Consider the following 53,938-nt stretch of genomic DNA (forward strand, 5'->3'; position numbering starts at 1 on the left):
CACTTTGTCGGCAGGCACCCAAGGCAGCGCGTACTCGATGTTGTGGACTTTCATCTCACGCTTGCCTTGCAGCTGCTCCATCATCAGCTTGAACGCGAGACCGGCTGCCGCCGGTGGCGAACCGGACGACACGCCGCGCAGCCCTTTGGCCTGATAGTCGGGATTGGCCAGGCCCAGGCGGAAGCCGTTGGAGTTTTCACCGGTCATCGGCACCAGCTTGTGGTTGGCCGCGAGCAGCGCTTTGAGCGCGCCGTTCTCGCCCGCCTGCGCCCAGATGCCTTCGACGTCCGGGTGCGCGGCGAGGGCCTTGGCGGTTTCCTGTTGAGTGGTGCGGTCGTCCCAATAGCCGTAATACTCGGCGACGATCTGAATGCCGGGGTATTTCTTGAACACGCTCATCGCGCCGTCGTAGTGACGCTTGTCCACCGAGTTGCCGGGCACGCCACGGCTCAGGAAAATCTTGCCTTTGCCATGCAGTTCGTTGACCAGTGCCTGAGCGGTGTTTTCGCCGAAACCGGCGGTGATGTAGCTGACGTTGTACGCGCACGGCTCGGTGACCGTGGCGTCATACATGTAGAAGAGGGTGCCTTTTTCACAGCCGCGTTTGACCGTTCGGTTCAACGCGGTGGGGGAGACCGGAAAGCTCACCACGCCATCGGCGCCCGCCGCGATCATGCTCTCGTAGGCCGAGATTTGCGCCTGCACGTCGGTGCCCGAAATCACCTCGCGCAGTTCGACCATTTTGTCGTACGGCGGGGTCTTGGCCAGCGCCTTCACCAGATTCGCCGCTTCGGATTGCCAGGCGTTGCCGCTGTAGCTGAGGCTCAGGTAAATAATGTAATGATCCTTCACCGCCGCGTTCGCCGTCAGCGGCATCGCCCCGAGCATCAACGGAGCGATCACCCCGGCTAGCAGCGCCGTCATTTTGCCGCGCAGCCGGGACACCTTGAATTCACGTGCTCTCTTCATTTTCATCCGCCTTTTGGTTGTTGTTAGCCGTTATGAAATTCGGTGAAGGTCGTTCAGGTCTTGCGTTTGGAGTGCCTCAGCGAGCGCAGCCAGTCCATTGCACCTTCGTGCTGGAGCAGAATGGCCAAGAGGATGATTGCCCCGGAAATGACCGTCCTCCAGCCTTGGGAAAAGCCGAGGCTGGAGATGATCATGTCCAGGATGGTGAGCAGCAGGGCACCGGCCAGGGTACCGATGAAACTGCCGCGACCGCCGCTGATGGACGATCCGCCGATCACCACGGCCGCCACGGAGGGCAATAGATACGGGTCACCCATGCGCAACGTCGCGCCGTTGGAGTACCCCACCAGCAGCATGCCGGTGATGCCTGCGAGCACGGCGCACAACGCGTACGTCATGACCGTGAGGCGCAAGGTGTGCAGCCCGGCGAAACGTGCGGCGGTCGGGTTGGAGCCAAGCGCGTAAAGCCGGGTGCCAAAGCGGGTGCGCGATTGCACGATGAAAGCGATCACGGCGCCGACGACCGTGAACAGTACGATCACCGGAATCCCCGCCACACGACCGCTCATGAGCCAGATGAACGCCTTGGGCGATACACCGTTGGGCGAGCCGCCCGTGGCGCCGAGGCAGAGGCTGTAAACGATGATGCCCATCGCCAGGGTCATGATGAACGCCGGGACCTTGAACACGCCGATGCCCAGCCCGTTGACGACCCCGACCACCGCACAGACGCCCAGCACCGCGCAGGTTTTGAGTACACCGCCGTCAGCACCGACCCACACCGCCGTTAGAATGCCGCCCAAGGTGATGACCGAAGGAATGGACAAATCGAGCCCGCCAATCAGCACCACCAGGCCTTGTCCAAAGGCAACCACCACCAGAAACGAGCACAGGATCAGGATCGTCTCCAGTTGCTGATAACCCCCTGCGTTGGGGTTGATCCATTTCGCCGCCAGCAGTGCCAGCACGCACAGCATGAAAACGCCGACGATGTTCAGGGTTTCACGGGAGACCCGCGAGGACTTGCGATGGTCGGTGGCGACGTCGTTCACGGGGGCTGCCTGTCGGGTATCAGTCGATTCGATTCGTGCGCTCGTCATGTCAGGCCCTCCGTTGGTTGAACCATTCGCCGGCGTTCATCAGGCTGACCGCGACGATCATGACGATGCCCTGCAGCAGGCCGATGTAGAACGATTGCACACCGATGGAGAACAGCAGTTTCTGCAACAACATCAAGCTCGCTGCGCCGATGATGCTGCCGGTGAGCCCGCCCATGCCGCCGCGAAACGACGTGCCGCCCAACGCGATGGCGGCGAAGGTCAGGAGCAACAGCGTGTTGCCTGCATTCGGGTTGCCGGTGGCGGTTTGTGCAGACAGCATGTAGCCGCTCAGGCCGTAGAGGGCACCTGCAATCACGAAGGCCAGACAGCGCGTACGTTGCACCTGAATGCCGGACAACGCGGCGGCGTGTTCATCCTGGCCGACCGCGTACAGTGCGACGCCGAAATTGGTCTTGCGTAACAGGGCCCACAGTGCGACGACGGCCAGCAGCACCAGCCCGGACACCGGAATGCCGCCCACGGTGTCGGTCAGCGTTTCGCTCAGCCATTCCGCGACCGAGCCGCCCGGCGCATCCAGAATCACCAGCGCCAGACCGCCGGTCATGATCATCGTCGCCAACGTCACGGCGATGGACTGAAAGCGGCCGTAGGCGACCAGCACACCGTTCACTAAACCGACCAGCGCACCGATGCCAAGGGCGATTCCGAGGCTGACCAACGCGCCCGTCGCGTCTTCCAGCGGGTAGCTCGCCAGAATCACATTGACCAGCGAGATCACCCCCGCGACCGACAGATCGAACCCCTTCAGCAGCACGATCAGCGTGCCCCCCGCGGCGGCAATCGCAAGCGGCGAGGCGTTGTTCACCAGATCGCTGAACGCGGACACACTCAATGCGCTGCGCTCCACGCTGGCGTAGGCCACGAACAGCACGACATACAGCAGCGCCGCCGTGCCAGCGCCGCTTTTGGAAAAACGTTTGAGGCGGGAAGACAGTGTGCTCATGCCGCTTCTCCTTCGCCGTGTCGGCGGTGCCCTGTCGCGGCGGCGACCAGACGGGTCTCCTCAATGGCCTCGCCTTCGAGTTCGGCCGCGATCCGGCCCTCGTAGATCACCAGACAGCGATCACTCAAGCGCACCAGCTCGGCCAGTTCGGAAGAGTAAAGAAGCACCGCGCCGCCTTTGCGCGCGAAATCTTCGATGGCCAGATAAAGGGCCTGTTTGGTGCCGACATCGACGCCCCTTGTCGGGTCGAACAGCAGCAGCGTGTTGGCCCCGGTCAGCAGCACCCGTCCCAGCAGGGCTTTCTGCTGATTGCCACCGGACAGCTCGTTGATGCGGAAATCCAGATAGCGCTCTTGAAGATCGACCTGACTGGCCACGCGAGTCGCCAGTTGACGTTCGCTTTTGCGCGACACCAGCCCCATCCAACCGATGCGATCCAGCGCCGACACCGCCATGTTGGAGCGCACGGCCAAGTCGGCAAAGATGCCTTGGGTCTTGCGCTCTTCGGGCAACAGCGCGACCTGGATGCCCGCCGCGAGGGCGGCGGATGGGGAATTAATCGACGCGGGCTTGCCGTCGACCTTGATCTCTCCTGCGCGCTTGGGAATCAACCCGTACAGGGCGTGAAACAGATCGCATTGGCCTTGGCCGTCGAGACCGGCCACGCCGACGATTTGACCGGGGTAAAGCTTGAGATTGAGGTGCTTGACCATCCCGGCATCCAGCCCGGCGACCTCAAGCCTCGGCCTCTGCCGTGAAGCTTCTGACGCGCTCAGGCTGGCGTTCCTGGCCGTGGCGGCCATGCGCTGGCCAACCATCATTTCGAATATCTTCGCGTCGTCGGTGTGTTGAAGGTCGGTGGTGCCAATGCTGCACCCGCTGCGCAACACCGTGGCCCGGCTGCACAACTGGCGAATTTCGTTGAGGCGGTGCGAGATATACAAGACGGCGGTGCCCTTGGCGGTTTCCTTGCGGATCAGGTCGAACAGCCAGTCGGTGGAGGGCAGCACCGCGGTCGGTTCGTCGAGGATCAGCAGGGAAGGGCGGTGACTCAGGGCTCTGACGATCTCCAGCCGCTGTCGATCGGCCAGGGACAATTCGCTGACCAGCAGGGTCGGGTCCAGCTCGCCAAGCCCGAACGCGGTCAATGTGTCGAGGGCCGCCTGGGTGTTTCGTGACCTGGAGTTCAAACCCGCCCAACCTTTGCTCTGCTTGGGCAAGGCGAGGTTTTCTGCGACGGTCAGGTTGGAGAGCAGGCTGAGTTCCTGAAAGGCCGTGGTCACGCCGTTGGCGCGGGCCTGCAGAATGGAGCGGGGCGCGTAGGGGCGGGCGTCGAACTGCATCGTCCCCTGGTTCGGCGTCACGACGCCGGTGAGTATCTTCACCAGCGTGGACTTGCCCGCGCCGTTTTCGCCGAGCAGCGCGTGCACCTCGCCCGGATAGATCTGAAAACTGACGCCGCCAAGGGCGTGGGTCGGTCCGTAAGACTTGCACAGGCCTTCGACCTGCAATATCGGATTCTGAGGGTGTTCGGACGCCTGCATCGCCATCACCTGCTGTTTTTTTTATTGTTCTATCCGGACAGCGCCCGACCGCTGAAGTCAGCGGGTTTGCGCTGTGGTGGTCTGCGTCGCAATCCGGATTGCAAGGGGTTTGCATACGCATGCATCGGAGTCTAGGAGCAACCTCTCGAAGTGGTCAAGAATATTCGGACGCATTGGCGGTCGATCAGCGTTCAGGGTTCCTGACAAGGGTTTCACTGGGCAACTGCCATCGTGCTGCGCCATCATTTGGTCATCGTTCAAGCGACAAAATGTCGCAATTGCGTCGAGACGAGTAAGATAGGCACCCTGATTTTTCATCTCCCCCCATTTTTTCGGACGGAACCTGCGTCGAGCGTCGTGAAAAACCGACCTCCGGGGTTTCCTTTCGAGCCCGTATTGACAGAGCAAATAGAGAAAAGGCGATTACTGATGACCAAGACCTCGCGACCTTTGTATATCTCCTACGCTGGCCCGTCGTTGCTGGAGATGCCACTCCTCAACAAGGGCAGCGCGTTCACGCCGCAAGAACGTGTGGATTTCAACCTCATCGGCCTGCTGCCGCAAAACGTTGAAACCATCGAAGAACAGTCGACCCGCGCCTACAGCCAATACCAGCAGTGCGCGAGCGATCTCGACAAGCACATCTACCTGCGGTCGATCCAGGACAACAACGAAACCCTGTTCTTCCGGCTGCTGGACTCGCATCTGGAAGAGATGCTGCCAATCATCTACACCCCGACCGTGGGTCAGGCGTGTCAGGAATTCTCCAAGATTTACCGCACTCACCGCGGTCTGTTCATTTCCTACCCGGATCGCGACCGCATCGACGACATCCTGCGCAGCGCGACGAAAGACCGCATCAAGATCATCGTGGTCACCGACAGCGAGCGCATTCTCGGCCTGGGCGACCAGGGCATCGGCGGCATGGGCATCCCGATTGGCAAGCTTTCGCTTTACACCGCGTGTGGCGGCGTCAGCCCGGCGTACACCCTGCCGATCGTGCTGGACGTGGGCACCAACAATCAGGAACTGCTGGACGACCCGATGTACATGGGCTGGCGCAACAAGCGCGTGACCGGCAAAGAATACGAAGACTTCATCGCGCTGTTCATCGAAGCCGTCCAGCGTCGCTGGCCTGACGTGCTGTTGCAGTTCGAAGACTTCGCCCAGACCAACGCCATGCCGTTGCTGGAGAAATACCGCGACGAGCTGTGCTGCTTCAACGACGACATTCAGGGCACCGCCTCCGTCGCCGTGGGTACGCTGCTCGCGGCGTGCAAGGCCAAGAGCGAAACCCTGGGCCAACAGCGCGTGGTGTTCCTGGGCGCTGGTTCCGCGGGTTGCGGCATCGCCGAGCACATCATCGCGGCCATGGTCATCGAAGGCCTGAGCGAAGCCGAAGCGCGCAAGCGCGTGATGATGGTTGACCGTTTCGGCTTGCTGACTGACAGCATGGACAACCTGCTGGACTTCCAGAAAAACCTCGCGCAAAAAGCAGGTGATGTGACGGGCTGGTCGAGTGGTTCGGGCTACCCAGAGCTGCTGGACGTGGTCACCAACGGCAAGCCGACCGTGCTGATCGGCGTGTCGGGCCAGCGCGGCCTGTTCACCGAGCAGATCATCCGCGAAATGCACAAACACTGCGCCAAGCCGCTGGTGATGCCGCTGTCGAACCCGACCTCGAAAGTGGAAGTCACACCGCAGGAAGTCCTGACCTGGACCAACGGCGACGCGCTGGTCGCAACCGGCAGTCCGTTTGCGCCTGTGACTGTAGGCGATCGCACGTTCCACATCGCGCAGTGCAACAACTCCTACATCTTCCCGGGCATCGGCCTGGGCGTCATCGCGGCCAAAGCCACGCGCATCACCGACAAAATGCTCATGGCCGCGTCGAATGCACTGGCTGAATGCTCGCCGATAGTCACCGGCAAAGGCGACGCGGTCCTGCCGCCGTTGAAGGAAATCCAGTCCGTCAGCAAGAAAATCGCCCTGGCCGTGGCCAAACAGGCACAAGCCGAAAACGTCGCGCTGGAAACCACCGAAGAGATGCTGGTGGACGCCATCGAACGTAACTTCTGGATGCCGAACTACCGTAGCTATCGTCGTAGCGCGGTGTAAGCGAGGCATGCCTCGCTGGAGAACGTGACTGTCGACGCCGCCTTGGCGGCTTCTGCACGTGATTAGCGGTGGACCTGAAACCGCCCCACGGCAACGTAGGGCGGTTTTTTTGTTCACACCGCGTTGAGGCGATCAACCATGTCCGGGAATTTATCGACCAGCCTGATCAGCAGCGCCGCCTGGGCGTTAGGCCTGGACTTCTCTTGCTCCCAGTTACGCAGTGTGCTGGCGCTGGTGCGAATGCGTCTGGCGAATACGTTCTGCGACATATGCAAACGCTCCCGCAGAGCGATGATTTCCTGAGCCGAAACGTCTGGCGCTGGTTTTTCCAGGAACGTATCGCTACGCAGGGTAATTTTTCCTTGTCGATGCGCGGCCATTTCCTCGACACCTTGCATCATCTCTGCGAATAGATCGCGTTTTTTGCTCATTGCGTGCCTCGTTTCTTCAGTTCCGAGAGGATGACTTCCTTCAATTGGCGTTCTTGATCGGAAGACAGTTTCTCAAGCTCGTCCTTGTCGTAGATGGAGAACATCCAGAATTGCCCGTCACTGAGCAACCAGTAATAGATCATTCTCAGCCCACCCCGTTTGCCTTTTCCTCTTCGCGAGTCCGGCCAGCGCAGCTTCCGGAATCCTCCGGTTCTCGGCATCAGATCCCCCATGGTAGGGTTTGCCATTAACGCTAGCGGAAGTGTGCGATAAGCCTCTTCGTCCAGATAGTCGGGACGGAGGCAGCTGAAAGCCGACGTTTCAAAAAATACAGCATCCATAGAAATATACGCAAATCGATTATGGTTGTGAGTGAGTGCCGCTACCTTACCCCCAAGCCAACGCTCTCTCATTCAGATTTTTGCCACGATCTGTTGCGCAGATTCTTGCTGCAAAAAAGCCGTCAAACCCCACCTTTTGTTCTCATCCTTTTCACAAAAAATTGATGGCCCTCTGCCTAAAGTTTGCGATGTCGAAGAAGCGTTTTCGTTTTTGATCGGCATTCTCTTTTCAGGCACGCAGATCCCTCCATGCTGAACGTAAAAGCAGTTCGTCCCGAGCTCGTGACCGTGCTCGCCAGTGTTTTTTTGCTGGTCGGGTTTAACCTGACGCTGTGGCAGCACCTGTTTACCATTACCGACTTCAACGGTAAGGGGCTGTTATTGCGTGGCGCGTTTGCCGTGATGGTTTTTTGTGCCTTTAATATTTTTCTGACGTTGTTTGCCTTCAAGAAGGTATTAAAGCCGGTGTTGATCGCTTTATTCATGATCAGCGCGGGTGTCGCGTATTACATGGGCGAATACGGGGTCATGATCGATTCAGGGATGTTTCGCAACTTCGCGGAGACCAACATCACCGAAGTTCAAGGGTTGCTGTCGTTAAAACTGTTTATTTATCTGTTTGCACTGGGCGTCGTGCCGTCCGTGGTGCTGTGGAAGGTGCCGGTCAACTACCGTCGCTGGCCGCGCGAAGTGTTGAGCAAAGTGGTCGTGAGTGCCGTCTGCTCGTGCGTGATCGGTGGCGTGGCGCTGATGAACTATCAAGGGCTGGCGTCGCTGTTTCGCAACCATCACGAACTGCGCCTGATAGTGGTGCCAAGCAATTACATCGGTGCGTCGGTGGGTTACGTGAGCGAGCAGATCAAATCCGCGCAGAAGCCGTTCGTCAGCATCGGCCAGGACGCGCAACTGGCCAGCGACTGGCAGCAACACCCGCGTAAGTCCCTCACCGTACTGGTGGTCGGCGAGAGTGCCCGGGCCGAGAACTTCGGCATTCTGGGCTACAGCCGCGACACCACGCCGCAATTGAAGAAAGAGCCCGGTCTGCTGACCTTTACCGATGTTCACTCCTGTGGCACCGAAACCGCTGTGTCGGTGCCGTGCATGTTCTCCAACATGGGGCGCAAGGATTACGACGCGAGCACCGCGAAGAACGAGGAGGGCATGCTCGACGTGCTCAAGCGCGCCGGTCTCGACGTGATCTGGCGCGATAACCAGTCGGGCTGCAAAGGCACCTGCGACCGTGTCACCCTGCAAGATGTCAGTAACCTCAAGGACCCGTCGTTGTGCGCCAATAACGAGTGCCGCGACGAGATCCTGCTGCAGGGCTTGCAGCACTTTATCGACACGCTGGACAAGGACACCGTGTTGGTCCTGCACCAAATGGGCAGCCATGGCCCTGAGTACTTCAAGCGTTATCCAAAAGAATTCGAGAAATTCACACCGGTGTGTGAAAGCAATGCCCTGAATAATTGCTCGCGGGAAAGTATCGTCAACGGATACGACAATACTTTGCTGTACACCGACCATGTATTGGCGACGCTCATCGATATTCTGCGCAGCAACCAGAATAAAGTGGACACCGCGATGCTGTATCTGTCCGATCACGGCGAGTCGCTGGGGGAATACAACTTGTTCCTGCATGGCACGCCTTACATGTTGGCGCCGGATCAGCAAAAACACGTACCGATGATTGCCTGGTTCTCCGACAACTATCAGCAGTCGTTTGCGGTAAACACTCATTGTTTGCAAAAAGAACGCAACGCACCGTTGAGCCAGGACAATCTGTTCCATTCGATGCTGGGCCTGCTGAAAGTGCACACCCAAGTCTATAACCCGGCGCTGGACATGTTTGCCGGCTGCCGGGGGATTTATACGGATGGGGTACTGGCGAATGAGTGAACACACCACCGACCAGCACCCGGCGCAGCAGTACGTGCAGCGCCATGAGCAGGGATTGGCCAGACGCTTGAGCCTTTGGCGCGACGCCCAACTGGCCCGTCAGGCGCTGCGCGATGCGGGCGAACCGGGGCTGGTGCTCGACGTGCCCTCTGGGTCCGGGCGTTTCTGGCCAATTCTGGCCGAGCACTCGAATCGGGTGATTCTGGCGGCGGACCCCTCCACCGACATGCTTGAAATCGCTGAAGCGCAGTCGAGTGCCGAGGTGCGCAAGCGGATTCGCACGTTCCAGAGTTCGGCGTTTTCAATCGGGCTGTCGGAGAACGCGGTCGATTGCATCTTTTGCATGCGGCTGTTCCATCACGTGGCGGATCGGGAAAAACGCCAGGCCATCCTTGAGGAGTTCTATCGCGTCACCCGCGACACGGCCATTGTTGCGCTGTGGGTGGACGGCAACATCAAGGCGTGGCGACGCAAGCGTCAAGAATGCCAAAGGCTCGCTTCGGGCAATTCGACTGCCGTGCGCAATCGCTTCGTGGTGTGCCGCGCCGACATTGAGTCAGAGTTTGCCGAGGCCGGGTTCAGGATCATCGGTCACCACGATTTTCTTCCCGGCTACGCCATGTGGCGGGTGTACGTATTGAGCAAAAACGGCTGAACGATCCGATGGACGGTCGCGGTTCACCCTCCCGTCGCCAAACACGGAAGATGAAGTTGTTCGAGACTTGTAGGACGGATGCCCGGTAAACGCTCATAGCGATATATACTGCGCGCCATTCTTCAAGGGAGAGCCGTGTGGCCATCGATATTCACTGGATTCGCGACGACGACAGCCTCGCCCGACACTGCGCAGAGTGGCAGACGCTGCCATTCGTTGCCCTCGACACCGAATTCATGCGGGTCGATACCTTCTATCCCATCGCCGCGCTCTTGCAGATCGGCGACGGGTCGCGCGCCTACCTGATCGACCCGTTGCTGATCAACGCGTGGAAACCCCTGGCCGCCCTGCTGGAAAACCCTGACGTCATTAAAGTTGTTCATGCCTGCAGCGAAGACCTTGAAGTCCTGTTGCGCCTCACGGGCAGCCTGCCCGCGCCGCTGTTCGACACCCAGCTCGCCGCCGCCTATCTGAACCTCGGATTCTCGATGGGCTACTCGCGCTTGGTGCAGGAAGTCCTGAACATCGAGCTGCCCAAAGGCGAAACCCGCTCGGACTGGCTGCAACGTCCGCTTTCGGACACGCAAATCAGCTACGCCGCCGAAGACGCCGTGCACCTGGCCGAGGTCTACAGCCTGCTGCGCCCGCGCTTGTCCGATAAAAAATACGCCTGGGTGTTGGAAGACGGCGCCGAACTGGTCGCCAACCTGCGGCGGGAAACCGATCCCTACGAGGTCTATCGCGACGCCAAGCTGGCGTGGAAACTGTCCCGTGCCCAGTTGAGCGTGCTGCGCGAACTCTGCGCCTGGCGCGAGCAGCAGGCCCGCCTGCGCAATCAGCCGCGCAATCGGGTGCTGCGTGAGCATTCGTTGTGGCCGCTGGCAAAGACCCAGCCCGATAACCTCGGGGCGTTGGCGAAAATTGAAGACATGCACCCCAAGACCGTGCGTCAGGATGGCGAGTTTCTGCTGGACCTGATCAAAAAAGCTGGCAGTGTCACCCCCGATCTGTGGCCGCCAGCCTTGCCTGAGCCGTTGCCGATTGAAGCGTCGAACGTACTGAAGAGCCTGCGCGCCATTGGCCAGCAGCAAGCCGAGCACCTCGACATGGCGCCGGAGCTGATGCTGCGCAAGAAGACGCTCGAAGCCCTGCTCAAGACCGGTTACCCAGACGGTCCCTATAAACTGCCCGATTCGTTGCGTGGCTGGCGCCGCGAATTGATGGGCCAGATGCTGCTCGACAGCCTGGCCAACGCCGGAGAACAGCCTTGAAACGTATTTGCTCCATTTATCGCAGCCCACGCAGAAATGAAATGTACCTCTATGTGCTCAAGAGCGATGCGCTTGAGCGCGTGCCGGTCGAACTGCTGAGCGCATTCGGCAAGCCGCACCACGCGTTCGATCTGGTCCTCTCCCCGGAGCGCGCGCTGGCCCGTGAAGACATTCACGCAGTGCTGGCGAATCTGGAAAAGCAGGGCTATCACCTGCAAATGCCGCCGGCCGAAGATGAGTACATCGAGCACCTGCCTGAAGAGTTGCTGCGCCGCAACGACCCGGTCTGATTCACTTTCGACCCTGCAAGTCATCGCAGGGGTTTACCGGACCGCCGAGCGTTTCTGGCCTGTTTTTTTTGAGCGAGCGTCAAGGGCCAGACGCCATGCGGTCGCCTGTCCGTTTTTGTGAGTTTTGAATCCATGCGCGTTCTGATCGCCGAACACGATTACCCCGTTTATACCGAACTCCTCCGCAACGCTGCTCCTGACCTTGAAGTGCTGAGCAGCGGCGACTCCGCCGAGCTGTCAAAAATGGCGGCTGATACGCCGATCTGGCTGGGCCAGCCTGACTTGCTCGCCAACCTGCTGCGTCAGGGTCATAAGCCGCAGTGGCTGCAATCGACTTGGGCCGGGGTCACCCCCTTGCTCGCGCCTGGCCTCAACCGCGACTACCGATTGACCCGTGCCGTGGGCATCTTCGGTCAAGTGATGGCCGAATTCGTCCTGACTTACATGCTGGTGCATGAGCGCGAAGTGCTGGCGCGGCTGGTCAGCCAGGTCGAGCGCAAGTGGGACGACCGTATGGGTCACAGCCTGGCGGGGCGCAAGGCGCTGATCGTCGGCACCGGCGACATTGGCGTCAGCGTTGCGCAGTTCCTGCTGCCGTTTGGCGTGCAGGTGTCGGGCGTTGCATCGACTGCCCGTGACCAGGCGCCGTTCGTGGAAGTTGGCTCGATGGACGATTTGCCACGTCTGGTGGGCGAAGCGGATTTCGTGATCAACCTGCTGCCAAACACGGCACAGACCCACGATATCTACGACGCGAAGCTGTTCGCCCAATTCAAGCCGTCGTCGTTGTTCATCAACGTTGGACGCGGCGTAGCGGTAGTGGATGCCGACCTGGTCAATGCCTTGAAGGAAGGGCACCTGGCGGGCGCGGTGATCGACGTGTGCCGTCAGGAGCCGCTGCCGCAACGTCACCCGTTCTGGACCGCGTGGGGCCTGCTGCTGACCGGCCACAGCTCCGCGCCGACCTCGCCACCGGCCATGACCCAATTGTTCGTAGAGAACCTGAGAGCGTTCAACGCGGGTGAGCCGCTGCGCGGATTGGTGGATTTCGCGAAGGGGTATTGAGGCGGGAGGCTGATCTGACTGATGCGCCGCAATGTTTGCGGCCTGAAGCGGACCTGACTGATGCGCCGCAATGTTTGCGGCCTGAAGCGGACCTGACTGATCTGGCCTCCCAAAAATGGATCAGGCGACAGAGATGTGTCGGCTGTAACGCCTATTCGCGAATGAATTCGCTCCCACAGGAGAGCAGCGGCGCCAGGATGTTTGTGGCCTGACGCGGATCTACCTGTAGGAGCGAATTCATTCGCGAAAGATGGATCAGGCGACAGAGATGCGTCGGCTGTAACGCCTATTTGCGAATGGATTCGCTCCTACAGGAGAGCACCAGCGCCGCAATGTTCTCGGCCTGACGCCGATCCAACTGTGGGAGCGAATTTATTCGCGAAAGATGGATCAGGCGATACAAATGCGTCGGATGTAAGGGCCTTACAAACTGAAATCCCCTTCAGCCGCCAATTCCCCCACCGGACGGCGCGGGCTTGGGGTTTCGCGGGCTTGCAGGTACTCGGGCAGGGTCGATTTATCGCCCAGTTTGCCAATCGCCACCGCTGCGTGAATGGCGTAACCCTCTGGAATCTTCAATTCCTTGCGAGTCTTCTCCTGATCGAAACCGGCCATGCCGTGGGTATGCCAGCCGCTCAGGCTCGCTTGCAGCGCCAGGTGACCCCATGCCGAACCGGTGTCGAAGGTGTGCCACAGCGCAGGCGTTTCTTCAGTGGCGCCTGGTGCGGTGAAGGTGGTCTTGGAAATCACGATCACCAGCGCCGACGCGTGCTTCGCCCAGCCTTGGTTGAATTCCACCAGCAGGCTCAGAAAGCGCTCCCAGTTCGGCGTGTCGCGGCGCGCATAGAGGAAGCGCCACGGCTGCGAGTTATACGCGGACGGCGCCCAGCGTGCGGCCTCGAAGAAACTCAGCAGGGTTTCCTGCGGAATGCTCTCGCCGGTAAAGGCGCGAGGCGACCAGCGATCGGTGAATTGCGAATGAATGGCGTAGTCGGCAATGCGGGAGTTGTCGCTCATGGAAATTCCGGTCCTGAAAAAAGTGAAGTGACCGCCCGCCAGCGAACGTGGCGAACGGGATCAATCAGATGGGCCGTGGACGGCAGGCATCATCGAAACAGGATGAGTCTGATGCGGGTGTCGCGAAGGATTGGAGCCCGTATTCGCGAGGGCATAAAGCTACTGCGACTGCCTGACGCTGACAAGCCCGCGTGTACCGACAGTCGCCAGCGCTTGGCCCCGCGTGCCCTGTGCCACTAGACTGGCGGCCTTTTCATCACCCGATACCGATTCCTTCGAAATCATGGCCGCCAAAGTCGAACCGTTCTGGATGCGCAAAACCCTCGATCAACTTGACCCGGTCGAGTGGGAATCCCTGTGCGACGGCTGCGGCCTGTGCTGCCTGCAGAAACTCGAAGACGAGGACGACGGCAGCGTCTATTACACGCGCGTCGCCTGCCAGTTGCTCGACCTGAACACCTGTCAATGCACCGATTATCCGAATCGTCGCGCACTGGTGCCGGATTGCATTCAACTCACGCCGGGTCAGGCCGATGAATTCAAGTGGTTGCCGCCCACCTGCGGCTACCGATTGGTCAGCGAAGGCAAAGACCTTCCGCTCTGGCACCACTTGGTGTGCGGGGATCGGGAGCAAGTGCACAAACAACGCATTTCCCAGTCAGGCCGGATGCTCAGCGAAAAGAGCGTCGCCGAGGACGACTGGGAGGATTACCTGATCTTCCGCGCTGGCTGAGCTGTTGTGAGCTAACCCCGATCCAAAAGCCTGTCGCAACAGGAGTGGTCTACTCGTGCGTTATCAACTGCCGCTGTGTGCTGCGATGCTTGCGTTGGGCCTGGCGATGTCTGTTCCGGCCAGCGCCGCGAAGAACGTCGATCTCGATTATCACGTCACCTTGCTGCCGCAGAGTGATCAGGCTGAAGTGCGCCTGACGCTGGAGCAGGGCAGCGCCGTGCGCAGCCTGGACATGAACCTCGGCCAGAAGGGCTACTTCAGTGACTTCACCGCCGATGGCCAATGGATCGCGGGGCCGGAAGGGCGCGGGGTGTGGAAGCCTGCATCGGGGAAGGCCACGCTGACCTGGCGTGTGAAAATCAATCGTCACACCGCCGACGCAATGCCCGAAAAACCGCGCTACGACAGTCGCATGACCCCTGACTGGGCGTTGTTTCGTGGCGAAGACCTGGTGCCGCGCGCCCGTCTTGATCAGCAGGAAGGTGTGCATTTGCATGCGCGCTTGACCGTCGATCTGCCCACCGGCTGGAAAAACGTGGAAAGCTCATGGCCGCGCATTGGCAAGAATCGCTTCCGCATCGACAACGTGTCACGTCTGTTCGATCGGCCTACGGGCTGGATGCTGGCGGGCAATCTGGTCAATCGCCGTGCACACCTCGGTGACACCGACGTCACCGTCAGCGCGCCGAAAGGGCAGGGCATGCGGCGGATGGAAACCCTGACGCTGCTGACGTTCGTCTGGCCGAAGCTGCAGGCCGTCTTCCCGCGAATTCCGGGCAAGCTGCTGGTGGTGGGCGCGGCGGACGGCATGGCACGCAATGCCAGCGCCGGTCACGATTCAATCTACCTCAACAGCACCCGGCCACTGATCAGCGAGAGCGGCGCCAGCCCCTTGCTGTGGGAACTGGTGCAGGTGTTTGCGCGCATTCGCACCAAGGACCGCAGCGACTGGATCAGGGCGGGCATCGCCGAGTATTACTCGGTCGAGCTGCTGCGTCGGGCCGGGGGCATGAGCGAGGACCGGTATCAGGACTGGCAATCGATCATGACGCGGGTCGGGCGCAAGGTAACGACCTTGCGCGGCGAGCGGGTCGATGCGGCCATGACGGCCCGTGCGGCATTGCTGATGGGGACCTTGGATCAGGAAATTCGGCGCAAGACCAACGACCAGAAATCGCTGGATGATGTGGCACAGGGGTTGATGCGAATGGGCGCGGTGAGCACTGAGGACTTCGTGCAGATCAGCGCGGGGGTGATGGGGGAGTCGTCGAAGGTGCTGGCGAGCAATCTGCTGCAATGAGGAAAGGCTTTCCCATTTCCCCATAGCGGCTTGGTTGCGGGTTTGAGCGATCTCAAGGCCGCCTCAATCATCTGCCAAACGCGACTCGAACTGTAGGAGTGAGCTTGCTCGCGATCAGGCCGGATCAGAAAAGAATCCAGCGCGTGACCGACCGCTATCGCGAGCAAGCTCACTTCTACAGGGGACACGCGAATCAGTGAGAGTTTGTTTGGATCAAACGCCCTTCGGCCCTTTCACCGAATCGATGCTTTTCACCACTGCTTCTTCCGCCGCCACTTCGGCCTTGGTTTTCAGCTTGCTCAGTTCGGCGCCGGCCTCTTGAATGCGTGCGCGGGCCACGTTCATCTCGCTGCGGCTTTTTTCCAGCAGCGACTTGGCCGAGCAATGCCCTGTGATGCCGCGTGCGAGAACTGCGCCGCCAATGGCCAGCTGCACCAACCCGAAGATGCCGCCACGGCGCAGACCCTTGCCCATCATCAACACGCCACCGGCCAGCGAGCCGATGCGCTCCCACCCCTGTACGTTTTGCTCTGGAAGGTCGTGAAGCTGACGATCGACACGTTTAAGGATCGGGGTATCGCTCATGATGCGTTCTCCATGAAAGGTAAGGTCCCTAAAGCTGACTCTCGGGCGGGCAAACTGTTCAATGCGTTTGACGCGGGACGTTGATCAGGTGCGGTCGGTTTCGCGCCCGAATTGCGGGCCGGAGCGGGTGTTGTTGCCCTTGGCCATGCGGTCGTAAAGCACCACGTTGACGGTCGCCGCCAGGTTCATGCAACCGGTGGTGGGGATATAGACGACGTCTTCGCACCAGTCACGAATCTCCTTGTCGAGGGAACCGTCTTCCGGGCCGAAGATATAAATCGCACGGTCCGGGTGGGTGTATTCAGGCAACGAACGGGCGCCTTCCACCAGCTCGACGGCGACAGGCACGCAGCCGAGGGGGATGATTTTTCTCAGGTCATCGATGCCGATCAGCGGGATGTCCTGATGAATTTTCTTGGTGTCCGTCACGAAATCCCGGGCTCGCTCGTAGCGCTTGCCCGTGTAAAACACCGACGCCACGCCGTAACAGCCTGCCGCACGCATCACCGATCCGACGTTTTCCGGGGATTTAGGGTTGAACAAGCCGATGCAGGCATAGCGTTTGTTGGCCACGGGGGGAGATGCTCGTAAAAAAGGGGGCAGTTTCGAGGTTCGAGCTGCAAGCTGCAAGAAAAAGCAGTGAGCGGTGAACTCACGTGCACCGCTCTTGCTTGCAGCTCGTGGCTTACGCGTCGTCGCTGCTCTTCATCAGGCCAGCCAACGCGGCAAACGGGTTGTGCGTCGCCTTGGCTGTTTTCGGGCTGCTGGTCGAGCTGTCCGAGAAATACTGCTGGTCGGTGTAACGCGAATGCTCGTTGTCGTGGCAATACAGGCACAGCAGCTCCCAGTTGGAGCCGTCCTGCGGGTTGTTGTCGTGGTTGTGGTCGCGGTGATGCACGGTCAGTTCACTCAGGCGCTTGCCGGCAAACTCACGGGCGCAGCGGCCGCAGACGTGCGGGTACATGCGCAGGGCTTTATCGCGATACCCCATCTCACGGTCGCGTTGAGCGTCGGCGAGGATGCGGTCGAGTTTGGATGTGTTGGTCGGGGTTCCCGAACTCATGGTGTCACCTGTTTCGTGTGCTGTGGGCAATGGGGCGATTCTAACGCTTTGCGCGCGCGTCAGCCGTACAGACCGCGTGAAAACGTAGCGAGCGAAGGCAAGACAAGGCAAAAACAGGCGGGAAACGGCCGGGGTCGCGTCCGACTCTAGGTGTTCTAAATGAGCATTTCCCGCCTGTTTTTAACGCAGTATTGCCGAGCGCAGTAGTTTTCATGCGGTCTGTTTGAGTTTTTCGGCAATCCAGATCGTATGCCGTGTCCCTTTATTGCCGTGGGCGTAGACTTTGACCTCTTCGGCCTTGAACCCGGCCTTGCGCAGTTTGTCGCTGAACGCGGCGTCGGCGCTGGCGGACCACACGGCCAGCACGCCCTTGGGACGTAGCGCGGTGGCGCAAGCGGCCAGGCCACCCGCCGAGTACAGCCAGCTGTTGGCCTTTTGCGTCAGGCCTTCGGGGCCGTTGTCAACGTCGAGCATGATCGCATCGAAACCTTGATGCTCGCTTTTCAGCACCTGCGCCACGTCCTGGACGACCACCTTGGCGCGCGGGTCCTGCAACGGATTGCCCGATTTCTCACCCAACGGGCCGCGATTCCACTCGACCACACCGGGCACCAGCTCGGCCACCACCACTTCGCCATTCTTGCCCAGGTGCTTGAGCGCCGAGGCGAGGGTGAAGCCCATGCCCAGACCGCCGATCAGCACCCGTGGCTGCAAGCGCGAGGCGACCTTCTTGCAGGGGATTTCCGCCAACGCATCCTCGGAGCCGTGCATGCGCGTGTTCATCAACTGGCCGCCGTCGCCGCCCTGAATCTTGATCACGAAGTCTTCGCCGTACTCGAACAGGCATAAGGCGCCGCCGTTGTCGGGGATCGGGGTGGTGTCGAGCAGAACGAAACGTTTCATGAAAAACCCGGAGAAAGACGTGGCAAGGGCGCGGCGTGCAATTTGTCAGCGCACGAAGCGCTGAGCAGGCGTAGTCTGAGCGTCCCGACAGAAGATTGGCAGTGGAGGCCAACGATGAAGCGGTACATTCTAGCGGCGATTGCCGTGGCTGCGCTCGGTGCATCTCAGGTATTTGCCGAGAGCCTGCAACCTGTCCTCACTGCGCCGGAACCTATTGCCGCCACGTCCGGGTCGCCCGGCACGGCCACGCCGACCCCGTATCCACAAGTGTCGCCGCCCAGCGTTCCCCGCGCAGGCGGGCAAGGCAATCCGCCGTTATTGCCAAAAATCCCCCAGCCGGGGCCGCCCAAAGACGATGAACCGCTGCCAGGTTTACCGCCGCCCGCGAAGCCAAGCCCGTAATTCGAACCGTTTATTCCTGCTGCGCCAACACTTGACCATCCATCATCCGCAGCCGCTTGGACATGGCGATGGCGATGGCGCGGATGATCTTGGCCGCGACTTTGGGCGCTTCATTGAGCATCTTGTCCAGCGAGTCCTTGCCCAGGTTCAGCAAGTAGCAGGAAGACGCCGCCACGCAACTGGCCGAGCGGCGTTCGCCATCCAGCACGGCCATTTCACCGAATGCCCGACCGCTGCGCAGAATCGCCGTTTCGACCGGTACGCCTTCGCCGTTGCGCTTTTGCACCGACACCGTGCCCGAATGGATGATGCACATGAAGGTGCCCGCGTCGCCTTCGTTGAAGATCGCTTCGCCTTTCTCGATGCTGCTGATGCTGAAGTAACCTGCCGCCGCGGAAAAGTCCGCAGGGGTGAGCGCGAGGAACAGACCGCAGTCCATCAGCATCTCGCGGATCTCGTTGTTCAGTGATGAAGATGTCGGCATGGCATGTTCTTGTTGAGTGTTTGAAAAATGACCGGCACAACGGCACCGGACGTCTCAACGCCCGGCAGCCTTGATATGACAAAAGGCCTGCAAAGAGTTCCTCAGGCCAGCTGCAATACCTTGAAGATAAACCCGTATTCGAGCGCTACGTCACGCAATCCCTGATACCGCCCGCTCATCCCGCCATGCCCCGCGCCCAGTTCGGTCTTGAGCAGCAGCAGGTGGTCGTCGGTTTTGGTGTCGCGCAATTTTGCCACCCACTTGGCCGCTTCCCAATATTGCACGCGGCTGTCGTTGTACCCGGCGATCACCAGCATCGCCGGGTAGGCCTGCGCGCTGACGTTCTCGTAAGGCGCGTAGGCCTTGATCCGAGCGTAGACGTCGGGCTCTTGCGGGTTGCCCCACTCGTCGTATTCGGTCACGGTCAATGGCAGATCGGGGTCGAGCATCGTGTTGAGCACGTCGACGAACGGCACTTCGGCAATCGCGGCCTTGAACAGCTCCGGACGCTGATTGACCACCGCGCCGATCAACAGCCCCCCGGCGCTGCCACCGCTGATCACCAGTTTTTCGGCCGACGTCAGGTTTTCCGCAATGAGATGTTCGGCACAGGCGATGAAATCGCTGAACGTATTCTGCTTGTGCTCCTGTTTGCCGGTGCGGTACCAGACCTCACCCAATTCGCCGCCGCCGCGCACGTGGGCGATGGCGAAGGCGACGCCACGGTCCAGCAGGCTCAGACGGGCATGGGAAAACCACGGGTCGAGGCTTTCGCCGTACGCGCCATAGCCGTACAGGTACAGCGGCACCGGCTCACCGGCCAGTTCGCGTTTGACCACGAGACTGATCGGCACCTGCGTGCCGTCGGCGGCGGTCGCCCACAAGCGCTGGCTGACGTAGGCATCGGCGTCGAACACCCCCAGAACCGGCGTTTCCTTGAGTACGACCTGGTCCCCGGTGGCCAGCGTCAATTGACGCACCTGGGGCGGACGGTTCAGCGATTGATAGCGCAGACGAATCTTGTCGCTCTCGAATTCAAGGGTGTCCTGCACATAGAGGTTGTAGGCCGCGTCCGGCAATTGCACGCGATAGGGCGGCAAACCCTGTGGGTGAACTTCGACGATGGGCAGGCCGCCTTCGCGCAGGCTCAAGGTCAAGCCACGGGCGTTGAGGCTGAAACCGTCGAGCATCACGCTGTCGCTATGGGGGATCAGCGTCTGCCAATCCTTGCGCTCTGGCACGTCGCTCGCCTGCTCAGGCGCGTGGAAGAGGGCGAAGTTGATGCCGTCCTGATTGCTGCGAATCAGCCAGCTCCAGGCGCCGTCGATCAAACCGTGGTCCACCGAGTACTCGTGGCCTTCGCTGCGGGGCGCGATGCACACGAACGGCTGATCCGGCGTGCTGGCGTCCAGCACCCAACTTTCCCCGGTGGTCTTGCTGTCCAGACCCAGCACCAACTGGCGCTCGGAGCTGGTGCGGTAGCAATGCAGGAAGAAACGCCCGTCTGGCTCGCTGAACACCAGCTCCGCCGAGTCGTTGCCCAGCTTATGGCGATAGAGCTTGTGCGGGCGGTGGGTGTCGTCGAGTTCGCCGAAAAACAGGGTCTGGCTGTCGTTCGCCCACGTCATGCTGCCGTCGCAGTCTTCGAAGGGCAGGGCGGTGACGTCGCCGCTGCTCAGTTCCTTGACGTAGAGCTGGTAGACCTCTTCGCCGCTGGTGTCGAGGCTGTAGGCCAGTCGCTGATGGTCCGGGCTGATGCTGAACGCGCCGAGGGAAAAGAAGCCCCCATTGGCCAGCACGTTCGGGTCCAGCAGCAGCTCTTCAGCATTTTCATTGACGGTCTGCGAATCGTCCGCCGGGCGCGGGCAGCGGTAGTGACGGGCGTATTCGTCGCCTTCAGTGGTCCGGGTGTAATACAGGTACGGCCCCCACGGGGAGGGCAGCGACAGGTCGGTTTCGAGGATGCGGCCCTTGATCTCTTGAAACAGGGTCTCGCGCAGGGCCTGTTGATCGGCCAGTTGCTGTTCCTGATAGCTGTTTTCGGCCTTGAGGTAATCGAGGACCTCATCGGTGTCGCGATCCTGCAGCCAGGCATACGGGTCGGCGCCGTCGGCCTTGCGGGCAACGGGGGCGCGGAGAACAGCGTTGGAAGATGGCATGCGGGGCTCTCTCAAAAGTGAAACTGACCACTGCGACGGACGCCTGTGAAGAGGCGGCGGACCGATAACTACAGCCGGGTAAGCCAGGCTGGCGAAAAGTCGTTATCATAAGCGCCTCTTTACCTGCCTTACCACGGACGTCATGACCGACAACGACTATCTGATTGCCTGGGGCCTTTACGCGTTCGCCGCGTTGGGCTGTCTGTTGGTGTGGTTCAAGCTGACCGGCTGGATGTGGCGCTACTTGCGCGAACCGCTGCGGGTGATCGGCGCGGTCCTGCTGTTCTGCCCGACCATCATCGACCCGGCGAAGGACATTTATGCCCCGGCGCTGGCCATCAGCTTCCTGGACCTGGGGCTCAAGGTCGGCAATAACGTCTGGCGCGCCGCGCTCGACCTTTCGACCTATGGCGCCATTGCCTTGGGCGCCTACGTCATTTTCGCGTTGATCCGCTTGCCGTTCCTGCGCAAGAAAAAAGCCCGTCAGGCCCATGCCGAAGCGGCTGCCGCACAGGCCGCTGCCGAGCAGAAAGCTCAGGAAAAAGACGATGAGCCGTTCGCCGCGCCGGGCCCTTCGCGTTTTGCCAGCCCGGCAGCACCTGCCAACGGCGGTACTGTTGGCCGTCATCGGGTCGAGCCAAAGTTGTAACTGGTCAGCCAGCCACTGACCCCATCGAGACCTGAGCATGTGTGAACTTCTGGGCATGAGTGCCAACGTACCGACCGACATCGTGTTCAGCTTTACCGGGCTGATGCAGCGCGGCGGTCGCACCGGTCCCCACCGCGACGGTTGGGGCATCGGCTTTTATGAAGGGCGCGGCCTGCGTCTGTTTCAGGACCCGGCCGCCAGCAGCGAGTCGGAAGTCGCGCAACTGGTGCAGCGCTACCCGATCAAGAGCGAGGTGGTGATTGGCCACATTCGTCAGGCCAACGTCGGCAAGGTCTGCCTGTCCAACACCCATCCTTTCGTGCGCGAGCTGTGGGGCCGCAACTGGTGTTTCGCTCACAACGGCCAGCTGGCGGACTTTCACCCGAGCGCAACGTTCTACCGCCCGGTGGGCGACACCGACAGTGAAGCCGCGTTCTGCGACCTGTTGAACCGGGTGCGCGAGGCGTTTCCCGAGCCGGTCGAGATCGAACAGCTGCTGCCGACGCTGGTCCAAGCCTGCAACGAATACCGAAGCAAGGGCGTGTTCAATGGCTTGCTCAGTGATGGCGGCTGGCTGTTTTGCTTCTGCTCCACCAAGCTGGTGCACATCACACGGCGCGCGCCGTTCGGTCCGGCACGGCTCAAGGATGTCGACGTGATCGTCGATTTTCAGGCCGAAACCACGCCCAATGACGTGGTGACGGTGATTGCCACCGAGCCATTGACCGAGAACGAAACCTGGAATCGCTACGAGCCCGGCCACTGGAGCCTGTGGCGTCGCGGCGAATGCGTGGCCGAAGGCCAATCCTGACTGAGAGGGACCTATGCTGCGAAGCTATCTGCGACTGGTGTTGTTCACGGCAGGCCTGTTGATCGGCGTGCAGATTCCCGGCTTCATCAGCGACTACAGCAAGCGCGTCGAAGCGCACCTGATGGAAGCGCAGCAGAACATGCGGGGCTACAACGACACCGCTTCGCGCTTCTTCAACGGCGACGTGCAAGCGCTGATCCAGCATTACCGCAGCAGCGACGACCCGGTGTTCAAAACCGATGCCAACAACATCAGCAACCTGCTGGGTCGCACTCAGGTACTCGACCGCGAGTGGATGGCGCTGCAAGGCCCGTGGTACATGCGCGCCTGGCATGTCCTGACCGCCGCCGATGCGGACATTCGCAACGAAACGTGGAATGGCTACACGTGGCAGGTATTGCTGTCGCCCGAAGTCATCGGCTGGGGGCTGATCTGCGCGCTGCTGTTCTCGCTAGTGATCGAAAGCTTCGTGCTGTTCATCGATTGGGTATTCGTGGGACGGCATCATGTGCGCAAGGTGAATCGGGATTGGGAGTGACGAGCGCGACCGCTCTTCTGTAGGAGTGAGCTTGCTCGCGATGGGGACTGTCAGTCACCGTTGCGCCGGCTGACCCTCCGCATCGCGAGCAAGCTCACTCCTACAGGTTCGACGCCATTCCGGACACTGGACCGTTCACTTTTTCTTATCCCCTCCCTCCGCTTTTATTAGTTGGACGCTTCATCCACTCCCGCCCAAGAATGCGCCTACACATGACAGGCGTGTTTCAGCGCTGCAAAGCGATGCTTCCCACGCGTAGACTCAAGCCTCGTCCCCAACCTTCAGCCGCACAGGAGATCATCCCTTGGGCCGCCTGTTATTGAATTGTGATATCGGTGAAAGCTACGGCGCCTGGACCATGGGTCTGGACGCCGAGGTCATGCCGTACATCGACTGCGCCAACATCGCCTGCGGCTTTCATGCGGGTGACCCCAGCGTCATGCGCAAAACCGTGGCCTTGGCCTTGACCCACAACGTCACCATCGGCGCGCACCCCGCGTACCCGGATCTGGTGGGTTTCGGGCGTCGGTCGATGGCCTGCTCGTCGCAAGAAATCCAAGACCTGCTGCATTACCAGATCGGCGCGCTGGACGGCGTGTCCCGCGCTCAAGGTGGGCGGGTCAGCTACGTCAAGCCCCATGGCGCGATGTACAACGACATGATGGTTAACCCGGCGCAGCTGCGCGCAGTCATCGAAGGCATCGCCCGTTACAACGCCGAACTGCCGCTGATGCTGCTGTCCATGCGCGACAACAGCGGGGCGCAGGCCATTGCCGATGAGTTCGGCGTCAGCCTCTGGTTCGAAGCCTTCGCCGACCGCGCCTATGACAGCGCGGGGCGTCTGGTGTCGCGCAACCTGCCGGGGGCCGTACACCATGATCCCGAACATATCATCGGCCAGGCCATGACGTTGTCCCGTGGCGAAGCACTGATCGCCAGCGACGGCAGCGAATTGCTGCTCAAGGTCGATACCCTCTGCGTGCACGGCGACAACGCCAGCTCCATCGCGGCTGTGCAACGTATCCGTGAAGCCCTGGGGCAGACGTCCGCCTCATGAACCTGCGCATTGAAGTCGTTGCGATCGATTGCCTGATGGTGCGCCTGTTCGACGCCATCGACGAAGCCAATATGCCGTGGATGCTCGCCGCCAGCCTGCATCTGCGTAAAGGATTCGGTGCGCATTTGATCGATCTGGTGCCGTCGTACACCACGCTGATGGTGCATTACGACCTGATGGCGCTCAGCCCTCAACAAGCTCGCGAGGTGATCGCCCGAGCGCTGGAGGACCTGTCGCCGGACTCCGCCAAAGCAGGCCGACAGCATGTACTGCCGGTCTGGTACGACCTCCGCGTCGGCCCGGAACTGACGCTGCTGTCCCAACGCAGTGGCCTGCCGGTGGACGAAGTGATTCGGCGTCACAGTGAGCGTGAGTACCAAGTGTTCGCGCTGGGCTTCGCGCCGGGATTCGCCTTTATGGGGCTGGTCGAAGAAATCCTCGCCGCCCCACGCATCAAAACCCCGCGCAAACGCGTCGCGGCAGGCAGCGTGGGCATTGCCGAGCGCCAGACAGCGGCTTATCCCCTTGAGTCCCCCGGCGGCTGGAACATCCTCGGTCGCACCCCCGCGAAATTGTTCGACCGCGACATCGACGGCTACAGCTTGATGCAACCCGGCGACACCGTGCGTTTCGCGCCCATCGATCACGCCGAATTCATTCGCTTGGGCGGCGACGACACCCCACTGGAGGCCTTGGCATGAGCCTGTTGACGGTCAAAAACAGCACGCCGCTGTGCCTGCTGCAAGACGCCGGGCGTTTTGGCGTGCGTTATCTCGGCGTGACCCAGGGTGGCGCGCTGGACTGGGTGTCCATGGCGTGGGCGAACAAGCTGCTGAACAATCCCTTGAATGCCGCCGTGATCGAAATCACCTTGGGTGGCCTGACGCTGGTCGCCGAAACCGACTGCTGCCTTGCGCTGGCCGGTGCCGATCTGGGTGCGATGCTCGATGACCGCTCTGTCGCACCGTGGCGCAGCTTTTTCGTCCGCAAGGGCCAGCAACTGCGCTTCACGCAACCGGTTTCCGGCGCCCGCGCCTACCTCGCTGCCCCCGGTGGTTTTGATGCCCTTGACGTGTTGGGCAGTCGCGCGACGGTGGGAAGGGAAGGGCTTGGCGGTCTGGACGGCACGGGCAAAGCGTTGCGCGAAGGTGATTCGTTGCGTTACTTCGGCGCGGCTTTCGAACTGCACATGCTGCCCGATCACCTCATCCCCGACTTCACTGATAAGCGCCCGCTGGACGTCGTCCTCGGTGCACAAATCGGCCAGTTCAGCGGCCTGAGCCTGTTTGACGCCTTCAACAGCGACTGGACCCTCGACAGCCGCGCCGACCGCATGGGCCAACGCCTGCTCGGCCCGGAACTGGTTTACCAGGGCAAACCGATGATCTCCGAAGGCATCCCCCTCGGCGCCATCCAGATTCCTCCGGATGGCCAACCTATCGTCCTGCTGAATGATCGCCAGACCATCGGCGGCTATCCGCGACTCGGCGCACTGACCCCGCTATCGCTGGCGCGGCTGGCGCAGAAACTCCCGGGAAGTCAGGTACGGATGAGGGCGGTGGTGCAGGACGTGGCGTGGCGGGAGCAAGTGGGATTTTTGCGGCAGCTGATGGCTTGATTGCTTTGTAGCCTGATTCCTACGTTTTGGTCAGAACGGGGTGGCGCCCGGCTCAGGTCATCTGATTAGGAGCGCTGCCGCTAAAACTCTCATGTGCAACTGGCATGAGGAGCTGTCCATGAACCTGGATTTGATCGTAGATAGTCGCCATTCGTACCGGCAAGCGGTGGAGATTGCGTTTGAAAAAGCTAAGAAGAATGGACGCGTAGACGAACAGACGGCACTGGAGTGTGAAATTATTTTAAGCCGGCCAGAGTCCGATTATGTTTATCACGAGACGCGTTTTGATAATACGCTGCGCCCCTCCGGTGATGGCGGCGTGTTTTTTAGGTCGATGAGCACCTGCGAGATGTATGAACAAATCAGGATGGATTGGCGAAAAAAAGAAGCCAGCATCCAGGCGGATGACCTGCGAGCCAAGTTTGAAGAGCAAAAACGACAGTTAGCTGAGAATCACCCAACGCTTGCGGATAAAGATTTCAGCTTTTCAGTTGATGAACATGGCACGATTACGCCGGTTTCGGGAATGGACACGTTTGCGCCGCACGAAAGGAATCTGATCTCGGAATGGTTAAATGAAAACAAAGAATTCAAGGAAATGGCCAAGCGTTACATATGGTCTTTGGCAGTCTTGGTTAACAGAACGCTGGAGGGACTAAATGCGGACTATGCGAGGTATTTCCAGGGGTCAAATCCCAACAAGGCTCACGATGTGAATCCGTCGTGAGCCTGCCTGATTACCTTACGATTTTGGCCGAGCAAATGTGTGCGAACGGAACGGGGCTAACACCTGTTTGCTTATTGCCCTGTACTGAAATATGCCAGTGGCCCGTGTTGTAGCTCACCTGCCATTTTGTCTTGAAGTCGTATACGCCGACAAAAGGATCAGAGATTTTTGTGCCGTGGCAATCTTTTAGTTTTATCGTTTCTGAGATGCCTCCTGAGAGACCGGTTGTTCTTTTGGAGATCACGCTGGGAGTAGAGCCTTCATGCTCAATAGCCATTGTGAATTCGACCGTCGCTCCTTCAACAGGATGCCCGGTTGAGTCCTCTATGCTTGCTCCCCAATCGACCTGGCGCATGAACTTTGGCGTGGAAAAAAAGATAGAAAATTGCTCCGCATCCCCGGACACCCTTGTGTGTCGAGTAAAAGGCGCGGACCCAAATTCAATGTGAAATTTTCGACCGGGCGGTAGTGCTATGCCACTGGCCTTTGCCACTCTCACGAGGATTTCTTGCTCAGGTTGCAGTGGTGCACTGATGTAGCTATCAAACGTGGGTACTGGCTTCCAGTCTTCGTCTATTTTGTACTCGATTTTCCATTGCGATCCATTAGGTCCTCTTTGAACATCATGTACCATAAACTTTTGTCCGCGCAAAGCGGTGAAGCTGTAATATTTGACATCGCTGTCATTATCCAGCGTTCCAATGACGGTATTAAGTTTGTCTGGCAGCGCCTCGATGTGGGGGGCTGGTGACTCAGGAACCTCTGCGTTGGCACCGCTGAGGTGAGTGAAGGGTAATGCAAGTGCCAGCGAAGCACACAACGTTTTTATTTTTCTCATTTTAAACATCCATTTTTTTGTGACCGCACTCAGGCTGTTAAGGCTCAGCTGATTAGCGGCTAAGTATTTATATGATGAGTATTTGAACTTGATATCTACAGTAGGGTTATCGCCTACTGACAAAAAGCGACGTAATCAGCGGTGTGGATATTCGTCAATAGGAAAAATGTAACCGCACCAAATGCAGTTATCTATTCGCGTAATGGATAACGGTTTGAGAGGGACACGGCTTAGCGTTGCAATAAGAGGCCAGCTTTGCTGCCAAAGGCGTCATGTCTCAAACAACGGTGTCGTCTAGCACGACGCCACCGCAGGCAAGCCGTGCTACTACCGTCTCAGCATTACTTCGCCAAATACCGCATCCCTTCCTCCAACCCCCGCAGCGTCAGCGGGTACATCTGATCTTCGATCAAATCCCGCACGATATTGGTTGAGGTGGTGTAGCCCCAGGCGTCTTTGGGGTAGGGGTTGATCCAGATGATTTTCTTGAACTTGGCCATGAAACGGTGCATCCAGACGTAGCCCGCTTCTTCGTTCCAGTGTTCGACGCTGCCGCCCGCTTGGGTGATTTCGTACGGGGCCATGGCAGCGTCGCCGATGAAGATCACTTTGTAGTCGGCGCCGTATTTGTGCAGCAAATCCTGAGTTGAAGTGCGCTCGGAGGTGCGGCGCAGGTTGTTCTTCCACACCGATTCATAAATGAAGTTGTGGAAGTAGAAATACTCCATGTGCTTGAACTCGGTCTTGCAGGCCGAGAACAGTTCTTCGCAGATCTTCACGTGGGCATCCATCGAGCCCCCGATGTCGAACAGCAGCAACAGCTTGATGGTGTTGCGGCGTTCCGGACGCATCTGGATGTTCAGCAGCCCCGCGTCGCGTGCGGTGTGGTCGATGGTGCCGTCGATGTCCAGCTCGTCCGCCGCGCCTTGACGCGCAAATTTGCGCAGGCGGCGCAGGGCGATCTTGATGTTGCGCGTGCCCAATTCGACCTGATCATCGAGGTTCTTGTACTCGCGTTGGTCCCAGACCTTGGCGGCCTTGCCCTGACGTTTGCCCGCATCGCCGACGCGAATGCCTTCCGGGTTATAGCCGCCTGAGCCGAACGGGCTGGTGCCGCCGGTGCCGATCCATTTGTTGCCACCGGCGTGGCGTTCTTTCTGTTCTTCCAGACGCTTCTTGAATGCTTCGATGAGTTTATCGAGGCCGCCCAGCGACTGAATCTGCGCGCGCTCTTCATCGGTCAGCGAGCGTTCGAACTCCTTGCGCAGCCAGTCTTCGGGGATCAGCGCCTGCAAGTGATCGTCGAGCTTTTCCAGGCCGTTGAAATAGGCGCCGAACGCCCGGTCGAACTTGTCGTAATGGCGCTCGTCCTTGACCAGAATCGCCCGGGACAAGTAGTAAAACTCGTCCATGTCGGCGAACGTCACCCGCTGTTTCAGGGCGTTGATCAGGTCCAGCAGCTCACGCACCGAGACCGGCACCTTGGCTGCACGCATTTCGTTGAACAGGTTGAGCAACATGAACAGGGCCCCGCACTTATCCGGAAGAACTCAGCGATTGCCGCGACGGCTCATGAACGCCAGACGCTCAAGCAACTGCACGTCCTGCTCGTTTTTCACCAGGGCCCCCGCCAGCGGCGGGATGGCCTTGGTCGGATCGCGTTCGCGCAGCACGGCTTCACCGATGTTGTCCGCCATCAGCAGCTTGAGCCAGTCCACCAGCTCGGAGGTCGAGGGCTTTTTCTTAAGGCCTGGCACTTTACGCACGTCGAAGAACACGTCCAGCGCTTCGCTGACCAAGTCTTTCTTGATGTCCGGATAATGCACATCGACGATCTGTTGCAGCGTGGTGCGGTCAGGGAAGGCGATGTAGTGGAAGAAGCAGCGACGCAGGAAGGCGTCCGGCAGCTCTTTTTCGTTGTTCGAGGTAATGATGATGATCGGGCGTTTCTTGGCCTTGATCGTCTCGTCGATCTCGTAAACATAGAACTCCATCTTGTCGAGTTCTTGCAGCAGGTCGTTAGGGAATTCGATGTCGGCCTTGTCGATCTCGTCGATCAGCAGGATCACCCGCTCCTCGGCCTCGAAGGCTTCCCAGAGCTTGCCTTTCTTCAGGTAATTGCGCACGTCGTGGACTTTATCGACGCCCAATTGCGAGTCGCGCAAACGGCTGACCGCGTCGTACTCATACAGACCTTGATGGGCCTTGGTGGTCGATTTGATGTGCCAGGTGATCAGCTTCGCACCGAAGGATTCGGCCAGTTGCTCGGCGAGCATGGTCTTGCCGGTGCCTGGCTCGCCCTTGACCAGCAGCGGACGCTCCAGGGTGATCGCCGCATTCACGGCAAGCTTCAGGTCGTCGGTGGCGACATAGGCGCGGGTGCCTTCGAACTTCATCGGAAAATCCTCGAACAAGGCGCGGCCACTGATGCCCGGACGCCGAAAAGAATGCAGCGACTATAACGCGCCCCCCGCCCGACTGTGAACGCAGACGCTTTATTCAGTCCCTGAATGGCGGGTCGGGGTTTGACTGGCGGAAAATTGTAACGCTGATTTTTTGAGTGCATGTTTGGCGCTACCATCGCCGCTTCTCAAATAGTTCAGCCGACACATTTTCATAAACACCCCTCAGGACGCTTTAAATGACCCGCATGGATCGCCCGCGACTCAAGTCTGTTCAGCCGCTTAGTGGTTATCGGCTGGCTCTGACCTTCATCGATGACCGACAGGTTGTTCGGAACATGAGCAATGATGTTGAGAGATTGCCAGCTTTGGCACGCTTGAAAGACCAACAAGCGTTTGCCTCGGCGGAAGTTGCAGATGATGGGTGGGCCGTGGAGTGGCCCACCGTTGATATCCAGATAGGCGTTGATACGTTCTGGACCGAATGATTTCGCAGCCTTACTGCGCCTCACTCTTCCCACTGTCATACCGCGTGTTGAACGCCTGCACGAATGCGTTTTGCAGAATCTGCAGGAAGGCCTGAAACGCGCTGACATCCTGTTTGTGCACGCTGCCGCTGAGTTCGACGCGGGTGGCGAACTGGTTCTTGCGCTGGTTCTTGAGCACGGTTTCGCTGGCGCCGACCATGGCTTCCCAGACCGAGCGGAAGAAGCCTTTGTTCTTGTTTTCGACGTCTTGCTGCCAGTTGAAGATGTCGACGTCCCGCAACAGGGGTTTGACGTAGCCGCTGAGCTGACCTTTGTTAGCCTGGGCTTCGATGACGATGTCGCCGTTGCCCGCGTTGAAGTCGAACTTGCCGTAGGCGGAGGCGAAGTCGTTCATGCTTTTGAGTTGCAGGTTGGTGGCGCGCAGCTTGAAGTCGAAGTCTTCGAAGTTCTGGAACGGGTCGAAGGTGGCCGAGGTTTCCAATGGCGCCTCACCTTGCAGCAGGGCCTTGCCTTCGAAGCGGGCGTCGCGTTTGCCGGCGGTGTCCACCACGTTGGTGATGTTGTAGACGCTGGCGTTGACCTTGTCGGCTTCGATCTTCACTTTGGGCGTGGAGGTGAAGTTGCTGAAGGTGATCTTGCCATCGGTCACGCGGACTTCGTTGAGCGTGATCGGCAGCAGCTTGTTCAGCTGCGCACGCCAGTCGGTGCCCGCACCGGTCTGGGACTGTTGCTTGTTGCTGCCGCCGTCGACGAAGTTCAGCTCGGGGCTCAAAAACGCAACCTCTGCGACCACGGCATGGTCGTACCAGAGGGCGTGCCAACTGACCGACAGGTCGATCACGGGCACTTTAAGCAGTGGAACCGGGACCTTGCCGTCGACTTTGACGATGTTCAGGCCATTGATCTTGTAAGCCCCGCGCCACAGGGCCAGATCGACGTCCGTGACCTGGCCGCGATAGTCGCCCATGTCCGCCAGTTTTTCATTGAGGTAGTTGCGCACCACGTACGGCAACGCGATGTGTATGACGATCAACAGCACAACGAGCCCCACGACTGTCCACAGCGGCCAGCTATAGCGACGTTTCATGGCTGATGTCTCCGGTGTTCAGGAAGGGTGACTGCTAGATGTGTTGACTGTCGCCGATGTCATCCGTTCGCACTGGACGCAATATGCGCCCAAGGCATAGGCTTTGGGCTTTTCCGCCACCTGCACAAGGACCCGGTCATGAGCCGTATTTACGCAGACAACGCCCATTCCATCGGCAACACTCCACTGGTGCAGATCAATCGCATCGCGCCGCGCGGGGTCACGATTCTGGCCAAGATCGAAGGGCGTAATCCAGGCTATTCGGTCAAATGCCGCATCGGCGCGAACATGGTCTGGGACGCCGAGAGCAAGGGCAAACTCAAGCCAGGGATGACCATTGTCGAGCCCACGTCCGGCAACACCGGGATCGGTCTGGCGTTCGTGGCGGCGGCCCGTGGCTACAAATTGGTCCTGACCATGCCAGCTTCCATGAGCATCGAACGTCGCAAGGTGCTCAAGGCCCTCGGCGCCGAGCTGGTGCTGACCGAGCCTGCCAAGGGCATGAAAGGCGCCATCGCCAAGGCCGAAGAACTGGTGGCCAGCGACCCTGCGAAATACTTCATGCCTGCGCAATTCGAGAACCCGGCCAACCCGGCGATTCATGAGAAAACCACCGGCCCGGAAATCTGGAACGACACTGATGGCGCCATTGACGTGCTGGTCGCGGGCGTGGGCACCGGCGGCACCATCACCGGCGTGTCGCGCTACATCAAGAACACTCAGGGCAAGCCGATCCTGTCGGTCGCGGTCGAGCCGATGGTATCGCCGATCATCACTCAGGCACTCGCCGGGCAGGAAATCACGCCCAGCCCCCACAAGATTCAGGGCATCGGCGCCGGTTTCATTCCGAAAAACCTCGATCTGTCGATCCTCGACAAAGTCGAGCTGGTCAGCGATGAAGAGGCCAAGGCCATGGCCCTGCGGCTGATGCAGGAGGAGGGGATTCTCTGCGGCATTTCGTGCGGCGCGGCGATGCAGGCGGCGGTGCGTCTGGCCGAGAAGCCGGAAATGCAGGGCAAGACGATTGTCGTGATCCTGCCGGATTCGGGGGAGCGTTACCTGTCGAGCATGCTGTTCAGCGACCTGTTCACGGATCAGGAACTGACCCAGTAATCGCCTTGGCGTGCGCTTCGGCTTTTTACCGCGGCGACGAAGGCTTATGATGGGCGCCATCCAGACCCGCCGGAGACGTGATGCAGGTCATCTGGCGGTGTTTTGCAGTGATTAGAATGCCTGGCCGTTCGCAGCACTGCTTCTGCCCGAAGGGCGTAGGAGCCAGCTTGCTCGCGATCTGTCGCGCAGCGGCAGCGAAATCAGACGACCCGATTGGTTCAGGCATACCGAGTCGCCAGGTTTTGCGACTGCTACGCAGCCGATCGCGAGCAAGCTGGCTCCTACGGGCTTCGCCCAGAATCAAAAGCTGATCAACGCCAGGCAATTCCCTGTTCCAAGGAGAGCTTCATGACCTTTTCTTTCGCTGCCAAGGCGGCGATTCTGCTGCTGTTCATTGGCAGCACGCTTTACGTGCATTTGCGCGGCAAGGCGCGTTTGCCGGTGTTGCGTCAGTTCGTGAACCACTCCGCACTGTTCGCGCCGTACAACGCCTTGATGTACCTGTTCTCCAGCGTGCCGTCCAAGCCTTATCTGGACCGCAGCAAATTTCCCGAGCTGGACGTGCTGCGCGACAACTGGGAAACCATTCGCGACGAAGCCATGCACCTGTTCGACGAGGGCTACATTCGTGCGGCCGCCAAGGACAACGACGCCGGTTTCGGTTCGTTCTTCAAGAAAGGCTGGAAGCGTTTTTACCTGAAGTGGTACGACAAACCGCTGCCGTCCGCCGAAGCGTTGTGCCCGAAAACCGTTGAGCTGGTCAGCCGCATCCCCAACGTCAAGGGTGCGATGTTCGCCCTGTTGCCCGGTGGCAGCCACCTGAACCCGCACCGCGACCCGTTCGCCGGTTCCTTGCGCTACCACTTGGGTCTGTCCACACCGAATTCCGACGATTGCCGGATTTTTGTCGACGGTAAGGTCTACGCCTGGCGCGACGGTGAAGACGTGATGTTCGACGAAACTTACGTGCACTGGGTCAAGAACGAAACCGATTTCACCCGCGTGATCCTGTTCTGCGACATCGAACGCCCGTTGAGCAACCGCTTCATGACCTCGGTCAACCGCAGCGTCAGCGCCTTTCTCGGGCGCGCCACGGCACCGCAGAACACCGACGACGAACGCGTGGGCGGCATCAACCAGGCTTACGCCTTCAGCAAGCGTTTCAGCAATGGCATCAGCGGCAAGGTCAAGCAGTTCAAGCGCGCCAATCCCAAGGCCTATCGCATCCTGCGTCCGGTGCTGGCGGTGGTCGTCCTGACCCTGTTGGGCTACTGGCTCTTCGGCTGATAACTAAACGTTGCATCCTGCACCGGGCGCTGGTTATATTCAGCCCCGGTGTCTTGAAACAGATCGATACACCTCACTCCTCATTCCGTAGAAGATCAGCGCCATGCCTGCTTCCCACTCGCAAGTCGTGTTCGATACCACAGCGTTTGCTGTGGGTGAGCCGCGTGGGTGCCAGCAAGCCTTCTACATCACGCGTTACCCCCCACCGTCTCCTGTGACCGGCCCGGTCGCGAGCACTGTCTCGCCCCCTGCCGTGGTTGCGCTGGGCTGATCGACTGCCTCCACGCCGTCGCATCACGCCTGCCACCCCAACAAAACATCAGTGAATCCGGTTTTTTTGCCGGGTCCGATTTTGTCTGAATCACAGGTGACACCATGTTTGCCAACAAAGCTCTGGCCTCGATTGCCACTACCACGCTGTTCGTCCTGCTCTGGAGCAGCGGCGCTATCGTGACCAAATGGGGGCTGACCCACGCGACCCCCTTCGCATTTCTGCTGTTTCGTTTTCTGGTGGCGCTGTTCGCGCTGGCCATTCTGATCCCGAGTCTGGGCTACAAACTGCCAGCGACCCGCCAGTCGATGCGTTACGCACTCGCCACCGGTGTGGTGCTGCTGGGTGGGTATCAGATCTGCTACCTGCTGGCGCTGGACATGAAAGTTGCGCCGGGCGTCATGGCGACGATCATGGGCGTGCAGCCAATCCTCACGGCGGTCTTGCTGGAACGCAGCCGTTCTTTCTCGCGGATGTTTGGCCTGAGTCTGGGCCTCGCCGGGCTGGTCCTGGTGGTGTTTCAAGGCATTGGTGACGGCGGTTCACTGGCCGGGATGGCGTTCGGCGTGCTCGGCATGCTGAGCATGACGGTCGGCTCGATCATGCAGAAGCGTGTCACCGACAATCCGCTTGGCACGCTACCCGTGCAGTACTTCGCCGGGATGGTGGTGTGTGCGGTGTTCGTGCCGTTCCAGCCGTTTCACTTCGAGCACGTCATAGGGTTCTACGTCCCAGTGATCTACATGGGGCTGCTGGTGTCGGTGCTCGGCTCGTGGCTGCTGTACCGGCTGATCGCCCAGGGAAATCTGGTCAACGTCACCAGCCTGTTTTACCTGGTGCCTGCCGTGACGGCGATCATGGACTACCTCATCTTCGGTAATCGACTGGCGCTGCTGAGCCTGCTCGGGATGGTGTTGATCGTGGTGGGGTTGGTGTTCGTGTTTCGTAAGGCCAAGTGAAGCGCCACGCTAACGCTAACGCTAACGAGCGTTGACGCTCACTTTAATGAAGCCAGCGTGCTGGCGAATGCGGGCGGGTCGGGCGACGTCGTCGTTGACTTTCCGCATTCGCCTGACCGGCGCAGCTACAGGGTTTGCGGCGCCAATGGAAGTTCTTCCACGCCCACAAACCCGCCGGTCTGATGCGCCCACAACCGCGCATACAGCCCTTTGCGCGCCAGCAGCTCGGCATGAGACCCGTCTTCCACGATCTGCCCGTTTTCCAGCACGATCAGCCGGTCCATCTTGGCGATGGTTGAAAGACGGTGGGCGATGGCGATGACAGTCTTGCCTTCCATCAGCGTTTCCAGGCTTTCCTGAATGGCGGCTTCGACTTCCGAATCCAGCGCGGAGGTCGCTTCGTCCATGATCAGGATCGGCGCATCCTTGAGCAGCACTCGGGTGATCGCGATGCGCTGACGTTGACCGCCCGACAGCTTCACGCCGCGTTCCCCCACATGGGCATCCAGCCCGGTGCGTCCTTCCGCGTCCGACAGCTGCGGGATGAACCCGTCGGCGCGAGCCTTGCGCATGGCTTCCCACAGTTCGGCGTCGGTTGCATTGGGCTTGCCGTACTGCAAGTTGTCACGAATTGAGCGGTGCAGCAGCGACGTATCCTGCGTGATCATGCCGACGTGCGAGCGCAGGCTTTCCTGCGTCACATGGGCAATGTCCTGATCGTCGATCGTGATGCGCCCGCCTTGCACGTCGTACAACCGCAGCAGCAGGTTCACCAGTGTCGATTTGCCTGCGCCGGACGGGCCGATCAAACCGATTTTTTCTCCCGGTTTGATGTCCAGGTTCAGCTCCTTGATCACCCCTTTGCCAGGCCCGTACTGGAAATTCAGGTGCTCGAATTTCACCTCGCCACGGCTGATCTGCAGCGTCGGCGCCGCCGCGCGGTCCGACACGCCCACCGGCTGGGAAATGCTCTGCAGACCGTCCTGCACCATGCCGATGTTTTCGAAGATGCCGTTGACTACCCACATGATCCAGCCGGACATGTTGACGATCCGAATCACCAGGCCGGTCGCCAAGGCAATCGCACCCACCGAGATCAGCGATTGCGTCCACAGCCACAGGGCCAAGCCGGTGGTCCAGACGATCAGGATGCCGTTCAGGGTCGTGATCACCGTGTCCATTTCGGTGATTACGCGACCGGCGAGCTGAGTCTTTTCGGTCTGCTCGCTGATGGCTTCACGTGCATACTGCTGCTCGGAGTTGGTGTGGGCAAACAGCTTGAGCGTAGTGATGTTGGTGTAGCCGTCGACGATGCGACCCATCAGTTTCGAACGGGCTTCCGACGACACCACGGAGCGTGCCTTCACGCGCGGCACGAACCACCAGAGCGAGAGTGTGAAGGCGATGATCCAGCAGATCAGCGGGATCATCAGGTGCCAGTCGGCTTCGGCGAACAGAACCAGCGCGCCGATCGAATAAATCAGCACGTGCCACATGGCGTCAACGGCCTGCACGGCGGAGTCCCGCAACGCGTTACCGGTCTGCACGATGCGCTGAGCGATGCGTCCGGCGAAGTCGCTCTGGAAGAAATTCACGCTTTGTTTGAGGACATAGCTGTGGTTCTGCCAGTTGATCAGGCTGGTCATCCCAGGGCCGATGGTCTGGTGCACCAGCAGATCGTGCAAAAGCACGAACACCGGTCGCAGCACGAGGGCGACGATCACCATCCAGATCAGCTCATACGCGTGGTCACTGAAGAAATTCGGGTTAGGCGCCCCCTGAGCCAGGTCGATGATGCGGCTCAGGTAGTTGAACAGCGACACTTCGATCAGCGCGCCAATCAAACCCACCACCAGCAGTGCGACAAAACTGGGCCAGACTTGCTTGAGGTAATAAACGTAAAACGACACGACCTGGTTGGGCGGAGCAACAGTCGGGGCGTCGCGGAAGATATCAATCAGTTTTTCGAAACGACGATAGAGCATTGGCTATGACGCCCACGCTTGAGCGGGCTCTCCATTCTGATGGACGGGGGTGCGTCCCGGAATCTGACCACAGTGCGGCGCAATTGCTCACATTTTTCCTGTGATGGGCGTTCCAGAAACGAAAAAGCCGGGCAAGTGCCCGGCTTTCGTACACCGTGTGAAGCTTAGTTCACGCGCTTGGCAGACTTGATCAGAATCGGGTCCAGCGGCACGTTTTGCATGCCGCCCTTGCTGCCAGTCTGCACGTTGACGATCTGGTCGACGACGTCCATGCCCTTGACAACCTTGCCGAACACCGCATAGCCGTAGTCGCGGGCGCCGTGGTCGAGCATGGCGTTGTCGACGACGTTGATGAAGAACTGGCTGGTGGCCGAGTTCACGTCAGAGGTGCGTGCCATGGCGAGGGTGCCACGAACGTTATGCAGGCCGTTGTCGGCTTCGTTCTTGATCGGATCGTTGGTCGGCTTTTGCACCATCTGCGCGGTGAAACCACCGCCTTGGACCATGAAGCCCGGAATCACACGGTGGAAAATGGTGTTGGAGTAGAAGTTGCTGTCCACGTACTTGAGGAAGTTCGCGGTACTGATCGGCGCCTTGTCCTGATTCAGCTCGATTTCAACCTGACCGAAACTGGTGTCCAGCACGACGTGCGGCGCGGGCGCGGCCATCAGGTTGGAGGCGAACAGCACGGCGGCGGCAGAGAGGGCGATTTTTTTCAGCATGGGGTGGACGTCCTGAAAAGTGATTTTTCGACTGCAAAAAACAGGACGTAAGGGAAACACGTTTGGGGGGATTTGGACAGAGCCTACGGTGGAGCTCTGGGTGTTGGTGGAAGGACTGAACTTACCCTCACTAGCCTCCGAAATTGGCATTAACGATAAGGCTTAGCAATTGCGATATTTCCGCTTGGAATCCAAAGGTTTCGTCGGCGCTCGCCGCGCCTGAGTGCAAGCTGACGAACAAGCTCAGCGGAACAAATGGCAGTATTTTCTTGATGTTTTTCATGACAGTCACTCCTGTGACGATGCATCCACTTCTTTCAAGAACTCCAGAAGAACCCGGTTGAATTCCTCTGGTTGATCCAGCGGGGTTGCATGTCGGGAATCCTCGATGACCACCAACTTCGCCTCATGAATAAGCCTAACGTACACCTCTTTAAGCGCCACCGGCGTGTAATCATATTTCGCAGTAACGACCAGCGTCGGGCATTGAATTCGCGATAACTTTTCCTGCACGCCCCAGCCCACAATCGCACTGAAACTCGCGAGATAGGCGCGTTTTTCATTCTGTGCCCAACGTTTGGCGATCTTGTGCCGCAGGTCGGCTTGTTCAGGTTTGGGGAACAGGTTCTTGCCCAGCGCCTTGCCGATAGCCTCCATGCTGAACACCCGCGCCAGCAGCCAGCGTTTGGCGAATTGCCGGATGTCGCTGATGTTCTTGATTTTGACTTCGGGGGCGCTGTTGACGATGGTCAGGCTCTTCAACAAGTGAGGGTGATCGACCGCCAGTTGAAAGCCGATCATCCCGCCCATGGACAACCCCACCAAATGCACTGGTCCTGGCTGCAGATGGTCGAGGAGGGCTTTGATGTCCGCGCTGAATCCGGGAATGCTGTAGCGCTCGCGGGGTTTGCCGGAGCGTCCGTGACCGCGCACGTCGACTGCGATCACCCGGTGCTGCCCAACCAGCGCGGGAATTTGATATTCCCAATCCTGCGCACTCGACCCGAGGCCGTGGACCAACAGGACCGGGCTGCCCTGACCGAATGCTTCGTAGTGCAGGGAACAGCCGTTGTGTTCGAAGTAGGGCATGGGAGACGTCCTTGTTATCGAGATTGAACACCATAATCCCCCTGTGCGAGCGAATTCATTCGCGAGGCGTCGGTCCGGGCGATACCTATCTGTGCCCCAACCATTTTTCGCGAATGAATTCGCTCCCACAGGAAATTCGCTCCTACAGGGGGATCGGTGTGTGCTTGTGCGGCTACACCGTCGGCCGCTGTGCCACAAACGGCGCATCCAATGGCGCCGTGTCGAATTTCTGGATCAACTCGATGAGTATCTGCGTCGCAGGCCCCAGCGGCTTGTCCTTGCTCGCATACAGATAGAAGGTCGGGTTGCGGCTGCCGCCCTTGTCCAGCGGCAGCACTTTCAATACGCCTTCCTTGATTTCCCGTTCGATCATATGGCGGGGCAACCAGGCGAAACCCAGACCGCTGCTGACGAACTTGGCGGCGGTGGCCAGGCTGCCCACGGTCCAGCGCTGTTCGGCCCCGAGCCAGCCAACATCACGAGGTTGATTACGGCCCGAATCGCGAATCACCACCTGCAGCTGGCTTTCCAGATCCTGAAAGGTCAACTCGCGCTGCATCTGGTGCAGTGCATGCTCGGGGTGCGCCACCGAGACGAATTCCACGGCGCTCATCTCTGTGCCCAAATAGCCCGGAATGTTGAAGCCGCTGATCGCCAGGTCCGCCACGCCTTCAAGCAGGACCTCTTCGACACCGGACAACACCTCTTCGCGCAATCGCACGCGGCAACCACGGCTTTGCGGCATGAAGGCCGTCAACGCACGCACCAGCCGTGCGTTCGGGTACGCCGCATCGACCACCAGGCGCACCTCGGCTTCCCAGCCTTGCTCCATGTGATGAGCGAGGTCTTCCAGTTGGCTGGCATTTTTCACCAATTGCCGAGACCGGCGCAGCAATACCTCGCCCGCATCGGTGAGCACGGCCTTACGCCCGTCGATGCGCAACAACGGTACGCCCAACTGATCCTGCATACGGGCCACGGTGTAGCTCACCGAAGATTGCGAGCGGTGCAGGGCGTCAGCCGCCTGGGCAAAACCACCCTGATCGACCACGGCCTGCAATGTGCGCCATTGATCAAGGGTTACGCGGGGCGCTTTCATCTTTCGTTCCTTTTGTCCTACGCTGGCACTCCCGAACCGGAGACTGCCGCATGAAAAAAATCTGTTGTGTGCTGCTGACCATGTTGCCGCTGAGCGCCTTTGCCTACCCCATCGATGTGGAAAAACACATCAATGGCGTGGAAATCGACTACAACAGCCACGACACTGCGTACGACATTGGCAGCATCACCGTGAACAACTACGGCGAGGTTCCCGCCAAATGCAGCGCGGTATTCAGCAATGGCCCTGAGGCGCCTCGCACGCGCCGGGTGCAGATTGCGCCGAAGAGCAGCGCCAACGTCTCCGTCAAATTCAGCCGCGAGATCGTCAAGCTGCGGATAAAGCTGAGTTGCGACCCGCAATGAGCCGCAACGCACCTGACCGAAGAGCCTAGTGTTCTTCGGTGTAAGAAACAATTTATTAGATGTTTAGTAGCACTTTCTTGGAGGATTTGATCGATCCAGTCCGGAAGTAATGTGACGAAGATCAAAAGGGTTCGCGAAGGGCGAGGGCTGTTCCGACTGGCGGCTCAAGGTTTCAGGCACATGATTTGACTGCGCTTAATCGCCTGTTAATGCCCAGGCGAGACCCTGCTCGTGTTCATCGACTCTCCCTTGGCATTCGCGGCTCCTGAATGCATCACCCGATAGACCCGCTCATAGCGTCGGGTCATCGGGTTTTTTATGGCCCATTCATTGTCGCTCTCCACTCACCGAGTGGCCTTTCTGGCCGGTACTGGGAGGTACGTCCCCTTCGATTTCGCGTCCAAAGACAACCGCTTGCCGCTGAAATAGCCGGGCTAGACATCCCAGTCGCTAACATCATTGGAGGTGATGTTGAGTATGTTCAGACGTGGTTTTTCAATAGTGCGCTGACCGAATAGATTGGCTCCAACGAAACGAATTAACCCCCCTTACTTACGGTTCTCTGGAGATTGAAATCATGAAAAAATCCATCGCCTTCGGTTTTGCACTGTCTATCCTGGCAGCCGGTTCTGCCTTTGCCGCGCCAGAAAAAGCCTACCAACGCGCCATTGTCGATGCCGCCAGCGTTTCGACCCTGGACAGCAAAGTGGCCAGCAAAGATGCCGTCAAGCCCTTTGACAGCAAGGCCTCCAGCACCGTGATCGTTGCTGAGAACCGCAAAGAATTCGGGTCGGGCTATCAGCGCTACTGAGTCAACAGTGCATGCTTAGTCCTACCTGAGCGCACTTAATAAAAACCCGGCCGATGCCGGGTTTTTTATTGAGTGTTTTCGACATATACAAGAAGCTGATTGCGTCGATAGGGCTTTCTCTATTATCAGTGAACTTGATATTCAGCATGTGTCGCAATGTTTTTTAATATCTCTTCGAAGGACTTAGATTGAATGCAACACAGCGATTCAACTAACTACTTGGAGAGACCCATCATGAAAAAATCCATCGCCCTCGGCTTCGCTCTTTCGGTTCTGGTCGCGACGTCCGCTTTCGCCAGCCCTCAATCGACCCAGGCCGGTCAGACCATCGTGCTGGAACCCACCTACATCCACGCTACCGCTATCGGCGCCAACGCCGCGGACAAAACCAGCATCAAGCCGTTCGCCGCTCCTTCGTCCAGCACGGTGATTGTCGCTGACAACCGCAAAGAGTTCGGTTCGAGCTATCAGCGGTACTGAGTGATACAGGCTGTACCACAATCAAAAGCCCGGCAGATGCCGGGCTTTTTGTTTGTACGTAGATCAGGGACGACGAGACTACCTCGACAAGACATCCCGAAAGACATCCGGCCTGAGCGCAGCGATGTGCAACAAAGACCTCGGCGCACCAGAGGGTGTACGTCGACCTTGTTCCCATTCCTGAAGCGTACGCACGGAGACACCCAGCAGTTCCGCGAATCGCGGCTGAGAGAGACCGGTTTTGCTCCGGGCCTCTGCTGCCTCGGTGAGGGCTACGGAGTGAACTGCGCCATGTTGACCCGCTTTCACGTCTCGAATGGCGTTGAGGAGTTCTTCACCAATGTTGCGTTTGGCATCCCGTTCCATCAGTTCTTCTTCAGTCAGGGGCATGATTGAACTCCTTGGCGATTTTACGCAGCACGTGTGCGGGAATATTCTCAGTGGCGCTTTTGCCATAGATGAGCAACACAACTGGTGCGCCGCAGGCCAATTGCGCGGTGTAGATCACTCGCACGGCGCCACTCTTGCCCTTGCCATCCGTGTTCCAACGCACTTTGCGACACCCATTGGAGCCTGGCACAACTGTCCCGGCTTCTAGATGAGCGGCAAGGTGGGCGATGAACTCGCCCCGTTCCAACTCTGTCCAGTAGTCGGGCCACAGCTTGGAAAACAGAGGCGACTCAATGGCAGTCAGCAGTGCGGGATTATACGTCTTTGACGTAGACGGCTGCAAAACTGGCAGAGCGTGGGGACGTGGGAAGCTTAGGCGTTTCTGGACCAGACTTTCCCACTCAACGCGTCCCCATTCCAACCCGCATATCCAACCCACTCGGCTGCTGATACACACCCAACCCAAACTCCGGCAACACGGCCAACAGGTAATCGAAAATATCCCCCTGTATCCGCTCGTAATCCGCCCAACTCGTCGTGCGGGTGAAACAGTAGATTTCCAGCGGGACGCCCTGAGCCGTGGTTTCCATCTGGCGGACCATGCACGTCATGTCGGGGTGAATGTCCGGGTGGCTTTTCAGGTAGGCGAGGGCGTACGCGCGAAAGGTGCCGAGATTGGTAATGCGACGGCGGTTGGCGGAGAGTTCGGCGACGTGGCCTTGCGCTTCGTTCCAGGCCTTGAGTTCGGCTTTTTTGCGGCCCATGTAATCGGTTAAAAGGCGGACCTGAGTGAGTTTCTGCTCTTCGGCCTCCGCAACGAACCGCACACCACTGGCGTCGATGAACAGGCTGCGTTTGATCCGTCGGCCCCCCGCCTGCTGCATCCCGCGCCAGTTCTTGAAGGACTCGGACATGAGGCGCCAGGTTGGAATCGAGACGATGGTTTTATCGAAATTTTGCACCTTGACCGTGTGCAGCGTGATGTCCACCACATCGCCGTCGGCGCCGACCTGCGGCATTTCGATCCAGTCGCCGACGCGCAGCATGTCGTTGCTGGTCAGTTGCACGCTGGCGACGAACGACAGCAGCGTGTCCTTGTACACCAACAGAATCACCGCCGACATCGCACCCAGGCCTGACAGCAACAACAGCGGCGAGCGGTCGATCAGCGTGGCGACGATGATGATCGCGGCGAACACGTAGAGAATCATTTTCGCCAGTTGCACATAGCCCTTGATCGAGCGCGTGCGGGCATGTTCGGTGCGGGCATAGATGTCCAGCATGGCGTTGAGCAGTGCGCCGACAGTGAGCATCAGGAACAGAATGGTGAAGGCCAGTGCCACATTGCCCAGTACATGGGCAGCGGCGGGGCTCAGGTCTGGCACCAGATTGAGGCCGAATTGAATGACCAGTTAGGGCGTCATTTGCGCCAGGCGATGGAAGACTTTGTTGTGCAGGAAGTCATTGAGCCAGAACAGCGCGGGCTGACGGCCGAGGGCTTTCATGGCGTACAGAATGACGAAGCGCACCAGTCGGCCGAGCGCGAGGGCGGCAACCAGCAACATCAGCAAACCCAGCGCCGTGCGCAACATGGGCTGGTGTTCGAGCAGGTCCCAGACCTCCTGAACGCGCAACCAGAGTGAAGAGGTGTCCATGGGCGCTATATCTCCTGAATGAAAAAAGGGGCGGGATTAGAGCATTGTCAGGATGCTCAAGGGGCAGAAGGGCAAATCCCGTAACAAAATAGGCCCTTTGAGGTAAAGAAACTCGGCGAAGGCGCCTTAAACCGGTAACCTATGCGACTGTTTTTTTGTATTCCGCCGAGGTAACACCCGTGTTCTCCCAATTCGCCCTGCACGAACGCCTGCTCAAAGCCGTGGCCGAACTCAATTTCGTCGAGCCTACGCCTGTGCAAACAGCGGCCATTCCGCTGGCGCTGGAAGGACGCGATCTGCGGGTGACGGCGCAAACCGGCAGCGGCAAGACTGCCGCGTTCGTATTACCGATGCTCAATCGCCTGATCGGCCCGGCCAAGGTTCGCGTCGACATCCGCGCGCTGATCCTGCTGCCGACCCGCGAGCTGGCGCAGCAGACCCTCAAGGAAGTCGAGCGGTTCTCTCAGTTCACGTTCATCAAGGCCGGTCTGATCACCGGTGGCGAAGACTTCAAGGTGCAGGCCGCCATGCTGCGCAAGGTGCCGGACATCCTGATCGGCACGCCGGGTCGTCTGCTGGAGCAGTTGAATGCCGGCAATCTGGACCTCAAGCACGTTGAATTGCTCGTCCTCGACGAAGCCGACCGCATGCTCGACATGGGCTTTGCCGAAGACGTTGAGCGCCTGGCCAACGAATGCGCCAACCGTCAGCAAACCATGCTGTTCTCCGCCACCACCGGCGGTTCAGGCCTGCGCGAGATGATCGGCAAGGTGCTCAATAACCCTGAGCACTTGCAGGTCAACAGCGTGAGCGAACTGGCTCCGGGCACCCGTCAGCAGATCATCACGGCTGACCACAACGTGCACAAAGAGCAGGTGCTGAACTGGCTGCTGGCCAATGAGACGTACCAGAAGGCGATCATCTTCACCAACACCCGTGCGATGGCTGACCGCATTTACGGTCGTCTGGTGGCGCTGGAATACAAGACCTTTGTGCTCCACGGCGACAAGGACCAGAAGGACCGTAAGCTGGCGATCGACCGTCTGAAGCAGGGCGGGGTGAAGATCCTCGTCGCCACCGACGTCGCCGCCCGTGGTCTGGACGTTGATGGCCTGGACATGGTCATCAACTTCGACATGCCACGCACCGGCGACGATTACGTTCACCGCATCGGCCGCACGGGCCGTGCAGGGGCGGAAGGGCTGGCGATCTCGCTGATCACTCACGGCGACTGGAACCTGATGTCGAGCATCGAGCGCTATCTGAAGCAGAAATTCGAGCGCCGTACCATCAAGGAAGTGAAGGGTACGTACACCGGTCCGAAGAAGGTCAAGGCGTCGGGCAAGGCTGTTGGGGTGAAGAAGAAAAAGACCGACGCCAAGGGTGACAAGAAGAAAACCGCCGTCAAGGGGCCGACCAAGCGCAAGACGGTGAACCGTCCGAAAGCCGAGTCGCTCGTGAGCCAGGACGGTTTGGCGCCGCTGAAAAAGCGCGTGACCCGTCCGCCGGTTTCCGAGTAAACGTCAGCTCCAATTACGTGACTGTGGGAGCGAATTCATTCGCGAAAAAAGGGCTCAACCGATAGAAAAAATGTCGGTTGTACCCTTGCCTGGCGAATACATTCGCTCCGACAGGTGATCTGCAGGGGCGGGTCGTTCCGCGTCAGAATGGGCACTCTCGATACAAATCATCCCTCTGCTTTCTTCGCCGCCTCATCCATCTCCTTCAACCGCTGATCTATCAACTGGCATTTGTCCGGCACGTCATTCGCTGACGTCTCCAGTTGCATGTCTTTGATCTCTTGATTCAACTCCTTCGCCTTCGCAGGGTTCTGCTGCGTCAGCTTGTGAACTTCCTGCGCCAGTTGTTCACGCTTGGCTTCAGCCTCTTCCGGCGTGCACGCCCAGACCGACGTGCCCACGAGCAGCGTCAGCGCGGCGGTGATGCTCATCAGGGTTTTCATGATTGCCTCGGTATCTCTTGCCTGCGTAAGGAGTGGAGGGGGCGCTGGAGGCAAAAGTTCAGCGCGAAGCCGCTGGGCGCGTGGGCTGAACGGCTGCGAATGAGGTCGGTCACACCTTTCGAGCACCACCGCCCGACGACCGGATGTCGCGGGCTTTCATCCCTGCTCCTGGAGGTTGGAAGATGTCTGACAAATATGACTGGGACCTGATCGAGCGACTGTTGCATGAAGTCCAAAACAGCGCTGATAAACCGTTTGCCCCGCGCAAATACGCCGAAGAGCATGCTGCGGCCAGGGCGGCTGCCGGTGATAATACCGGGGATCTGGACGCGCTGAAAAAGCGCGCTGCCGATCTGGAGTCGTTGCTGTTCAAGAACGGGTTCATTGAATCGCGGCCAGAGGAAGAGGGCGGCAACGGCGAGAATTTTGTGTTGACGCAACGAGGTTCACGGCTCTTGGCGATGATCGAGAGCGGAATCCCGGGCGACGCCCCTCCGCGTCAGGTGCTGGACGAGCAGGCCGATGCCCTTGATCCGGCGACCTTTGACAAGGTGTCGTTGAAGGCGCAGGTCGCGCCGGGCGCTATTTGACGTCCTGTCTGGCATGCCGGGGCGGCGTACTCAACATCGCCGCCGTCGGCAAGCCAGACTGCTACAGAGGAAGAATCACGACGCTTTTTTCACCCCTTTCAAACAGCTCAGGTTGGTAAAGTCCTGCCGTACATCCGCGATCTTTGCCAGCAGCTTCTGTCGCTGATCAGGCGAGCTTTGCGCCATCAAATCCGTGATCAACGAAATGGCCGCCTGCTCGGTGTGGTCGTACGCCGCCCGGTATTCCGGCGTCCAGAACGTCTCGCGATCTTGCAGCAACCGAGCGATTCTCTGATCGAAATCCGGCGCCTGTCGCTGTTTGACGGCCGTCACCAGCAGCGATTGCCAGTGGGCGCGGTTGTCGATCCAGACCCGGTTCTGCTCGCCCAGTGACGTCGACCATTGCATCACGCGATCCTTTTGCGCCGGGCTAAGTTTGCCGACCCACGGGTTCAGGCGTTTCTCCATGCGTTGCGCCCTGTCCTTGATCTGTTGGTCCAAGGGCTGATCGACGTACTCCGCTTCATGCTTGCTCAAGTCTTTGGCGAACGCGGCCTCCATCTCACTGACCTGCTGATCGTCCAACTGGCGCAGCAACTCGACCGCCGACGGCGTGATTTCATGGGAGATGGTCGCGATGGCCTGACGGGCCTCGGCGGTGCGCACCTTGAGCTGAGTTTCGTTGACCTGATTGGTTTCGACCATGTTCTGCAGGCGGTCGAGCCATGTGAGGTAGTCAGGAATTTGGGTGGTGCAATGCCAGGTCAGGTGTTCCTTGATGCGCTCGTCGAGCCAGTCTTTCTGATTCGAGTGCATCGCCAGATAGTCGCTGAGTGACCACGGAATGATCAGGTCCAGATGCCGGTACGTCAGACCAATCTGGCTACACCCTGCGACGAGCAGCAGGCTGAGCCACAGCGAAATACAGGTCTTCAACACAATGCGCATGTCCGCTCCTTGCCGGTTCGTCTCCTCTTTATAGAGCGAGTCAGGGCAAGGCGGTTCAGCCGATCAGAAGAACGAGCGGACGATCTTGAGGGTCACTGCGCTTTCGCACTGGGTGTTATGCCCACTGTAAGCGCTGCAATCGGCACCATTAAGGCTGGAGCCGCTGTACATCAGGTTCATGTCCATCCCCAGCCATGGGCGGGAAATGTTGAACGACCAGTCGTTGTAGGCGCTTACCACACCCCCGCCGTCGATGACCGTAGGCGCATCGAGCTGGTGATTGCCGTATTGCATGCGCAGGTCCAGCCCCAGTGGCATGAAACCGCCCAATGCGCCAAGGTCGAGAAACAGCGTGCTGTCCTGACGCCCGGCGTCTGTGCTCACGGCGGTGCCGATGCGGCTGTCAAAAATGCGAAAACCGGCGTACAGCTCGTGGCTGTCGATCTGACTGGTATTGGGGTAGCTGTAGCGGATCACGCCCAGCTCGTAGCCCAGGGTTTTGTCGAAGGGTTTCTTGAAGCCCAGGTAGGAATCGACTTCAAGGGTGGTGTTCGGCGCCAGGCCCGCGCTGGGCGACCACTGGCCGAAGTAGAAACCGCTTTCGTGGGTGAGGTCCAGGCCACCGTGGAACTTCGAGTCTCCCGCGCTTGGCGTCACCAGCCCCTGAGCCATGGAGCGGCTGGGCGTGGTGCCGAGTTTGAGACTGAAGTCTCCGAGGTCACGTTCCAGAACCTGAGCCCGAGCGGGGGGATGGATCAATAGCGCACCTGTCAGCAGCGCGCCGGTCCAGCGGGTAAAACAGCGAGCATAAGGCATGCTTCACTCCTGTTCGGATTCAGAGGAGTGGATCGAAGGTACTTATCTGAATGATGGGCGCAACGCAGGAGCGCCGATAAGAACCGCGAGCTAGAGCCTCGCAAGCATACCGGCGAATGCGCGCATGAATCGACCGCTGGTCGATTCATGGCAGAAAATGTGAACTTCGCAATCAGTTGTTCTGTGAAATCAACTTGTTGACCACGATCAGCGCTTGAGGAAATGACGGGTAACCGCTCTTGGCGACGTCCAGTTCGTCGTACTTCGCCCGGTAGCTACGGGCCTTGTCCTGATCTACAGAGCCGGACAGTTGCGCGAGCAGCGCGATGGCCAGCGGGTATTTCTTGTCGGCGGAGCTCTGCAGCAAATCATGCACCTGCGAGCCTTCAGGGTTCAGCCGCAGTTGCAGCACCGCCTGATAAAACTCGGCTTCCCCGGTCTTGTCCTGTTTGGCTGCACGGCTCAGCAATGCGCTCGCCAGTTCGTAACTGTCCTGACGACGCTCGTTGATGATCCACTTGGCCTGCAACATGTCGTTCTGATAGAGCAGGTAGTCGGATCGGCAACCGCTGCCAACCGTCGTGACATCGCAGCCCTTTGTTACACAGCCACCCAATCCAAGACAGAGCAAGGCGCTGAAAAACATCCATTTCTTCATATCGGATTTCCGCTGAGACGTCGGGTCATTCAGGGCATCGTCCGGCCTGTCACCTACAGCCGCCAATCGAAGACGAGTGGCCTGTGTCGAGACAGTAAAGCAGAGCTTTGTAGAAGCGGGCTTAATGATTCTGGGAGCGATGGACCTGGCGCCTTGTGATCAAAGCGCCTGGATGTCGACCGCGGAGGCGGGGAAAAATTTACTTTTTACCGAGGGAGATCTGTTTCGATGTGCCGAAGGTCTGGCCGCTGACGCCTTTTGCGATCTGCTGGATTTCGCCGCCGGACTTCAGGAAAGCCGCGATTTGTGCGTTGATCGAATCGCTGGTCTCAACGGCAGGAGCTGGCTTGGCTTTCGAGTTGGATGCTTTTACGCGCATGGCTGCAATTGACCTATATAAATTTAATACGGCCGGCCATCTTATCGGAATACGCAGAAAATTGCGCGGTAAATATACAGCCTGCGGGGGAGGACGGTATTGACTGCGACGCAAATCATACCTTGGGAATACCCGCTAACTGCCTGTTTTAATTGCGTGGGCATCACCGAAATGCGACCCGCTATGGGGGAAATTTTTTCGCGAAATCGCTGATTCGATCTGACGAATGGAGACGATTTCCCTTTTCTCTGGCCGCCTGCCTCCACCAATGCCTTGATTTTCAAGGCCCGCAACGCCTGCTGAGAAACGGCCCTCGCACGACCGGCCAGACCGCGCCAATCTCGGGTAGAATGCCGCCCACGCAATGAGGGTATTTGGACATGGCTTTAGTCGGGCGCTACAACAGTTTGCAAGTGGTTAAACACACTAACTTCGGTTTATATCTGGACGGTGCGCAGGACGGCGAAATATTGCTGCCCAACCGCTATATTCCCAAAGATATTCCCAGTGAAGACGAAGACTGGTTAAACGTCTTCATTTATCTGGACAGCGATGACAAGTTAATTGCCACCACGGAAAAACCGAAAGTTCAGGTCGGTGAATTTGCCAGTCTCAAAGTGGTGGAAGTGAACAGCATCGGCATCTTCCTGGACTGGGGGTTGCCCAAGGACCTGCTGCTGCCGTATTCCGAAGAAAAGCGTCCGCTAAAAGCCGGGGATTATTGCGTGGTGCATGTCTATCTCGACAAGCACACCCGCCGCATCACCGCCACGTCGCGCCTGGACCGCTATCTGGACAAAGTGCCTGTCAACTACACCGTGGGGCAGGAAGTGGACCTGCTCGTGGTTGAAGAAACGTCCATGGGCTTCAAGGCCGTGATCAACAACAAGCATTGGGGCCTGATTCACAAGAATGAAGTGTTCAAGTTCCTGCGTTCCGGCAAACAGGAAAAAGGCTTCATCAAGGAAATACGCAGCGACGGCAACATCAGCCTCAGCTTGCAACCCGTGGGCGAACAATTGGCGAGCAGTCTGAACACCAAGATCCTCGACAAGTTGCGCCAGAACAACGGCGTGCTGCCCGTCAGCGACAAGAGCGATCCGGCGGTTATCAGCAACCTGTTCGGGGTCAGCAAAGGCAACTTCAAGAAAGCCATCGGCGCGTTGTACAAACAGGGTCAGATCGTGATTCACGCGGACCGTATCGAACTGGTCTGATTCACCCCTTCCTGCGCGGCTCGCATCGCCGTCGAGAGAAAGCGCAACGCTTTTTGCAGCTATCGTCGATGAACGCAGGTCACAGCCAATGAGCGCGCCAACCGGTGCGACTCATGGCTTGCTCGGGGTGTGCCCATGAAACGATTTCTCAGCGCTTATCTGTCCACGCTCGCAGCGTTTCTGGTGCTCGACGGCCTCTGGCTTGGTGTATTGATGGGGCCGACCTATCGCGCCTGGCTGGGGCCGTTGATGCTGGAAACCCCCGTGATTTTCCCGGCGCTGTTGTTCTACCTGATCTACATCGTGGGCATCGTGGTGATCGGCGTGTTGCCAGGTGTGAGGGCTGGCAGCCTCAAATACGCAGCGGGGTATAGCGCGTTGCTCGGGCTGATGGCCTACGGCACCTATGACTTGACCAACTGGGCGACCTTGCAGGGCTGGCCTTCGCAACTGGCGCTGGTGGACTGGGCGTGGGGAACGTTCGCGTCGGGTGTGGCGGGGGCGGTGGGGTGTTGGACCGTGCGCAGGTTCAAGGTCCAGGCGATATGAATCTGTAGGAGCGAATTCGCGAAGGCATTTCAGGCGACGCATCGCATCGGCTGGACCCTTTTCGCGAATGAATTCGCTCCTACAGGATGATTTGCACAGGACTGATAAGGCGAAGTATGCCCTTGATTACTTCTGCACGAATGCCGCAAAACTCAGATTAGCGCCGTTAGGACGCATGTCCTTGAGGTACGAATCCTTGTCCGCTGACAGCTCCAAGCTGACCGTGGACTTGCGTTTGCCTTCGTTGCGAATCACCACGCCGTCCTTCTGCTCACGCAGGAACCTGGTCGTCACCTTGAGGTGAATCAGCTCGTCGGTGCTCGGCGCGTGCAGCAGCAGATGCAGCCATTCGTATTGACCGACCGCCAGACGCGCGACGGGAAGGTCGAACCACCAGATGTTGCGTTTGGGGTCGAGTACGGCGAAATGGGTGTTGTTGGTGCCCAGCACGGCGCCACCCAGTTGCTCATTGCGGCGCGCGATGGCCTGCTGCTTGTCAATTTTCATAACGTTCCTGTGTAGCGCTTTCTCGTGATCCTGAGGGTGTGTCCGCTGAAAGGGCAGGATAATCACAATCCGGTTCGGCCGCGCATTCTCCGGGGTTGTCCGGCAAACATAAAGCCCAAACTGGAGCTGGCGATGAAAAGCCTCACAGCCGACGAAAAAACCGCCTCTGAAATAATTGAAACTCTCGCGGACGGGGGCCGGTCAATGTTTATGTCGAGGTTATGACACCTGATTCTTACCGAGGAGAAACACGATGAGCAGCACTGGCGATAAAGTCAAAGGCATGGCCAACGAAGCAGCCGGTAATGTCAAACAAGGCGTCGGCAAAGTCACCGACAACGACAAACTCAAAGCCGAGGGTAAGGCGCAAGAGCTCAAGGGCGAAGCGCAACAAGCGGTTGGCAAAACCAAAGATGCCGTGAAAAAAGGCGTCGACAAGGCCTGATGGCCTGCGCGCTGCGGCTTCGGTTAATCAGGAGCCCCTGGCGACACACTGCATGACCCGTAGCGGCCATCCTTTGATGGCCGTTATTGTGTCCGGCCCAAAACATTCTGCAACAGACATCCTGCAACGTATTCGTCGTGGCAAAAGTGCTTAACTGGATGTAAAAAGCCGCCCCGTTCCAGAGGGCCTATGGAATTTCAAAGCGTTTGCCCGCTCGTATAGGTAAATGTGCTTCAGATACGTCTACGTCGCGAAAGGAGACGCCATGATATTCCCGGATTTGCGCCAGCTACGTGTGAGAACCGTGTTGGTCAGGACGGTCAAAGAGTTTCTCGACGACGAGATGTCGACCTACGCCTCGGCGTTGGCTTACCAGATGTTGTTCTCGCTGTTCCCGTTTCTGCTGTTCCTGATCGCGCTGATCGGCTTCCTGCATTTGCCTGATTTTTTCAGTTGGCTGCGTTTGCAGTCGGAAATGGTCCTGCCGCCTGTGGCGCTGGATCAGGTCAACCCCGTGATTGACCAGTTGCAACAGTCCAAGGGCGGCTTGCTGTCCATCGGTATCGTGATCGCCCTGTGGTCTGCCTCGGCAGGCGTACGGCTGATGATGAGCGCGATGAACGCTGCTTACGACGTCGCGGAAGGGCGCCCTGTGTGGAAGCGTATTCCGTTGTCGGTGCTGTACACCGTGGGCTTTGCCGGGATGTTACTGGCGGCTGCCGCGCTAATGGTCACCGGCCCCCAGGTGATGAGCTGGCTCGCCGCGCAGATCGGCATGGAAGCGTTCATCGTTACGCTGTGGACGCTGTTGCGTTGGCCAGTGATCATCATTTTGCTGATGGTCTCGGTGGCGACCATGTATTACCTGATGCCTGACGTGAAGCAGGAATTCCGCTTCATTTCGCCCGGTTCGGTGCTGGCAGTGGTGGTGTGGATCGTGGCCTCGCTGGGCTTTGCCTATTACGTGAAGACGTTCGCTAACTACGACGCCATGTACGGCAGCATCGGGGCGATCATTGTTCTGCTCCTGTATTTCTACATTTCCGCTTCGGTCTTGCTGCTGGGCGCAGAGATGAATGCCGTGATCGAGCACATGTCCGAAGAGGGCAAGGCCAAGGGTGAAAAAGTGGCGGGCGATGGCGGTGAAAATGCGGATGGTGAGACCGTGATTGCGAAGAAGCACGTCTCGGGTCTGGGACGGGATCACACCCACGATCACGATCATGATTACGAACCGGCGCTGCAGCCCCTGCAACCGCTCAAAACCGATAAACCCTGATCGATCCTTGTGGCAGGATGCGCATCTGACCGGTGCATCCGCCCCTTTCGAAAGGTTCTTCCATGATTCGTGAAATTCTGAAAATGGGTGACGAGCGCCTGCTGCGTATTTCGCCGCCCGTGCCCCAGTCGATGTTCGGCTCGCGCGAGCTGAAAACCCTGATCGACGACATGTTCGAAACCATGCGCAGCGTGGGGGGCGTCGGGTTGGCCGCGCCGCAGATTGGCGTCGATCTGCAACTGGTGATCTTTGGTTTCGAGCGCAGTGAGCGTTACCCGGATGCCGAGGCTGTGCCGCAGACCATTCTGCTCAATCCGCTGATCACGCCGCTGGAACCGACCGTGGAAGAAGGCTGGGAAGGGTGTCTGTCCGTGCCGGGTTTACGCGGTGTGGTCGAGCGTTACGAGCACATCCGCTATGAAGGGTTCGATCCCGATGGCAAGGCGATTCAGCGCGAAGCGCGAGGGTTTCACGCACGGGTGGTGCAGCATGAATGCGATCACCTGATCGGTCGTCTGTACCCGTCGCGGGTCAAGGATTTCACCCGCTTCGGCTTCACCGAGGTCCTGTTCCCCGACATGGACCCGAATGCGGATGATTGATCGCGGGGGTAGGAAGTGAAATGTGACCTCATTGTGGGAGCCAGCAAGCCGGCCCCACAGGTGCTTTTGCGCGCTACAGACCGTTTTCTTGAAGCCTATTTGCCCGGTTTGACGAACCGCAATGTCATTCGGTCCGACTCGCCAATCGCCAGGTATTTGTCCTTGTCCTGATCACCCTTCACCAACGCGGGTGGGAGGGTCCAGACGCCGTCGGGGTAGTCCTTGGTGTCCTTGGGGTTGGCGTTGACTTC

The 53,938-nt window shown here is 59.1% G+C and carries 62 protein-coding genes and 1 pseudogene (1 of these 63 cut by a window edge); 31 read left to right on the plus strand and 32 right to left on the minus strand.

Annotated elements, in window-relative coordinates; all coding sequences use genetic code 11:
- From GVN17_RS22870 to GVN17_RS22885, 4 genes are all read right to left on the minus strand, one after another.
- Positions 1–969, minus strand: a 969-nt coding sequence (locus GVN17_RS22870) for a sugar ABC transporter substrate-binding protein (protein WP_218576370.1), incomplete at its 3' end; no start/stop codon positions are given.
- Between the two features lie 53 nt (positions 970–1,022).
- A complete protein-coding gene (locus GVN17_RS22875) occupies positions 1,023–2,069 on the minus strand; it encodes an ABC transporter permease (protein ID WP_166597538.1) in 1,047 nt (348 codons plus the stop codon).
- 1 nt (position 2,070) lies between these two features.
- Positions 2,071–3,033 (minus strand): ABC transporter permease, encoded by a 963-nt coding sequence (locus GVN17_RS22880; RefSeq protein WP_166597539.1) that lies wholly within the window; start codon positions 3,031–3,033, stop codon positions 2,071–2,073.
- Positions 3,030–4,577, minus strand: coding sequence for a sugar ABC transporter ATP-binding protein (locus GVN17_RS22885; protein WP_218576371.1), 1,548 nt, complete (start codon positions 4,575–4,577; stop codon positions 3,030–3,032). Before GVN17_RS22885 ends, GVN17_RS22880 begins: the two co-directional genes overlap by 4 nt.
- A 429-nt stretch (positions 4,578–5,006) precedes the next feature.
- Between GVN17_RS22885 and GVN17_RS22890 the strand changes: the two genes are divergently transcribed.
- Positions 5,007–6,695, plus strand: a complete 1,689-nt coding sequence (locus GVN17_RS22890) for an NAD-dependent malic enzyme (protein WP_166597540.1) — start codon at positions 5,007–5,009, stop codon at positions 6,693–6,695.
- A 113-nt stretch (positions 6,696–6,808) separates the two neighbouring features.
- Here GVN17_RS22890 and GVN17_RS22895 read toward each other — a convergent pair whose 3' ends face one another.
- Positions 6,809–7,126, minus strand: coding sequence for a DNA-binding transcriptional regulator (locus GVN17_RS22895; RefSeq protein ID WP_166597541.1), 318 nt, complete (start codon positions 7,124–7,126; stop codon positions 6,809–6,811).
- Positions 7,123–7,467, minus strand: a complete 345-nt coding sequence (locus tag GVN17_RS22900; RefSeq protein WP_166597542.1) for a toxin — start codon at positions 7,465–7,467, stop codon at positions 7,123–7,125. Before GVN17_RS22900 ends, GVN17_RS22895 begins: the two co-directional genes overlap by 4 nt.
- 249 nt (positions 7,468–7,716) lie before the next feature.
- On the opposite strand from GVN17_RS22900, the gene GVN17_RS22905 reads away from it, so the two are divergent.
- From GVN17_RS22905 to GVN17_RS22925, 5 genes are all read left to right on the plus strand, one after another.
- The gene (locus GVN17_RS22905) at positions 7,717–9,366 is read left to right on the plus strand and encodes a phosphoethanolamine transferase (RefSeq protein WP_166597543.1); all 1,650 of its coding nucleotides are present in this window, start codon (positions 7,717–7,719) and stop codon (positions 9,364–9,366) included.
- Positions 9,359–10,021 (plus strand): class I SAM-dependent methyltransferase, encoded by a 663-nt coding sequence (locus GVN17_RS22910; protein ID WP_256665347.1) that lies wholly within the window; start codon positions 9,359–9,361, stop codon positions 10,019–10,021. The genes GVN17_RS22905 and GVN17_RS22910 overlap by 8 nt, the downstream gene beginning before the upstream one ends.
- A 137-nt stretch (positions 10,022–10,158) precedes the next feature.
- Entirely contained in the window at positions 10,159–11,292 is a 1,134-nt protein-coding gene (gene rnd / locus GVN17_RS22915; RefSeq protein ID WP_166597545.1) for a ribonuclease D, read from the plus strand.
- Entirely contained in the window at positions 11,289–11,582 is a 294-nt protein-coding gene (locus GVN17_RS22920; protein WP_166597546.1) for a YcgL domain-containing protein, read from the plus strand. The genes rnd and GVN17_RS22920 overlap by 4 nt, the downstream gene beginning before the upstream one ends.
- 132 nt (positions 11,583–11,714) lie before the next feature.
- A complete protein-coding gene (locus tag GVN17_RS22925; protein WP_166597547.1) occupies positions 11,715–12,647 on the plus strand; it encodes a D-2-hydroxyacid dehydrogenase in 933 nt (310 codons plus the stop codon).
- Between the two features lie 423 nt (positions 12,648–13,070).
- Here GVN17_RS22925 and GVN17_RS22930 read toward each other — a convergent pair whose 3' ends face one another.
- Positions 13,071–13,664: a nitroreductase family protein gene (locus GVN17_RS22930; protein ID WP_166597548.1), complete on the minus strand. Its 594-nt coding sequence runs from the start codon at positions 13,662–13,664 to the stop codon at positions 13,071–13,073.
- A 283-nt stretch (positions 13,665–13,947) separates the two neighbouring features.
- Here GVN17_RS22930 and GVN17_RS22935 point away from each other — a divergent pair, with 283 nt between their 5' ends.
- Positions 13,948–14,397 (plus strand): YcgN family cysteine cluster protein, encoded by a 450-nt coding sequence (locus tag GVN17_RS22935; protein WP_166597549.1) that lies wholly within the window; start codon positions 13,948–13,950, stop codon positions 14,395–14,397.
- A gap of 85 nt (positions 14,398–14,482) precedes the next feature.
- The gene (locus tag GVN17_RS22940; protein ID WP_166597647.1) at positions 14,483–15,697 is read left to right on the plus strand and encodes a hypothetical protein; all 1,215 of its coding nucleotides are present in this window, start codon (positions 14,483–14,485) and stop codon (positions 15,695–15,697) included.
- Positions 15,698–15,910: 213 nt separating this feature from the next.
- Here GVN17_RS22940 and GVN17_RS22945 read toward each other — a convergent pair whose 3' ends face one another.
- The 4 genes from GVN17_RS22945 to GVN17_RS22960 all read right to left on the minus strand — a co-directional run bounded on the left by GVN17_RS22945 (position 15,911) and on the right by GVN17_RS22960 (position 18,248).
- The gene (locus GVN17_RS22945) at positions 15,911–16,282 is read right to left on the minus strand and encodes a DUF2892 domain-containing protein (RefSeq protein WP_166597550.1); all 372 of its coding nucleotides are present in this window, start codon (positions 16,280–16,282) and stop codon (positions 15,911–15,913) included.
- An 84-nt stretch (positions 16,283–16,366) separates the two neighbouring features.
- Entirely contained in the window at positions 16,367–16,855 is a 489-nt protein-coding gene (locus tag GVN17_RS22950; protein WP_166597551.1) for an RNA methyltransferase, read from the minus strand.
- A gap of 112 nt (positions 16,856–16,967) precedes the next feature.
- On the minus strand, positions 16,968–17,345 hold the full coding sequence (locus GVN17_RS22955) for a YajD family HNH nuclease (protein WP_166597552.1): 378 nt from the start codon (positions 17,343–17,345) through the stop codon (positions 16,968–16,970).
- A 210-nt stretch (positions 17,346–17,555) separates the two neighbouring features.
- On the minus strand, positions 17,556–18,248 hold the full coding sequence (locus GVN17_RS22960; protein ID WP_166597553.1) for a spermidine synthase: 693 nt from the start codon (positions 18,246–18,248) through the stop codon (positions 17,556–17,558).
- 114 nt (positions 18,249–18,362) lie between these two features.
- On the opposite strand from GVN17_RS22960, the gene GVN17_RS22965 reads away from it, so the two are divergent.
- Positions 18,363–18,650, plus strand: a complete 288-nt coding sequence (locus tag GVN17_RS22965) for a hypothetical protein (protein ID WP_166597554.1) — start codon at positions 18,363–18,365, stop codon at positions 18,648–18,650.
- 10 nt (positions 18,651–18,660) lie between these two features.
- Here GVN17_RS22965 and GVN17_RS22970 read toward each other — a convergent pair whose 3' ends face one another.
- The gene (locus GVN17_RS22970; RefSeq protein WP_166597555.1) at positions 18,661–19,134 is read right to left on the minus strand and encodes a cyclic nucleotide-binding domain-containing protein; all 474 of its coding nucleotides are present in this window, start codon (positions 19,132–19,134) and stop codon (positions 18,661–18,663) included.
- Positions 19,135–19,235: 101 nt separating this feature from the next.
- Positions 19,236–21,293 carry a S9 family peptidase gene (locus GVN17_RS22975; RefSeq protein WP_166597556.1) on the minus strand — a complete coding sequence of 686 codons (2,058 nt, stop codon included), beginning with the start codon at positions 21,291–21,293 and terminating at the stop codon, positions 19,236–19,238.
- 142 nt (positions 21,294–21,435) lie between these two features.
- On the opposite strand from GVN17_RS22975, the gene GVN17_RS22980 reads away from it, so the two are divergent.
- The 7 genes from GVN17_RS22980 (at position 21,436) to GVN17_RS23010 (ending at position 26,693) form a co-directional block, all read left to right on the plus strand.
- Positions 21,436–21,942, plus strand: a complete 507-nt coding sequence (locus GVN17_RS22980; RefSeq protein ID WP_166597557.1) for an MFS transporter — start codon at positions 21,436–21,438, stop codon at positions 21,940–21,942.
- 37 nt (positions 21,943–21,979) lie between these two features.
- On the plus strand, positions 21,980–22,753 hold the full coding sequence (locus GVN17_RS22985) for a class II glutamine amidotransferase (RefSeq protein ID WP_166597558.1): 774 nt from the start codon (positions 21,980–21,982) through the stop codon (positions 22,751–22,753).
- A gap of 13 nt (positions 22,754–22,766) precedes the next feature.
- Positions 22,767–23,291 (plus strand): DUF2937 family protein, encoded by a 525-nt coding sequence (locus GVN17_RS22990; RefSeq protein WP_166597559.1) that lies wholly within the window; start codon positions 22,767–22,769, stop codon positions 23,289–23,291.
- Positions 23,292–23,595: 304 nt separating this feature from the next.
- Positions 23,596–24,348: a 5-oxoprolinase subunit PxpA gene (locus GVN17_RS22995; RefSeq protein WP_166597560.1), complete on the plus strand. Its 753-nt coding sequence runs from the start codon at positions 23,596–23,598 to the stop codon at positions 24,346–24,348.
- Positions 24,345–25,049 (plus strand): allophanate hydrolase subunit 1, encoded by a 705-nt coding sequence (locus tag GVN17_RS23000; protein WP_166597561.1) that lies wholly within the window; start codon positions 24,345–24,347, stop codon positions 25,047–25,049. Before GVN17_RS22995 ends, GVN17_RS23000 begins: the two co-directional genes overlap by 4 nt.
- Positions 25,046–25,966 carry a biotin-dependent carboxyltransferase family protein gene (locus GVN17_RS23005; RefSeq protein ID WP_166597562.1) on the plus strand — a complete coding sequence of 307 codons (921 nt, stop codon included), beginning with the start codon at positions 25,046–25,048 and terminating at the stop codon, positions 25,964–25,966. Before GVN17_RS23000 ends, GVN17_RS23005 begins: the two co-directional genes overlap by 4 nt.
- Positions 25,967–26,084: 118 nt before the next feature.
- Entirely contained in the window at positions 26,085–26,693 is a 609-nt protein-coding gene (locus GVN17_RS23010) for a hypothetical protein (RefSeq protein WP_166597563.1), read from the plus strand.
- Between the two features lie 10 nt (positions 26,694–26,703).
- Here the strand turns inward: GVN17_RS23010 and GVN17_RS23015 are convergent, their stop codons facing one another.
- From GVN17_RS23015 to GVN17_RS23025, 3 genes are all read right to left on the minus strand, one after another.
- Positions 26,704–27,531, minus strand: a complete 828-nt coding sequence (locus GVN17_RS23015) for a hypothetical protein (RefSeq protein ID WP_166597564.1) — start codon at positions 27,529–27,531, stop codon at positions 26,704–26,706.
- Between the two features lie 341 nt (positions 27,532–27,872).
- A complete protein-coding gene (locus GVN17_RS23020) occupies positions 27,873–29,051 on the minus strand; it encodes a VWA domain-containing protein (protein WP_166597565.1) in 1,179 nt (392 codons plus the stop codon).
- A gap of 30 nt (positions 29,052–29,081) precedes the next feature.
- Positions 29,082–29,927 (minus strand): MoxR family ATPase, encoded by an 846-nt coding sequence (locus GVN17_RS23025; RefSeq protein ID WP_166597566.1) that lies wholly within the window; start codon positions 29,925–29,927, stop codon positions 29,082–29,084.
- A 245-nt stretch (positions 29,928–30,172) separates the two neighbouring features.
- Here GVN17_RS23025 and GVN17_RS23030 point away from each other — a divergent pair, with 245 nt between their 5' ends.
- The gene (locus GVN17_RS23030) at positions 30,173–30,421 is read left to right on the plus strand and encodes a DUF2442 domain-containing protein (RefSeq protein WP_166597567.1); all 249 of its coding nucleotides are present in this window, start codon (positions 30,173–30,175) and stop codon (positions 30,419–30,421) included.
- Positions 30,422–30,431: 10 nt separating this feature from the next.
- On the opposite strand, the gene GVN17_RS23035 is transcribed toward GVN17_RS23030, so the two are convergent.
- Positions 30,432–31,508: a DUF748 domain-containing protein gene (locus tag GVN17_RS23035; protein ID WP_166597568.1), complete on the minus strand. Its 1,077-nt coding sequence runs from the start codon at positions 31,506–31,508 to the stop codon at positions 30,432–30,434.
- 138 nt (positions 31,509–31,646) lie between these two features.
- Here GVN17_RS23035 and cysK point away from each other — a divergent pair, with 138 nt between their 5' ends.
- From cysK to GVN17_RS23055, 4 genes are all read left to right on the plus strand, one after another.
- A complete protein-coding gene (gene cysK / locus GVN17_RS23040; RefSeq protein WP_166597569.1) occupies positions 31,647–32,621 on the plus strand; it encodes a cysteine synthase A in 975 nt (324 codons plus the stop codon).
- Between the two features lie 348 nt (positions 32,622–32,969).
- Positions 32,970–33,908, plus strand: a complete 939-nt coding sequence (locus GVN17_RS23045; protein ID WP_166597570.1) for an aspartyl/asparaginyl beta-hydroxylase domain-containing protein — start codon at positions 32,970–32,972, stop codon at positions 33,906–33,908.
- 103 nt (positions 33,909–34,011) lie between these two features.
- Positions 34,012–34,179, plus strand: coding sequence for a hypothetical protein (locus GVN17_RS23050; protein WP_166597571.1), 168 nt, complete (start codon positions 34,012–34,014; stop codon positions 34,177–34,179).
- Between the two features lie 104 nt (positions 34,180–34,283).
- A complete protein-coding gene (locus GVN17_RS23055) occupies positions 34,284–35,138 on the plus strand; it encodes a DMT family transporter (RefSeq protein ID WP_166597572.1) in 855 nt (284 codons plus the stop codon).
- Between the two features lie 125 nt (positions 35,139–35,263).
- Here GVN17_RS23055 and GVN17_RS23060 read toward each other — a convergent pair whose 3' ends face one another.
- From GVN17_RS23060 to GVN17_RS23080, 5 genes are all read right to left on the minus strand, one after another.
- Entirely contained in the window at positions 35,264–37,123 is a 1,860-nt protein-coding gene (locus GVN17_RS23060; protein ID WP_166597573.1) for an ABC transporter ATP-binding protein, read from the minus strand.
- Positions 37,124–37,287: 164 nt separating this feature from the next.
- Entirely contained in the window at positions 37,288–37,845 is a 558-nt protein-coding gene (locus tag GVN17_RS23065; RefSeq protein WP_166597574.1) for a peptidylprolyl isomerase, read from the minus strand.
- A gap of 130 nt (positions 37,846–37,975) precedes the next feature.
- Positions 37,976–38,128, minus strand: a complete 153-nt coding sequence (locus tag GVN17_RS23070) for a hypothetical protein (RefSeq protein ID WP_166597575.1) — start codon at positions 38,126–38,128, stop codon at positions 37,976–37,978.
- A gap of 5 nt (positions 38,129–38,133) precedes the next feature.
- Positions 38,134–38,934, minus strand: coding sequence for an alpha/beta fold hydrolase (locus tag GVN17_RS23075; RefSeq protein WP_166597576.1), 801 nt, complete (start codon positions 38,932–38,934; stop codon positions 38,134–38,136).
- Between the two features lie 172 nt (positions 38,935–39,106).
- Positions 39,107–40,033, minus strand: coding sequence for a LysR family transcriptional regulator (locus tag GVN17_RS23080; protein WP_166597577.1), 927 nt, complete (start codon positions 40,031–40,033; stop codon positions 39,107–39,109).
- Positions 40,034–40,083: 50 nt separating this feature from the next.
- Between GVN17_RS23080 and GVN17_RS23085 the strand changes: the two genes are divergently transcribed.
- From GVN17_RS23085 to GVN17_RS23095, 3 genes are all read left to right on the plus strand, one after another.
- Positions 40,084–40,398, plus strand: a complete 315-nt coding sequence (locus tag GVN17_RS23085) for a 3-phosphoglycerate kinase (RefSeq protein ID WP_166597578.1) — start codon at positions 40,084–40,086, stop codon at positions 40,396–40,398.
- A gap of 577 nt (positions 40,399–40,975) precedes the next feature.
- On the plus strand, positions 40,976–41,209 hold the full coding sequence (locus GVN17_RS23090) for a hypothetical protein (protein WP_166597579.1): 234 nt from the start codon (positions 40,976–40,978) through the stop codon (positions 41,207–41,209).
- Between the two features lie 234 nt (positions 41,210–41,443).
- Positions 41,444–41,689, plus strand: coding sequence for a hypothetical protein (locus GVN17_RS23095; protein WP_166597580.1), 246 nt, complete (start codon positions 41,444–41,446; stop codon positions 41,687–41,689).
- A 78-nt stretch (positions 41,690–41,767) separates the two neighbouring features.
- On the opposite strand, the gene GVN17_RS23100 is transcribed toward GVN17_RS23095, so the two are convergent.
- The 3 genes and pseudogenes from GVN17_RS23100 to GVN17_RS23110 all read right to left on the minus strand — a co-directional run bounded on the left by GVN17_RS23100 (position 41,768) and on the right by GVN17_RS23110 (position 43,734).
- The gene (locus tag GVN17_RS23100) at positions 41,768–42,079 is read right to left on the minus strand and encodes a DNA-binding transcriptional regulator (RefSeq protein WP_166597581.1); all 312 of its coding nucleotides are present in this window, start codon (positions 42,077–42,079) and stop codon (positions 41,768–41,770) included.
- Complete coding sequence (locus GVN17_RS29745; protein ID WP_256665351.1) at positions 42,066–42,242, minus strand: hypothetical protein; 177 nt, start codon at positions 42,240–42,242, stop codon at positions 42,066–42,068. The genes GVN17_RS23100 and GVN17_RS29745 overlap by 14 nt, the downstream gene beginning before the upstream one ends.
- Before the next feature lie 238 nt (positions 42,243–42,480).
- A pseudogene (locus GVN17_RS23110) lies at positions 42,481–43,734 on the minus strand (mechanosensitive ion channel family protein).
- Between the two features lie 179 nt (positions 43,735–43,913).
- Between GVN17_RS23110 and GVN17_RS23115 the strand changes: the two are divergent.
- Complete coding sequence (locus GVN17_RS23115) at positions 43,914–45,254, plus strand: DEAD/DEAH box helicase (protein WP_166597582.1); 1,341 nt, start codon at positions 43,914–43,916, stop codon at positions 45,252–45,254.
- Between the two features lie 167 nt (positions 45,255–45,421).
- Here the strand turns inward: GVN17_RS23115 and GVN17_RS23120 are convergent, their stop codons facing one another.
- The gene (locus tag GVN17_RS23120; protein ID WP_166597583.1) at positions 45,422–45,697 is read right to left on the minus strand and encodes a hypothetical protein; all 276 of its coding nucleotides are present in this window, start codon (positions 45,695–45,697) and stop codon (positions 45,422–45,424) included.
- 182 nt (positions 45,698–45,879) lie between these two features.
- On the opposite strand from GVN17_RS23120, the gene GVN17_RS23125 reads away from it, so the two are divergent.
- A complete protein-coding gene (locus GVN17_RS23125; protein WP_166597584.1) occupies positions 45,880–46,287 on the plus strand; it encodes a transcriptional regulator in 408 nt (135 codons plus the stop codon).
- Positions 46,288–46,362: 75 nt separating this feature from the next.
- On the opposite strand, the gene GVN17_RS23130 is transcribed toward GVN17_RS23125, so the two are convergent.
- The 4 genes from GVN17_RS23130 to GVN17_RS23145 form a co-directional block, all read right to left on the minus strand.
- Entirely contained in the window at positions 46,363–47,235 is an 873-nt protein-coding gene (locus GVN17_RS23130; RefSeq protein ID WP_166597585.1) for a DUF6279 family lipoprotein, read from the minus strand.
- A gap of 63 nt (positions 47,236–47,298) precedes the next feature.
- Positions 47,299–48,051 (minus strand): TorF family putative porin, encoded by a 753-nt coding sequence (locus GVN17_RS23135; protein ID WP_166597586.1) that lies wholly within the window; start codon positions 48,049–48,051, stop codon positions 47,299–47,301.
- A 172-nt stretch (positions 48,052–48,223) separates the two neighbouring features.
- On the minus strand, positions 48,224–48,709 hold the full coding sequence (locus GVN17_RS23140) for a hypothetical protein (protein WP_166597587.1): 486 nt from the start codon (positions 48,707–48,709) through the stop codon (positions 48,224–48,226).
- Positions 48,710–48,908: 199 nt separating this feature from the next.
- The gene (locus GVN17_RS23145; protein ID WP_166597588.1) at positions 48,909–49,088 is read right to left on the minus strand and encodes a hypothetical protein; all 180 of its coding nucleotides are present in this window, start codon (positions 49,086–49,088) and stop codon (positions 48,909–48,911) included.
- 380 nt (positions 49,089–49,468) lie between these two features.
- Between GVN17_RS23145 and GVN17_RS23150 the strand changes: the two genes are divergently transcribed.
- Positions 49,469–50,305, plus strand: coding sequence for a S1 RNA-binding domain-containing protein (locus GVN17_RS23150; RefSeq protein ID WP_166597589.1), 837 nt, complete (start codon positions 49,469–49,471; stop codon positions 50,303–50,305).
- A gap of 135 nt (positions 50,306–50,440) precedes the next feature.
- A complete protein-coding gene (locus tag GVN17_RS23155) occupies positions 50,441–50,854 on the plus strand; it encodes a DUF2177 family protein (RefSeq protein ID WP_166597590.1) in 414 nt (137 codons plus the stop codon).
- 126 nt (positions 50,855–50,980) lie between these two features.
- Here the strand turns inward: GVN17_RS23155 and GVN17_RS23160 are convergent, their stop codons facing one another.
- Positions 50,981–51,361, minus strand: a complete 381-nt coding sequence (locus GVN17_RS23160) for a hypothetical protein (protein WP_166597591.1) — start codon at positions 51,359–51,361, stop codon at positions 50,981–50,983.
- A gap of 253 nt (positions 51,362–51,614) precedes the next feature.
- Here GVN17_RS23160 and GVN17_RS23165 point away from each other — a divergent pair, with 253 nt between their 5' ends.
- The 3 genes from GVN17_RS23165 (at position 51,615) to def (ending at position 53,687) form a co-directional block, all read left to right on the plus strand.
- Positions 51,615–51,806, plus strand: coding sequence for a CsbD family protein (locus GVN17_RS23165; RefSeq protein WP_166597592.1), 192 nt, complete (start codon positions 51,615–51,617; stop codon positions 51,804–51,806).
- 265 nt (positions 51,807–52,071) lie between these two features.
- The gene (locus GVN17_RS23170; protein ID WP_166597593.1) at positions 52,072–53,085 is read left to right on the plus strand and encodes a YihY/virulence factor BrkB family protein; all 1,014 of its coding nucleotides are present in this window, start codon (positions 52,072–52,074) and stop codon (positions 53,083–53,085) included.
- 62 nt (positions 53,086–53,147) lie between these two features.
- On the plus strand, positions 53,148–53,687 hold the full coding sequence (gene def, locus GVN17_RS23175) for a peptide deformylase (RefSeq protein ID WP_166597594.1): 540 nt from the start codon (positions 53,148–53,150) through the stop codon (positions 53,685–53,687).
- Positions 53,688–53,782: 95 nt separating this feature from the next.
- Here def and GVN17_RS23180 read toward each other — a convergent pair whose 3' ends face one another.
- Positions 53,783–53,938, minus strand: partial view of a class I SAM-dependent methyltransferase gene (locus GVN17_RS23180; protein WP_166597595.1) — the 3' portion only. 675 nt of this gene lie beyond the right edge of the window; the window shows 156 of its 831 coding nt (coding positions 676–831); its start codon lies beyond the right edge, outside the window — the gene reads right to left on this strand; the stop codon is at positions 53,783–53,785.

This window comes from Pseudomonas sp. SLFW (assembly GCF_009905615.1).
Taxonomy (GTDB): Bacteria; Pseudomonadota; Gammaproteobacteria; order Pseudomonadales; family Pseudomonadaceae; genus Aquipseudomonas; species Aquipseudomonas bambusae.

What these genes read in the sequence shown, in the direction of transcription:
- GVN17_RS22980 (WP_166597557.1), top strand. Translation starts at nt 21,436, where the DNA reads ATGACCGACAACGACTATCTGATTGCCTGGGGCCTTTACGCGTTCGCC.
- GVN17_RS23065 (WP_166597574.1), bottom strand. Translation starts at nt 37,845, where the DNA reads ATGCTGAAAAAAATCGCCCTCTCTGCCGCCGCCGTGCTGTTCGCCTCC.
- GVN17_RS22990 (WP_166597559.1), top strand. Translation starts at nt 22,767, where the DNA reads ATGCTGCGAAGCTATCTGCGACTGGTGTTGTTCACGGCAGGCCTGTTG.
- GVN17_RS22905 (WP_166597543.1), top strand. Translation starts at nt 7,717, where the DNA reads ATGCTGAACGTAAAAGCAGTTCGTCCCGAGCTCGTGACCGTGCTCGCC.
- GVN17_RS22900 (WP_166597542.1), bottom strand. Translation starts at nt 7,467, where the DNA reads ATGGATGCTGTATTTTTTGAAACGTCGGCTTTCAGCTGCCTCCGTCCC.
- GVN17_RS23060 (WP_166597573.1), bottom strand. Translation starts at nt 37,123, where the DNA reads ATGCTCTATCGTCGTTTCGAAAAACTGATTGATATCTTCCGCGACGCC.
- GVN17_RS22985 (WP_166597558.1), top strand. Translation starts at nt 21,980, where the DNA reads ATGTGTGAACTTCTGGGCATGAGTGCCAACGTACCGACCGACATCGTG.
- GVN17_RS22925 (WP_166597547.1), top strand. Translation starts at nt 11,715, where the DNA reads ATGCGCGTTCTGATCGCCGAACACGATTACCCCGTTTATACCGAACTC.
- GVN17_RS23025 (WP_166597566.1), bottom strand. Translation starts at nt 29,927, where the DNA reads ATGAAGTTCGAAGGCACCCGCGCCTATGTCGCCACCGACGACCTGAAG.
- GVN17_RS23095 (WP_166597580.1), top strand. Translation starts at nt 41,444, where the DNA reads ATGAAAAAATCCATCGCCCTCGGCTTCGCTCTTTCGGTTCTGGTCGCG.
- GVN17_RS23165 (WP_166597592.1), top strand. Translation starts at nt 51,615, where the DNA reads ATGAGCAGCACTGGCGATAAAGTCAAAGGCATGGCCAACGAAGCAGCC.
- GVN17_RS23035 (WP_166597568.1), bottom strand. Translation starts at nt 31,508, where the DNA reads ATGAAACGTCGCTATAGCTGGCCGCTGTGGACAGTCGTGGGGCTCGTT.
- GVN17_RS22910 (WP_256665347.1), top strand. Translation starts at nt 9,359, where the DNA reads ATGAGTGAACACACCACCGACCAGCACCCGGCGCAGCAGTACGTGCAG.
- GVN17_RS22890 (WP_166597540.1), top strand. Translation starts at nt 5,007, where the DNA reads ATGACCAAGACCTCGCGACCTTTGTATATCTCCTACGCTGGCCCGTCG.
- GVN17_RS22935 (WP_166597549.1), top strand. Translation starts at nt 13,948, where the DNA reads ATGGCCGCCAAAGTCGAACCGTTCTGGATGCGCAAAACCCTCGATCAA.
- GVN17_RS22930 (WP_166597548.1), bottom strand. Translation starts at nt 13,664, where the DNA reads ATGAGCGACAACTCCCGCATTGCCGACTACGCCATTCATTCGCAATTC.
- GVN17_RS23135 (WP_166597586.1), bottom strand. Translation starts at nt 48,051, where the DNA reads ATGCCTTATGCTCGCTGTTTTACCCGCTGGACCGGCGCGCTGCTGACA.
- GVN17_RS22880 (WP_166597539.1), bottom strand. Translation starts at nt 3,033, where the DNA reads ATGAGCACACTGTCTTCCCGCCTCAAACGTTTTTCCAAAAGCGGCGCT.
- GVN17_RS22940 (WP_166597647.1), top strand. Translation starts at nt 14,483, where the DNA reads ATGCTTGCGTTGGGCCTGGCGATGTCTGTTCCGGCCAGCGCCGCGAAG.
- GVN17_RS22895 (WP_166597541.1), bottom strand. Translation starts at nt 7,126, where the DNA reads ATGAGCAAAAAACGCGATCTATTCGCAGAGATGATGCAAGGTGTCGAG.
- GVN17_RS23045 (WP_166597570.1), top strand. Translation starts at nt 32,970, where the DNA reads ATGACCTTTTCTTTCGCTGCCAAGGCGGCGATTCTGCTGCTGTTCATT.
- GVN17_RS23140 (WP_166597587.1), bottom strand. Translation starts at nt 48,709, where the DNA reads ATGAAGAAATGGATGTTTTTCAGCGCCTTGCTCTGTCTTGGATTGGGT.
- GVN17_RS23160 (WP_166597591.1), bottom strand. Translation starts at nt 51,361, where the DNA reads ATGAAAATTGACAAGCAGCAGGCCATCGCGCGCCGCAATGAGCAACTG.
- GVN17_RS22875 (WP_166597538.1), bottom strand. Translation starts at nt 2,069, where the DNA reads ATGACGAGCGCACGAATCGAATCGACTGATACCCGACAGGCAGCCCCC.
- GVN17_RS23125 (WP_166597584.1), top strand. Translation starts at nt 45,880, where the DNA reads ATGTCTGACAAATATGACTGGGACCTGATCGAGCGACTGTTGCATGAA.
- GVN17_RS23145 (WP_166597588.1), bottom strand. Translation starts at nt 49,088, where the DNA reads ATGCGCGTAAAAGCATCCAACTCGAAAGCCAAGCCAGCTCCTGCCGTT.
- GVN17_RS23085 (WP_166597578.1), top strand. Translation starts at nt 40,084, where the DNA reads ATGAAAAAAATCTGTTGTGTGCTGCTGACCATGTTGCCGCTGAGCGCC.
- GVN17_RS23020 (WP_166597565.1), bottom strand. Translation starts at nt 29,051, where the DNA reads ATGTTGCTCAACCTGTTCAACGAAATGCGTGCAGCCAAGGTGCCGGTC.
- def (WP_166597594.1), top strand. Translation starts at nt 53,148, where the DNA reads ATGATTCGTGAAATTCTGAAAATGGGTGACGAGCGCCTGCTGCGTATT.
- GVN17_RS23015 (WP_166597564.1), bottom strand. Translation starts at nt 27,531, where the DNA reads ATGAGAAAAATAAAAACGTTGTGTGCTTCGCTGGCACTTGCATTACCC.
- GVN17_RS23050 (WP_166597571.1), top strand. Translation starts at nt 34,012, where the DNA reads ATGCCTGCTTCCCACTCGCAAGTCGTGTTCGATACCACAGCGTTTGCT.
- cysK (WP_166597569.1), top strand. Translation starts at nt 31,647, where the DNA reads ATGAGCCGTATTTACGCAGACAACGCCCATTCCATCGGCAACACTCCA.
- GVN17_RS22945 (WP_166597550.1), bottom strand. Translation starts at nt 16,282, where the DNA reads ATGAGCGATACCCCGATCCTTAAACGTGTCGATCGTCAGCTTCACGAC.
- GVN17_RS23090 (WP_166597579.1), top strand. Translation starts at nt 40,976, where the DNA reads ATGAAAAAATCCATCGCCTTCGGTTTTGCACTGTCTATCCTGGCAGCC.
- GVN17_RS22975 (WP_166597556.1), bottom strand. Translation starts at nt 21,293, where the DNA reads ATGCCATCTTCCAACGCTGTTCTCCGCGCCCCCGTTGCCCGCAAGGCC.
- GVN17_RS23155 (WP_166597590.1), top strand. Translation starts at nt 50,441, where the DNA reads ATGAAACGATTTCTCAGCGCTTATCTGTCCACGCTCGCAGCGTTTCTG.
- GVN17_RS23000 (WP_166597561.1), top strand. Translation starts at nt 24,345, where the DNA reads ATGAACCTGCGCATTGAAGTCGTTGCGATCGATTGCCTGATGGTGCGC.
- GVN17_RS23030 (WP_166597567.1), top strand. Translation starts at nt 30,173, where the DNA reads ATGACCCGCATGGATCGCCCGCGACTCAAGTCTGTTCAGCCGCTTAGT.
- GVN17_RS23130 (WP_166597585.1), bottom strand. Translation starts at nt 47,235, where the DNA reads ATGCGCATTGTGTTGAAGACCTGTATTTCGCTGTGGCTCAGCCTGCTG.
- GVN17_RS22965 (WP_166597554.1), top strand. Translation starts at nt 18,363, where the DNA reads ATGAAGCGGTACATTCTAGCGGCGATTGCCGTGGCTGCGCTCGGTGCA.
- GVN17_RS23100 (WP_166597581.1), bottom strand. Translation starts at nt 42,079, where the DNA reads ATGCCCCTGACTGAAGAAGAACTGATGGAACGGGATGCCAAACGCAAC.
- GVN17_RS23055 (WP_166597572.1), top strand. Translation starts at nt 34,284, where the DNA reads ATGTTTGCCAACAAAGCTCTGGCCTCGATTGCCACTACCACGCTGTTC.
- GVN17_RS23080 (WP_166597577.1), bottom strand. Translation starts at nt 40,033, where the DNA reads ATGAAAGCGCCCCGCGTAACCCTTGATCAATGGCGCACATTGCAGGCC.
- GVN17_RS22970 (WP_166597555.1), bottom strand. Translation starts at nt 19,134, where the DNA reads ATGCCGACATCTTCATCACTGAACAACGAGATCCGCGAGATGCTGATG.
- GVN17_RS22885 (WP_218576371.1), bottom strand. Translation starts at nt 4,577, where the DNA reads ATGCAGGCGTCCGAACACCCTCAGAATCCGATATTGCAGGTCGAAGGC.
- GVN17_RS23120 (WP_166597583.1), bottom strand. Translation starts at nt 45,697, where the DNA reads ATGAAAACCCTGATGAGCATCACCGCCGCGCTGACGCTGCTCGTGGGC.
- GVN17_RS23010 (WP_166597563.1), top strand. Translation starts at nt 26,085, where the DNA reads ATGAACCTGGATTTGATCGTAGATAGTCGCCATTCGTACCGGCAAGCG.
- GVN17_RS23075 (WP_166597576.1), bottom strand. Translation starts at nt 38,934, where the DNA reads ATGCCCTACTTCGAACACAACGGCTGTTCCCTGCACTACGAAGCATTC.
- GVN17_RS23170 (WP_166597593.1), top strand. Translation starts at nt 52,072, where the DNA reads ATGATATTCCCGGATTTGCGCCAGCTACGTGTGAGAACCGTGTTGGTC.
- GVN17_RS23005 (WP_166597562.1), top strand. Translation starts at nt 25,046, where the DNA reads ATGAGCCTGTTGACGGTCAAAAACAGCACGCCGCTGTGCCTGCTGCAA.
- GVN17_RS22955 (WP_166597552.1), bottom strand. Translation starts at nt 17,345, where the DNA reads ATGAGTTCGGGAACCCCGACCAACACATCCAAACTCGACCGCATCCTC.
- GVN17_RS22960 (WP_166597553.1), bottom strand. Translation starts at nt 18,248, where the DNA reads ATGAAACGTTTCGTTCTGCTCGACACCACCCCGATCCCCGACAACGGC.
- GVN17_RS23150 (WP_166597589.1), top strand. Translation starts at nt 49,469, where the DNA reads ATGGCTTTAGTCGGGCGCTACAACAGTTTGCAAGTGGTTAAACACACT.
- GVN17_RS23070 (WP_166597575.1), bottom strand. Translation starts at nt 38,128, where the DNA reads ATGAAAAACATCAAGAAAATACTGCCATTTGTTCCGCTGAGCTTGTTC.